The 57,671-nt window shown below is 40.1% G+C and carries 52 protein-coding genes and 1 pseudogene (1 of these 53 running past the window's edge); 37 read left to right on the top strand and 16 right to left on the bottom strand.

The genetic code is table 11. The annotated features are described in order from the left end of the window. Positions 1–59, bottom strand: partial view of a hypothetical protein gene (locus ACYSNQ_RS14430; protein ID WP_426084281.1) — the start only. The gene continues 223 nt to the left of window position 1, outside the view; 59 of the gene's 282 nt are visible here — the first part of the coding sequence; its start codon is at positions 57–59; its stop codon lies off the left edge, out of view. A gap of 155 nt (positions 60–214) precedes the next feature. Here ACYSNQ_RS14430 and lacD (ACYSNQ_RS14425) point away from each other — a divergent pair, with 155 nt between their 5' ends. The 12 genes from lacD (ACYSNQ_RS14425) to ald all read left to right on the top strand — a co-directional run bounded on the left by lacD (ACYSNQ_RS14425) (position 215) and on the right by ald (position 11,672). After that, on the top strand, positions 215–1,201 hold the full coding sequence (gene lacD / locus ACYSNQ_RS14425; protein WP_426084280.1) for a tagatose-bisphosphate aldolase: 987 nt from the start codon (positions 215–217) through the stop codon (positions 1,199–1,201). Between the two features lie 391 nt (positions 1,202–1,592). Continuing rightward, positions 1,593–2,033: a PTS sugar transporter subunit IIA gene (locus ACYSNQ_RS14420; protein WP_426084279.1), complete on the top strand. Its 441-nt coding sequence runs from the start codon at positions 1,593–1,595 to the stop codon at positions 2,031–2,033. 2 nt (positions 2,034–2,035) lie between these two features. Then, positions 2,036–2,332, top strand: a complete 297-nt coding sequence (gene yajC / locus ACYSNQ_RS14415; protein ID WP_426084314.1) for a preprotein translocase subunit YajC — start codon at positions 2,036–2,038, stop codon at positions 2,330–2,332. Positions 2,333–2,457: 125 nt separating this feature from the next. Further along, entirely contained in the window at positions 2,458–2,934 is a 477-nt protein-coding gene (gene agaV / locus ACYSNQ_RS14410) for a PTS N-acetylgalactosamine transporter subunit IIB (RefSeq protein ID WP_426084278.1), read from the top strand. Positions 2,935–2,955: 21 nt separating this feature from the next. Next, entirely contained in the window at positions 2,956–3,759 is an 804-nt protein-coding gene (locus tag ACYSNQ_RS14405) for a PTS mannose/fructose/sorbose/N-acetylgalactosamine transporter subunit IIC (protein WP_426084277.1), read from the top strand. Beyond that, on the top strand, positions 3,749–4,792 hold the full coding sequence (locus ACYSNQ_RS14400; protein ID WP_426084276.1) for a PTS system mannose/fructose/sorbose family transporter subunit IID: 1,044 nt from the start codon (positions 3,749–3,751) through the stop codon (positions 4,790–4,792). The genes ACYSNQ_RS14405 and ACYSNQ_RS14400 overlap by 11 nt, the downstream gene beginning before the upstream one ends. 317 nt (positions 4,793–5,109) lie before the next feature. Continuing rightward, positions 5,110–5,832 (top strand): GntR family transcriptional regulator, encoded by a 723-nt coding sequence (locus tag ACYSNQ_RS14395; RefSeq protein WP_426084275.1) that lies wholly within the window; start codon positions 5,110–5,112, stop codon positions 5,830–5,832. Between the two features lie 33 nt (positions 5,833–5,865). Continuing rightward, complete coding sequence (agaS, locus tag ACYSNQ_RS14390; RefSeq protein ID WP_426084274.1) at positions 5,866–7,029, top strand: AgaS family sugar isomerase; 1,164 nt, start codon at positions 5,866–5,868, stop codon at positions 7,027–7,029. 179 nt (positions 7,030–7,208) lie between these two features. After that, on the top strand, positions 7,209–8,360 hold the full coding sequence (nagA, locus tag ACYSNQ_RS14385) for an N-acetylglucosamine-6-phosphate deacetylase (protein ID WP_426084273.1): 1,152 nt from the start codon (positions 7,209–7,211) through the stop codon (positions 8,358–8,360). Between the two features lie 26 nt (positions 8,361–8,386). Then, positions 8,387–9,385 (top strand): tagatose-bisphosphate aldolase, encoded by a 999-nt coding sequence (lacD, locus tag ACYSNQ_RS14380; protein ID WP_426084272.1) that lies wholly within the window; start codon positions 8,387–8,389, stop codon positions 9,383–9,385. A gap of 104 nt (positions 9,386–9,489) precedes the next feature. Further along, positions 9,490–10,428, top strand: a complete 939-nt coding sequence (locus ACYSNQ_RS14375) for a hexose kinase (RefSeq protein WP_426084271.1) — start codon at positions 9,490–9,492, stop codon at positions 10,426–10,428. A 128-nt stretch (positions 10,429–10,556) separates the two neighbouring features. Next, the gene (ald, locus tag ACYSNQ_RS14370; protein ID WP_426084270.1) at positions 10,557–11,672 is read left to right on the top strand and encodes an alanine dehydrogenase; all 1,116 of its coding nucleotides are present in this window, start codon (positions 10,557–10,559) and stop codon (positions 11,670–11,672) included. 129 nt (positions 11,673–11,801) lie between these two features. Here the strand turns inward: ald and ACYSNQ_RS14365 are convergent, their stop codons facing one another. Both ACYSNQ_RS14365 and ACYSNQ_RS14360 read right to left on the bottom strand, forming a co-directional pair. Continuing rightward, a complete protein-coding gene (locus ACYSNQ_RS14365; protein ID WP_426084269.1) occupies positions 11,802–12,374 on the bottom strand; it encodes a GNAT family N-acetyltransferase in 573 nt (190 codons plus the stop codon). A gap of 34 nt (positions 12,375–12,408) precedes the next feature. Next, positions 12,409–12,825: a hypothetical protein gene (locus tag ACYSNQ_RS14360; protein WP_426084268.1), complete on the bottom strand. Its 417-nt coding sequence runs from the start codon at positions 12,823–12,825 to the stop codon at positions 12,409–12,411. A 146-nt stretch (positions 12,826–12,971) separates the two neighbouring features. On the opposite strand from ACYSNQ_RS14360, the gene ACYSNQ_RS14355 reads away from it, so the two are divergent. Continuing rightward, positions 12,972–13,547, top strand: a complete 576-nt coding sequence (locus tag ACYSNQ_RS14355; RefSeq protein ID WP_426084267.1) for a DUF6434 domain-containing protein — start codon at positions 12,972–12,974, stop codon at positions 13,545–13,547. 163 nt (positions 13,548–13,710) lie between these two features. Here ACYSNQ_RS14355 and ACYSNQ_RS14350 read toward each other — a convergent pair whose 3' ends face one another. The 4 genes from ACYSNQ_RS14350 to ACYSNQ_RS14335 form a co-directional block, all read right to left on the bottom strand. Further along, entirely contained in the window at positions 13,711–15,231 is a 1,521-nt protein-coding gene (locus tag ACYSNQ_RS14350; protein ID WP_426084266.1) for a UDP-N-acetylmuramoyl-L-alanyl-D-glutamate--L-lysine ligase, read from the bottom strand. Positions 15,232–15,731: 500 nt separating this feature from the next. Continuing rightward, positions 15,732–16,415 carry a DUF3862 domain-containing protein gene (locus ACYSNQ_RS14345; protein ID WP_426084265.1) on the bottom strand — a complete coding sequence of 228 codons (684 nt, stop codon included), beginning with the start codon at positions 16,413–16,415 and terminating at the stop codon, positions 15,732–15,734. Between the two features lie 375 nt (positions 16,416–16,790). Further along, the gene (locus ACYSNQ_RS14340) at positions 16,791–16,973 is read right to left on the bottom strand and encodes a hypothetical protein (RefSeq protein ID WP_426084264.1); all 183 of its coding nucleotides are present in this window, start codon (positions 16,971–16,973) and stop codon (positions 16,791–16,793) included. A gap of 487 nt (positions 16,974–17,460) precedes the next feature. Next, the gene (locus ACYSNQ_RS14335) at positions 17,461–17,643 is read right to left on the bottom strand and encodes a hypothetical protein (protein ID WP_426084263.1); all 183 of its coding nucleotides are present in this window, start codon (positions 17,641–17,643) and stop codon (positions 17,461–17,463) included. Between the two features lie 502 nt (positions 17,644–18,145). Here ACYSNQ_RS14335 and ACYSNQ_RS14330 point away from each other — a divergent pair. Together ACYSNQ_RS14330 and ACYSNQ_RS14325 are read left to right on the top strand one after the other, a co-directional pair. Then, positions 18,146–19,795, top strand: a complete 1,650-nt coding sequence (locus tag ACYSNQ_RS14330; protein ID WP_426084262.1) for a putative polysaccharide biosynthesis protein — start codon at positions 18,146–18,148, stop codon at positions 19,793–19,795. A gap of 94 nt (positions 19,796–19,889) precedes the next feature. Continuing rightward, entirely contained in the window at positions 19,890–20,621 is a 732-nt protein-coding gene (locus ACYSNQ_RS14325) for a pseudouridine synthase (RefSeq protein WP_426084313.1), read from the top strand. 185 nt (positions 20,622–20,806) lie between these two features. Here the strand turns inward: ACYSNQ_RS14325 and ACYSNQ_RS14320 are convergent, their stop codons facing one another. After that, positions 20,807–21,646, bottom strand: a complete 840-nt coding sequence (locus ACYSNQ_RS14320; protein WP_426084261.1) for an NAD(P)H-hydrate dehydratase — start codon at positions 21,644–21,646, stop codon at positions 20,807–20,809. Positions 21,647–21,789: 143 nt separating this feature from the next. Here ACYSNQ_RS14320 and pepV point away from each other — a divergent pair, with 143 nt between their 5' ends. Further along, positions 21,790–23,202, top strand: coding sequence for a dipeptidase PepV (gene pepV / locus ACYSNQ_RS14315; RefSeq protein ID WP_426084260.1), 1,413 nt, complete (start codon positions 21,790–21,792; stop codon positions 23,200–23,202). Between the two features lie 192 nt (positions 23,203–23,394). Here the strand turns inward: pepV and ACYSNQ_RS14310 are convergent, their stop codons facing one another. Continuing rightward, positions 23,395–25,224: a glucose PTS transporter subunit IIA gene (locus ACYSNQ_RS14310; RefSeq protein WP_426084259.1), complete on the bottom strand. Its 1,830-nt coding sequence runs from the start codon at positions 25,222–25,224 to the stop codon at positions 23,395–23,397. A gap of 270 nt (positions 25,225–25,494) precedes the next feature. On the opposite strand from ACYSNQ_RS14310, the gene ACYSNQ_RS14305 reads away from it, so the two are divergent. Next, entirely contained in the window at positions 25,495–26,694 is a 1,200-nt protein-coding gene (locus ACYSNQ_RS14305) for an enolase C-terminal domain-like protein (protein ID WP_426084258.1), read from the top strand. Positions 26,695–26,728: 34 nt separating this feature from the next. On the opposite strand, the gene ACYSNQ_RS14300 is transcribed toward ACYSNQ_RS14305, so the two are convergent. Beyond that, positions 26,729–27,436: a GntR family transcriptional regulator gene (locus tag ACYSNQ_RS14300; protein WP_426084257.1), complete on the bottom strand. Its 708-nt coding sequence runs from the start codon at positions 27,434–27,436 to the stop codon at positions 26,729–26,731. Between the two features lie 260 nt (positions 27,437–27,696). Between ACYSNQ_RS14300 and ACYSNQ_RS14295 the strand changes: the two genes are divergently transcribed. Further along, on the top strand, positions 27,697–28,590 hold the full coding sequence (locus ACYSNQ_RS14295) for a diacylglycerol/lipid kinase family protein (RefSeq protein ID WP_426084256.1): 894 nt from the start codon (positions 27,697–27,699) through the stop codon (positions 28,588–28,590). Positions 28,591–28,862: 272 nt separating this feature from the next. Here the strand turns inward: ACYSNQ_RS14295 and ACYSNQ_RS14290 are convergent, their stop codons facing one another. Further along, positions 28,863–29,231 (bottom strand): iron chaperone, encoded by a 369-nt coding sequence (locus tag ACYSNQ_RS14290; RefSeq protein WP_426084255.1) that lies wholly within the window; start codon positions 29,229–29,231, stop codon positions 28,863–28,865. Positions 29,232–29,540: 309 nt separating this feature from the next. On the opposite strand from ACYSNQ_RS14290, the gene ACYSNQ_RS14285 reads away from it, so the two are divergent. Beyond that, positions 29,541–30,236 (top strand): DUF1963 domain-containing protein, encoded by a 696-nt coding sequence (locus tag ACYSNQ_RS14285; RefSeq protein WP_426084254.1) that lies wholly within the window; start codon positions 29,541–29,543, stop codon positions 30,234–30,236. A gap of 293 nt (positions 30,237–30,529) precedes the next feature. After that, positions 30,530–30,931, top strand: coding sequence for a hypothetical protein (locus ACYSNQ_RS14280; protein ID WP_426084253.1), 402 nt, complete (start codon positions 30,530–30,532; stop codon positions 30,929–30,931). A 247-nt stretch (positions 30,932–31,178) separates the two neighbouring features. On the opposite strand, the gene ACYSNQ_RS14275 is transcribed toward ACYSNQ_RS14280, so the two are convergent. From ACYSNQ_RS14275 to ACYSNQ_RS14265, 3 genes are read right to left on the bottom strand one after another with little or no spacing between them, the layout of a single operon-like run. Beyond that, positions 31,179–31,559, bottom strand: coding sequence for a P-II family nitrogen regulator (locus ACYSNQ_RS14275; RefSeq protein ID WP_426084252.1), 381 nt, complete (start codon positions 31,557–31,559; stop codon positions 31,179–31,181). A 4-nt stretch (positions 31,560–31,563) separates the two neighbouring features. Next, on the bottom strand, positions 31,564–32,340 hold the full coding sequence (locus ACYSNQ_RS14270; RefSeq protein WP_426084251.1) for a DUF1538 domain-containing protein: 777 nt from the start codon (positions 32,338–32,340) through the stop codon (positions 31,564–31,566). Further along, positions 32,337–33,020 carry a DUF1538 domain-containing protein gene (locus ACYSNQ_RS14265; RefSeq protein ID WP_426084250.1) on the bottom strand — a complete coding sequence of 228 codons (684 nt, stop codon included), beginning with the start codon at positions 33,018–33,020 and terminating at the stop codon, positions 32,337–32,339. The genes ACYSNQ_RS14270 and ACYSNQ_RS14265 overlap by 4 nt, the downstream gene beginning before the upstream one ends. Positions 33,021–33,238: 218 nt before the next feature. On the opposite strand from ACYSNQ_RS14265, the gene ACYSNQ_RS14260 reads away from it, so the two are divergent. The 15 genes from ACYSNQ_RS14260 to ACYSNQ_RS14190 all read left to right on the top strand — a co-directional run bounded on the left by ACYSNQ_RS14260 (position 33,239) and on the right by ACYSNQ_RS14190 (position 52,262). Further along, positions 33,239–34,201: an ABC transporter ATP-binding protein gene (locus ACYSNQ_RS14260; RefSeq protein ID WP_426084249.1), complete on the top strand. Its 963-nt coding sequence runs from the start codon at positions 33,239–33,241 to the stop codon at positions 34,199–34,201. After that, positions 34,194–35,711: an ABC transporter permease/substrate-binding protein gene (locus tag ACYSNQ_RS14255; RefSeq protein WP_426084248.1), complete on the top strand. Its 1,518-nt coding sequence runs from the start codon at positions 34,194–34,196 to the stop codon at positions 35,709–35,711. The genes ACYSNQ_RS14260 and ACYSNQ_RS14255 overlap by 8 nt, the downstream gene beginning before the upstream one ends. Positions 35,712–35,944: 233 nt before the next feature. Further along, entirely contained in the window at positions 35,945–36,406 is a 462-nt protein-coding gene (gene argR / locus ACYSNQ_RS14250; RefSeq protein WP_426084247.1) for an arginine repressor, read from the top strand. 43 nt (positions 36,407–36,449) lie between these two features. Next, positions 36,450–37,964, top strand: a complete 1,515-nt coding sequence (locus ACYSNQ_RS14245; RefSeq protein WP_426084246.1) for a phosphohexomutase domain-containing protein — start codon at positions 36,450–36,452, stop codon at positions 37,962–37,964. An 810-nt stretch (positions 37,965–38,774) separates the two neighbouring features. Then, positions 38,775–39,494 (top strand): winged helix-turn-helix domain-containing protein, encoded by a 720-nt coding sequence (locus tag ACYSNQ_RS14240; protein WP_426084245.1) that lies wholly within the window; start codon positions 38,775–38,777, stop codon positions 39,492–39,494. A gap of 227 nt (positions 39,495–39,721) precedes the next feature. After that, entirely contained in the window at positions 39,722–43,450 is a 3,729-nt protein-coding gene (locus tag ACYSNQ_RS14235; RefSeq protein ID WP_426084244.1) for a pectate lyase-like adhesive domain-containing protein, read from the top strand. A gap of 14 nt (positions 43,451–43,464) precedes the next feature. Then, complete coding sequence (locus tag ACYSNQ_RS14230) at positions 43,465–43,821, top strand: LPXTG cell wall anchor domain-containing protein (protein WP_426084243.1); 357 nt, start codon at positions 43,465–43,467, stop codon at positions 43,819–43,821. Then, positions 43,818–44,612, top strand: a complete 795-nt coding sequence (locus ACYSNQ_RS14225) for a WxL domain-containing protein (protein WP_426084242.1) — start codon at positions 43,818–43,820, stop codon at positions 44,610–44,612. The genes ACYSNQ_RS14230 and ACYSNQ_RS14225 overlap by 4 nt, the downstream gene beginning before the upstream one ends. Before the next feature lie 35 nt (positions 44,613–44,647). Continuing rightward, the gene (locus tag ACYSNQ_RS14220) at positions 44,648–45,385 is read left to right on the top strand and encodes a WxL domain-containing protein (RefSeq protein ID WP_426084241.1); all 738 of its coding nucleotides are present in this window, start codon (positions 44,648–44,650) and stop codon (positions 45,383–45,385) included. An 82-nt stretch (positions 45,386–45,467) separates the two neighbouring features. Then, positions 45,468–46,568 carry a DUF916 and DUF3324 domain-containing protein gene (locus ACYSNQ_RS14215; protein ID WP_426084240.1) on the top strand — a complete coding sequence of 367 codons (1,101 nt, stop codon included), beginning with the start codon at positions 45,468–45,470 and terminating at the stop codon, positions 46,566–46,568. A gap of 23 nt (positions 46,569–46,591) precedes the next feature. Beyond that, positions 46,592–47,257 (top strand): hypothetical protein, encoded by a 666-nt coding sequence (locus ACYSNQ_RS14210; protein ID WP_426084239.1) that lies wholly within the window; start codon positions 46,592–46,594, stop codon positions 47,255–47,257. Positions 47,258–47,269: 12 nt separating this feature from the next. Continuing rightward, a complete protein-coding gene (gene lepB / locus ACYSNQ_RS14205; RefSeq protein ID WP_426084238.1) occupies positions 47,270–48,094 on the top strand; it encodes a signal peptidase I in 825 nt (274 codons plus the stop codon). Positions 48,095–48,111: 17 nt separating this feature from the next. Continuing rightward, positions 48,112–48,765, top strand: coding sequence for a signal peptidase I (lepB, locus tag ACYSNQ_RS14200; protein ID WP_426084237.1), 654 nt, complete (start codon positions 48,112–48,114; stop codon positions 48,763–48,765). Positions 48,766–48,853: 88 nt separating this feature from the next. Next, complete coding sequence (locus ACYSNQ_RS14195) at positions 48,854–51,544, top strand: YfhO family protein (protein ID WP_426084236.1); 2,691 nt, start codon at positions 48,854–48,856, stop codon at positions 51,542–51,544. Beyond that, entirely contained in the window at positions 51,531–52,262 is a 732-nt protein-coding gene (locus ACYSNQ_RS14190) for a hypothetical protein (RefSeq protein ID WP_426084235.1), read from the top strand. The genes ACYSNQ_RS14195 and ACYSNQ_RS14190 overlap by 14 nt, the downstream gene beginning before the upstream one ends. 328 nt (positions 52,263–52,590) lie before the next feature. Here ACYSNQ_RS14190 and ACYSNQ_RS14185 read toward each other — a convergent pair whose 3' ends face one another. Continuing rightward, positions 52,591–53,454: an RluA family pseudouridine synthase gene (locus ACYSNQ_RS14185; protein WP_426084234.1), complete on the bottom strand. Its 864-nt coding sequence runs from the start codon at positions 53,452–53,454 to the stop codon at positions 52,591–52,593. 2,670 nt (positions 53,455–56,124) lie between these two features. Between ACYSNQ_RS14185 and ACYSNQ_RS14180 the strand changes: the two genes are divergently transcribed. Together ACYSNQ_RS14180 and ACYSNQ_RS14175 are read left to right on the top strand one after the other, a co-directional pair. Further along, positions 56,125–56,625, top strand: coding sequence for a hypothetical protein (locus tag ACYSNQ_RS14180; RefSeq protein WP_426084233.1), 501 nt, complete (start codon positions 56,125–56,127; stop codon positions 56,623–56,625). Between the two features lie 137 nt (positions 56,626–56,762). After that, positions 56,763–57,305, top strand: a pseudogene (locus ACYSNQ_RS14175) (peptidoglycan amidohydrolase family protein); the annotation flags it as partial. 25 nt (positions 57,306–57,330) lie between these two features. Here ACYSNQ_RS14175 and ACYSNQ_RS14170 read toward each other — a convergent pair. Further along, a partial coding sequence (locus tag ACYSNQ_RS14170; protein ID WP_426084232.1) for a transposase occupies positions 57,331–57,671 on the bottom strand: 341 nt, incomplete at its 5' end.

The raw sequence follows: 57,671 nt of genomic DNA, 5'->3' as shown, positions 1-57,671 counted from the left end.
GAAACAAAATAGTACTCAGTTCCTAAGGTGTCGTGCAGTTCTAAAATGGTTTGAATCATAAAAGTTCCCCTCCTTGTTTTTTCTACTATACGTTATGAAACGCGTAACAGGTCAAGGGTAAAAATCAGGAAAGGTCTTCTTTTTGTAAAATTCTTTTTTCCGGCATATACTCAAGTTGAGTACTGCAAAAATTACTAAAGGGGGAACAATCTCTATGTTGAAATTGAGTGAAGGAAAAAAAGCGGCTCTGGAACGATTGTCTACGGAAGCCGGGGTGATTGAAGCGCTGGCGATTGATCAAAGAGGTTCGTTAAAAAAAATGATGGCTGGTTTTGGCGAGTTGAACCCTGAGGAAAAAATTGTTGATTTTAAAGAAGCGGCTTCAGAGGAACTGACAAAGTATGCATCAGCTATTCTGCTGGATCCTGAATATGGATTGTCAGCTGCTAAAAAGCGGGCTGACAATTCTGGATTGCTCTTAGCGTATGAAAAAACTGGTTATGATGCAAATACGCCGGGTAGACTGCCTGATATTCTGGAGGACTGGTCCGTGCATCGGTTGAAAGAAGAAGGAGCAGATGCTATTAAGTTTTTACTTTACTACAATCCTGATGATGATAAAAAAATTAATCATTTGAAGCATGTATTTATTGAACGCTTGGGAAGTGAATGTCTAGGGGAAGATATCCCGTTCTTCTTAGAGATAGTGACCTATGATACAGAGGTTGCTGATGATCATTCTCCGGAGTTTGCTCAAATCAAGCCGAGAAAAGTGATTGAATCAACCAAGGAATTCTCAAAACCTCAATATCATGTAGATGTTCTAAAACTAGAAGTTCCTGTAAATATGAATTACGTTGAAGGATTTTCCGATAAAGAACCTTTGTATAGCCGGGAGGAAGCATTAGGCTACTTTAAGGCGCAGAGCGATGCAACAGAGCTGCCGTTTATTTTCTTAAGTGCTGGAGTAACTATGGAGCTGTTTCAAAAAACTATCCAGTTTGCAAAAGAAGCTGGATCAACATTTAATGGTGTTCTTTGCGGCCGGGCAACCTGGCGGGATGGAGTAGAGCCTTATGTAATAAAAGGTGATGAAGCTGGACGAGAGTGGTTTAATACACAGGGAAGACAAAATATCGAAACATTAAATTCAGTAGTAGAGCAAAGCGCCCGTTCTTGGCGGGATAAAGTAATGAAATAAAAAATTAGATAACAGAGAAAGGCGACTACATCAAAAGTGTTTTATCTCAAATCATAGAAGTGATACAAGGAAACAACCACTCCTTTTTTTAGTATAAAACGATTTGCTTTTGAATAGGCAGCCTCTGAAACAATGCTTATTAAGGCCTGAAGGACGTACTACAGTCAGTTTGACTAGTGGTATAGTCCTTTTTTTGTTATAAGTAGTGGGATTTACTGATGATTAACTGGTATTAATAATATAACCTCTTTTTGTTTGTTTACTGATCCTTTTTCCTATTTTTTAACAGTTTTCTTTAGAAAAAAATTGACTTTGTAAGCGTTTTGGTATTATACTGATATTGTGGTTACTACCAGTTGAGTTTTTAATACCAGTGAAAGGAAGTGAAAACATGATTGGATGCATTGTGACAGGACATGGCAGCTTTGCTCCGGGAATGATGGGAGCAGTAGAAATGATTGCTGGTCCACAGGAAATGTTTGAAGTGGTACCTTTTCATGAAGAACAGCCGTTGGAAGTGTTTGAAGAAGAGATGAAACGAACGCTGACAAAGCTTTTGGAAGAAACAGATGGTGTAGCGGTTTTCTCTGATTTGATGGGTGGTACGCCATTTCGGACAGCGATGCTTTTAGCAGCAGACAAGGAGCAGGTAGAGGTTGTAGCAGGGACAAATCTTCCTTTGCTGATTGAAGGAAGCGGTCTACGCTATACATTTAGTTCAGCAGATGAATTTTTGGAGGCAATCATCGAAATCGGGAAATCTGGTTTGGTCCATGCGAAGCTGGATTTGTCTGAGAATGAAGAAACTGAATCTGAGGAAGAGGGGATTTAGTGATGTGGCAAAGTATACTGGCATCATCTGTTGTTATGATTGTTTTTTTACTGGTTATGGCAGTCGGCTATTATCTTCTCAATTATAAAAATGTAAAAAGACAAAAGGATCACTATCGGAAGCTTCATCAGGATTTGGCAGTGGGACAGCAGATTATTTTTTTAAACGGCGTTTATGGAACCTTGATGAGAGTCGGTGACGAGACTGTTGACGTTAAGGTGAAGTCGAATGCTGTGATGGAAATATCAAGATTTGCCGTTACAGAGATTGTTAAATCAGCTAGTTCTGATAATAAATAATCGTTGTAAATTCTGTAAAAGATTCTCTGTACGGGAAGTCACGCTTAGTCTGTAGTGTAAAGAAAAGGCGATTGAACTGCATTTGAAATCTTTTGCGGAAATTATATAGGAAGGAGATAGGAACAATGCCCAATATTTTATTAACACGTATTGATAATCGTTTAATCCACGGACAAGTAGCAACACAGTGGAATGGTTCTATCGGTTCTAATCTGATTCTAGTAGCAAATGATAAGGTAGCAGGTGATAAAGTTCGGCAGGGATTGATGGACATGGCAGCTCCAAACGGAGTAGCAACACGTTATTTCAGCCTGCAAAAGACAATTGACATTATTGGCAAGGCATCAGCAAATCAGAAAATCTTTATCATTGTTGAAAGTCCTGAGGATGCATTGACTTTAGTAGAAGGAGGAGTGCCAATTAAAAAAGTGAACATTGGAAACATGCATATGGCGGAAGGGAAGCGTCAAGTAGCAACAACAGTTGCAGTGGATGAGGCAGATGTTGCCGCATTCAGAAAGTTGCAGGAATTAGGTGTTGAGCTGGAAATTCGCCGGGTACCGACAACACCAGTAGAAGACACGGGCAAACTTTTTAGTTAAAACTAGGAAGGAGATAAAAAAATGGATTACAATATTTTACAGATCTTATTAGTATTTTTAGTGACATTTATTGCAGCGATTGATCAATTCAGCTTCCTTGAATCCTTATACCAGCCAATTGTAACTGGTATGGTGATTGGGCTGATTTTAGGTGACTTACAAACAGGGCTGATAGTAGGGGGAACCTACCAGCTGATGACTATCGGGAATATGCCGGTCGGCGGAGCACAGCCGCCAAATGCGGTAATTGGGGGAATTATGGCTGCTGTTCTGGCAATTACTTTGAAGCTGGAGCCAACAGTAGCAGTAGCAACTGCGATTCCATTTTCTCTGTTAGGACAATACGGTGTTACTTTAATTTTCTCTTTAATGTCTCCAGTAATGACAGTGGCAGACAACTATGCTCATGAAGGAAATACTAAGGGAATTGACCGGATTAACTATTTAGCGATGTTGGCTTTGGGTTCAATTTTTGGCATTATCGTCGTATTATTCTTTATCGGCGGACAAGCATTCGGTCAAACCGTGGTTGATGCTATTCCTGAATGGCTGATGGGCGGCTTAAGTGCAGCTGGTGGAATGATGCGCTATGTTGGGTTTGCTATCCTGCTGAAAGTAATGGTTTCCAGAGATATGTGGGGTTTCTACTTCTTCGGGTTTGCCTTAGCAGTCATCGTAATGGCAGCACCAAGCTTAAGCGGACCAGCGTTGATTATCCTGGCGTTTATCGGTTTTGCTCTGGCGTTCTGGGATTATCAAATTCAAACGAAATTCAAGCAAACGGCTTCTGCGAATAACTTCGGAGGTGACGAAGATGGCATATAATATTCCAGATAACTATCAAAATACAACACCAGCAGCTCAGCTGGATAAAAAGACCTTAAACAAAATGGTTTGGCGTTCGTTATTCCTGCAGGCCTCTTTTAACTATGAACGGATGCAGGCTGGCGGCTGGCTTTACTCTATCCTTCCCGGGTTGAAAAAAATTCACGGGGATAACAAAGATGATTTATCTGCTTCAATGAGCCACAACCTGGAATTTTTTAATACACACCCGTTTTTAGTAACGTTTGTTATGGGGATTGTTCTATCTCTTGAACAAAATAAGACAGACATTCCAACGATTCGTGCAGTTCGGGTTGCAGCAATGGGACCTTTAGGCGGTATCGGCGATGCATTATTCTGGTTTACGCTGGTGCCGATTACTGCGGGAATTACGTCTAATATGGCAATTGACGGTAATATTGCTGCGCCATTCATCTTCCTGTTGGTATTTAACGTTGCTCAGTTCGCTCTTCGTTTCTTCCTGATGAACTGGTCTTATAAGCTGGGAACAGATGCAATCGGTGTTCTGACGGAAAATGCTAAAGAATTTACTAGAGCAGCAAGTATTTTAGGGATTTTTGTAGTAGGGGCTCTGACCTGTGTATATGGGGCAACAAAAGTAGATGTTAAGATTCCAAACGGAACAACCAATGCTCTTTACTCTGTAACTGAAGTTGTTCCGGCAGCTGAAGTAAGCAAATTTGATGAGTATATCTACAAAAAAGATGACGACGGCAATCTGACAGATGAAATTCAGGATGCAGGTACAGATCAAAAAGCGTTAGGTGTAAAAGAATTGGCGACTGGCGAATTTGAAGTTACTTACAACCAGAATGAAACAAAAGATGTAACAATCAATATTCAAGAAATTCTGGACGGGATTCTGCCTCAGATGATTCCACTGGCCGTTACCATGATGCTTTACTTCTTCCTGGCTAAGCGCGGCTGGACGCCTCTCAGATGTATTGGGCTGATTCTTATCCTTGGCTTAGTTGGTTCTGGATTTGGACTATGGCCGTCTATCTGGCCATAAATGAGCCGCTGACTATAGTAATTAAAGTGTGACTGCAGGCGGAAGGGGTGTGACATTGATATAACCCTATTCTCTAAACTTGAATAAACGGTGTTTCGTTCCAATCCACTATACTTCGAGAATGGAGCGAAGCGGGAACCGTAGAGGTAGGTAGAATCATTCTGTCGCAACCTCAGTGTCTGCAGTCTTTTCTTTCGATCTCTAGAGTAAGTAAATCACCTTAGTTTGTCTGCTGCTTTCTAAAATCGTTGAAATTCGATGAAAGAATGATAAACTTATCATGTGGTTACGACCACTTGATTCGGGAGGGGAAGACTTTGGAAAGAAAGAGAAGACAACCACTGTATGATCAGCTGGTTGATTTATTGAAAGAACAGATTGAAACAGATTTGGAGCCCCATGCTATGCTGCCGTCTGAACGGGAGCTGTCAGATAAATATGGATTAAGCCGTACAACAGTGCGTTTGGCACTGCAGGAGCTGGAGAAAATGGGCTATATTTATCGCCAGCATGGAAAAGGCACCTTTGTTTCATCCATAAGTCAGGAAGTAACAAACTTAACTGGCGGCTACAGCTTTACTGAGCAGATGAGACAGCTGGGCAAAGAGCCGAATACCGCTATTCTAGAATACCGAATAGTAGAAGCTAATAAATTCTTTGCTGAGCATTTAAATCTTTCGCTCGGTGAAAAAATTATCAAAATTAAACGCTTGAGAAGTGCCGATGGCATGCCTATGATGGTTGAACGCTCGTATTTACCCTATAAAAAATTTATGAGAATGAAAAAAGAAGATTTAGAGAAAAAACCGCTGTATGACATTTTTGCTGAAGATTATAGTGAAACAATCAAGCTGGCGGAAGAAGAGTTTTATGCAAGTATTGTAAGTGATAATGATGCGAAATTATTGGAAGTGCCTTATAGTGCCCCCAGCTTAAATTTAGTTCGAACGACCTATAATATCAAAAATGAGGTCATTGAATTTACGCTGAGTGTCGCACGTGCAGATAAATTCCGTTATAAGGTACGCCATGTTCGCTGACTAGTTTACTAAGACCAAGGAGGCGCATGCTGAATGTTCGAACAAGAGGCAGAGACTTTAGAGAAAATGGGCGCTGAGATTACAACTCGTGAAATCAGACAACAGCCGGAATTATGGCAGGAAACAGTCGCTATCTATCGTAAAAATGAAGCTGCTGTTTCAGATTTTCTTGCACAAATTAAACAGGAAACCAATGATAAAATACGCGTGATTTTTACGGGTGCCGGGACCTCTCAATATGTGGGAGATACTTTAGTCCCCTACTTAACCCGGAACGGAGATAGCAAGAAATTCTCCTTTGAAAGCATCGGAACAACCAATATTGTAGCAGCTCCGTATGATTATCTGCTGCCGGACGAGGTAACCATTTTAGTTTCATTTGCCCGCAGCGGAAATTCACCGGAGAGCTTAGCGGCAGTGACGGCCGCGAATAAAATCGTAAAGAATATTTTTCATATTACGATTACCTGTGCGCCTGATGGTCAGCTGGCTGCGGCAGCTGCAGGAAATGAACGGATTCAGCTGTTGCTGATGCCTGAGCGATCAAATGATAAGGGCTTTGCGATGACAGGCAGCTTTACTTGTATGACATTGATGGGCCTATTGATATTTGATTTGACTTCTCTGGAGCAGAAGGTGAAATATGTAGAGGCAATGAGTGAAATGGGTCAGGAAGTGATTCAGCGTGAAGCGGAGATTCAGGCGCTGTTAAAATCTGATTTTCAACGGCTTGTTTACTTAGGCTCTGGGGCTCTTGCAGGACTAACGAGAGAATCTCAGCTAAAGGTTTTAGAGCTGACAGCTGGAAAAATTGCCACTGTTTTTGATTCATCATTAGGCTTCCGTCATGGGCCAAAATCTTTTGTTAATGAGCATACACTAGTCTTTGTTTTTGTAAATAACGATCCTTATACACGGCAATATGATTTGGATATTTTAGAAGAGGTTCAAGGGGATAAAATTGCTGCCGAAGTTATCGGGATAGGTCAGGCCGGAGAAACAGCTTTCTCTGGAACACAGTTTACTTTTACGAATAAAGAGCTGTTGCCAGATGCCTATCTGGCACTTCCAGATGTGATGTTTGCTCAAACTGTGGCATTGAACAGTTCAATTAAAGTCGGTAATACACCAGATACACCGTCTCCAACCGGAACGGTTAACCGTGTCGTTCAAGGTGTAACAATTTATGAGCTTTAGTTTGAAAATAGAAAGCACTGAATCCGGTTGTTGAGTGAAAACAGTCTAACAAAAGGAGTTCAGTGCTTTTTTTGCAGAATAGTATGCATCGTGAATGTGAGAACTGAATAGTGGAAGAACTGGAGAGGCTATCCGTTGGATGCTCTTTGGCTTTTTAGTGACGAAAGGAAGTAAGAGAAATGGCAGAGTATTTTATTAAGGCAGACCGTTTTTTTCTGAAGAGCGGTACAGCTGCAGCGGGCTATTTAGAAGTAACTGATGGAAAATTTGGACGCTATACGAAGGAGCAGCCTTTGGGAACAATTCTTGATTATAGCGGCAGCTGGATAGCTCCCGGACTGGTTGACACACATATTCACGGTTTTTTAGGTCATGACGTAATGGACAACAATTTTGACGGTATTAGAGAAATGTCTAAGGGGCTGCTAAGCTGCGGTGTGACGTCGTTTTTGCCGACAACATTGACAGCTGCAGTAGAAACCTTGAATGAAGTAACGGCTTCTATCGGCGAACACTATCAAGAGGTCGAGGGAGCAAAAATTCAGGGAATCTTTTTTGAAGGTCCCTTCTTTACGGCTGAGCATAAAGGTGCGCAAAACCCCAGTTATTTTTCCAATCCTAATATTGAGGTATTTAATCATTGGCAGGAACTGAGTCATGGGCTTATTCGGAAAATTGCCCTTGCTCCAGAACGTGAGGGAGCAGTTGAATTTATTCAAACCGTGACGAAGCAGGGAGTGACTGTCGCTCTCGGTCATAGTGCAGCGAGTTATGAACAAGCACAGGCTGCAGTTCTTGCCGGAGCATCGGTATTTGTGCATACGTATAACGGAATGAGCGGACTAAGTCATCGAGAACCTGGCATGGTAGGCGGAGCAATGAATACCAAAGAGACCACTGCGGAGCTAATCTGTGATGGGCATCATGTGCATCCGGCAGCGGCTGAAGTACTGATTACGGTAAAGACACCTGAAAAGGTCGCTTTGATTACAGACTGTATGCGTGCAGGCGGTATGCCTGACGGAGAGTATACATTAGGTGAATTCCCAGTTGATGTGAAGGATGGGGCTGCCCGGCTGCAGTCAAACGGCAGCTTGGCCGGCAGTGTTCTGCAGCTCTTTGATGGGGTGAAAAACGTTGTTGATTGGGATATAGCAACGGTTGAAGAAGCCTTGAAGATGGCTTCGCTAGTTCCAGCACAGAGTGTCCATATTGAGGATCGCTGTGGAAGTATTGAAGGGGGACTGCCTGCTGATTTTCTAGTTATTAGTCCACAGATAGAGCTGCTGGAAACCTATGTAGACGGTCGGTCACTATATAAAAAAGATTAATTTTGCAGAATAAAGGAGAAGAAAGTATGCTGAAAATAAGTAAAGCAAAAAAAGAAGCGATGGATAGATTATCTACAGAAAACGGTCTGATTGAAGCGCTGGCAATTGATCAGCGCGGTGCATTGAAGAAAATGATTGGAGCATTTGGTGAAGAGGCTACAGATGAACAGATTAGTGATTTTAAGAAGCTGGTTTCTGCGGAATTAACACCGTTTGCTTCATCAATTTTGCTGGATCCTGAATATGGTTTAACGGGTGCCAAAGCAAGGGCCACTGATGCCGGATTGCTGTTGGCTTATGAAAAAACCGGATACGATGCCTCTACACCGGGACGATTGCCGGACTTGCTGGAAGACTGGTCTGTACGTCGTTTAAAAGACCAGGGAGCCGATGCAATTAAGTTCCTATTATATTATGATGTGGATGAGTCAGCGGAAATTAACCATCTAAAGCATGTATTTACGGAACGCTTGGGCAGTGAGTGCTTTGGCGAAGACATTCCTTTCTATCTTGAACTGGTTTCCTATGATGCTGGAATTACTGATGCATCCTCTGAAGAATATGCGAAGGTAAAAGCACACAAGGTTATTGAAATGATGAAGGAATTTTCTAAGCCTCAATACAAGGTTGATGTGTTAAAGGTGGAAGTGCCGGTGAATATGAATTATGTGGAAGGATTTGCGGAGGACGGTACGAATATCGTTTATTCTCGTGAAGAAGCCTTAGGTTACTTCAAAGAACAAAGCGATGCAACGCACTTGCCGTTTATCTTTTTGAGCGCTGGCGTTTCTGCGGAATTATTCCAGGAAACCCTTGAATTTGCGAAAGAAGCCGGTTCTACGTTTAATGGTGTTCTATGTGGTAGAGCAACATGGAAAAATGGGGTACAGCCGTTTGTGGAAGCAGGAGAAGAAGCTGCCAGCAGCTGGCTGCTTTCTGAAGGTAGAGCAAACATTGAATCTTTAAATGAGGTAGTTAACCGTACCGCCTCCTCTTGGCACGATAAGGTAGAGGTAGGAGAATAATCCGCTATCGGATATGTAAAATAAAAAAATGAGCTGAGATGACTGGTGACGCCAATCACCTCAGCTTTTTTGTAAAGCAGCTTTTATGAAAGGAAGATCAAATAATGATTTTAACAATTACGATGAATCCATCTGTCGATATGTCCTACCCGTTGGCAAGCTTCAAACTGGATACAGTAAACCGGGTGGAAAAGGTATCAAAAACAGCTGGCGGCAAGGGATTAAATGTCTCACGGGTTCTTTCTCAGCTTGGGAAAGAGCTGTTGGCTACAGGCGTGTTAGGGGGATATTTAGGTGCTTATATAAAAGAAAAGCTGACTGAGGAGGGAATCAACCACAGCTTTACGATGATTCAAGAGGAATCACGGAACTCGATTGCTATCCTTCATGACCATGGGCAGCAAACAGAAATTTTAGAGAAAGGCCCAACAGTCTCCCGCGTAGAAGAGGAGCAGTTTTTAGCCCACTACACGGAGCTGCTTGAACATACTTCTTTAGTAACCATATCTGGTAGTCTGGCTGGCGGCTTATGTTCAGATTTTTATGAAGTGTTGATAGGTCTTGCTGCTGAAAAAGGAATTCCGGTTTTGCTGGATACGTCAGGGGCAACACTAAAACAAGCCGTATTTTCTGAGAATAAGCCGTTTTTGATTAAACCGAATGAAACAGAAATAGCTGAGCTACTTGAGGTTGACAGGGCAGGAAAAGAGACGCTTGCAGAGCAGCTGAGAAATCCTGTTTTTAAAGAAATTGATTGGGTGGTCGTATCACTGGGGGCTGAAGGAGCTGTAGCGAAGCATGGGGATATTCTTTATCAAGTGACGATTCCTAAAATAAATGTAGTGAATCCTGTAGGCTCCGGAGATGCTACACTGGCAGGATTAGCAGCGGCAATAGACGGGGGTTATTCTGATGAAGACATTCTAAAATGGGGCATGACAACGGGAATCTTGAATACACTTGAAGAAAAGACAGGCTGTATTAATCCGGAAAATGTAGAGATACATTTTAACAAGATAACCGTAACGAAAATCGAAGAATAAGAAAACAATCGTTCGTTAAAATTATCACAAATACGTAAAACGACCTTGCACATCATTTTTTCTTACCTTATAATTTTTACATAGATATGTGAGAAAATAAAAATCGAATGGAAAAGAAGGTAGAAAGTATGAGAATAGGGATTCCTAAAGAAATCAAAATTGGCGAAAACAGGGTTGCACTGCCAGCCTCTGGCGTACTTGATTTAATCAATGCGGGTCATGAAGTATTTGTGGAAACAAATGCTGGTGCAGGTGCTTCAATCAAGGATGAGGAGTATACAGCGGTAGGTGCAGTAATCGTAAAAACAGCCGAAGAAGCCTGGGAACAGGAAATGGTGCTTAAAGTAAAAGAACCGCTGGCTGAGGAATATCAATTTTTGAGAGAGGATTTAATCCTGTTTACGTACCTTCATTTAGCTGCGAATAAACCATTAGCAGAAGAATTGATGAAAAGAAAAATAAAAACAATTGCTTATGAAAGTGTTCAGTTGGCAGACGGCTCACTACCGTTATTGACGCCTATGAGTGAAGTTGCCGGCAGATTAGCAACTCAGATTGGTGCCCGCTGTTTAGAAAAAGTACCTGACGGGAAGGGTATTTTATTAGGTGGTGTTTCTGGCGTCCGCAAAGGTAAAGTAACGATTATCGGCGGCGGTATATCGGGAATGAATGCAGCGAAGGTCGCATTAGGCATGGGAGCAGATGTTACGATTTTAGATGTAAGTACAAAACGCCTGCAGGAGCTGGATAATCAGTTCAACGGTGGAATCAAAACACTGATGTCCAATCAGTTCAATATTCAGGAAGAGGTTAAAACTTCCGATTTAGTAATCGGAGCGGTTTTACTGCCGGGACATAAAGCCCCTGTACTGGTAACTGAAGATATGGTGAAATCAATGCCGGAGCATTCGGTTATTGTAGATATTGCAATTGATCAAGGCGGGATTTTTGAGACGATTGATCAGGTAACCACTCATGAAAATCCTACGTATGTGAAGCATGGTGTGATTCATTATGCGGTGGCAAATATGCCGGGAGCTGTGCCGCAGACCTCTGCATTTGCACTGGCGAACGCGACATTGCCGTATGTATTAGAGCTGGCGAATAAAGGCTTTGAAGGCAGCTTGAAGGAAAACGAAGCGTTGAAGATGGGGGTCAATACGATTGGCGGAGCGATGACTAATCCTGCAGTTGCAGCTGATTTGAACTTGCCGTATACAGCGGTTTCTACTTTTATTAATTAAAAATTTTTGTTTCTTTGTTTAGCTGCAAAAAAATTTCTGTAAGCTTGAACCGATATCTCTAAAGTTAGACCCAAAACCTAACTTTGGATCATCGGTTCATTTTTTTGGTTCACAGAAATTCGTTGGATTTTAGTCCAACGAGATGGTCGCCCATTCGTTTTTCAGCATTGAATAATAAAGCCGGTCTACATATTCACCATCTATGTAGAAATATTCTCGTAAAGCACCTTCATAAGTAAAGCCGCTTTTTTCAATTCCCCGTTTTGACGGCATGTTTGTGGATTTATGGCAAATTTGTACTTTGTTTAGCTGAACCGTTTCAAAGCCAAAGGCTAAAACTGCGTGTACAGCTTCTGTCATATAGCCCTTATTTTGAAAAGCTGATCCAATACAGTATTCCAGTTCGCCAAAATGATTGGCATCATCAATTAGGAAATAGGCTATTTGACCAATGCATTCATTTGTTTCTTTTAAGCAGACCGCCCACCGATAGTAGGTATTGCTTTGATAACTATCGATCCATTTTTTTAACAAGTCTGCAACCTCTGTAGTTGTATGATAGGTAGGTTCAGAATACATTTTTTGAATAGCTGGGTCGCTAATCCAATTCTTACGCATCGCATGGTTGTCAGCGCTTGTAAATGGCCGCAGTTTTAGACGGGGAGTCTCAATCGTTGTGGTTCCTACATGGATTAAATCCATAGCATGGTACTCCTTTCTGGTTGTTAATCATGCTCTAATTTTGATGAGCGATAAACGGAAAAGGGCTATGTCTTTTTCGAATCAAAACAACACCCAGCAGCAACTGTATAAAACCTATAATAAAGAAGATAAGATGTAAGGCTACAATTTCCCATAGCATGATGCATTGAATGACTATCCATAAGCAGAGAATGCAACCGATAGCTGCCTGATAATATGGAAATTCAGGTAATTTTTTTATTGAAAGAATACCAACTAGAATATTTCCGCCGCTAAGTACCAGCAGCAAAAACAGACCTGGGATCAAGAACGAGGTAAATGGGGAATTAACCAGCATGCTATTGTCGATGCCAACTGCTTCTCTGGCACCTGCATTTAGAGCGAGAAAGCTTCCGCTTGCTGCCCCAAGCCCCATAAGACAATTCAATCCAATAAGCACCCAATAAAACATAATTTTTCCTCCTCTGTTTGTTTAGAAAAAGTATAGCATGAGGAAGGAAGAAAAAAATGAGACTACAGCATGATTTATCAGAAAAAAGCGTGTTTCTAATGATAAAATGGAGAAATAAAACAAGTATAAAGACAGGAGCTGTGACTATGGAAAGACCGATACTTAGCAAGACAATGGATTCAGCAGTATTTTTAGATTTTTATTATTTGAAAGAAGAGCTGGCGGCATTCTGTAGAGAGGAAGGTTTGCAGACTACAGGGAACAAAGAAGCGCTGACAAAGCGAATCGCACACTATTTAGCAACTGGTGAAAAAATCAGAGTCAGTAGTTCTCCAAAACAGAAACCTGTTATACATGAAATTACGTTGGATAAAAAAATCGAGGAGAATTTTGTTTGTTCAGAAATTCATCGGGCTTTTTATAAGGAACAGATTGGAAAGGGCTTCACCTTCAATGTTCAATTTCAAAACTGGTTAAAGCAGCATGCAGGTAAAACATATGAGGAATCTATTCAAGCGTATAAGCAAATTATGGAAGATAAAAAGCAAAATACGACAAAAATAGAGAATCAATTTGAATACAATACTTATATTCGGGATTTTTTTGCAGATAATCAGGAGCGGACGCTGCAGGAGGCTATAAAATGCTGGAAAAATAAGAAGGCGAAAAGTGGTCATAATAAGTATGAAAAAAAGGATACGATGATTCTTAATAAAAATTAGTCTGACTAGAAAAGCAGCTTTAGGGACACCGGTGATCAGGTTTTATGAAATCAAGACAGACTAACGAGGCACTCCCCAAAAGCTGCACTTGAAAACAGCTTTTGAGGAGTACCTCGTAATACCACAGCTTCTTTTAGAATACGGTACGTAGTCAATCCATTGTTTAGTATTTTTCAATAAACTGCTTTGCCAGAAGGTAGTCTCCCTCATAAGGAACATCTTCCTTACCGACTTTTTGATATAGATCAGCACCTTTTCCAGCTAGTACAACAGCATCCTCTGGTGCACTGGCATTCAAAGCAGCTTTGATGGCGCTTGCCCGGTCGATAATGATTTGGACATCAACAGCAGGAAGAATATGCGCCGCAATCTGCTCAGCAATTACCTGAGGATCTTCAGAGGCTGGATCATCTGTTGTTAGAATAGCGATATCTGCCAGCTGAGACAAAACATCTCCAAAATCTTTTCTTCGTGAAATTGCCTTGTCTCCAGTGCTGCCAATCACGACAATGATTTTTCCATTTGAATGCTCTTCTTTTACAAAGCTGAGCAGGTTTTTCAAACTATCATAATTATGGGCGTAATCCACATAAACCTGGGCACCATTCACGTGTGTTAGCTGCTCCATACGGCCTGGTACAGTAGCGGCAGCAATTCCTTGCCGGCAATCTTCTTTGGAAGCACCTGCCAGACGACTGGCGATTGCTGCACTAAGCGCATTTCCTATATTGAAATCTCCACCTAAACGCAGCTGATAGTTTCCAGAGAGGTTAAGGGAATCATTGGCAGCTTGTACAGAGAACGCTAATGAATGCTGAGCATCTTTTGTATAAACATAGTCTGTATCAGCGGCTTTTCCACTGCCATACGTAATCATGGGTGTTTCTGCCATTTCCGCTGTTTCCTTCAATAGTTGGAAATAGTCTGCATCCCGATTGATAATAATTCTTTTAGAATGATGGATCAGCTGTCTCTTACAGTAGAAATAGTCATCAAACGTCGGATGCTCAATTGGACTGATATGATCAGGTGAAATATTCAGGAAAAGTCCGATATCAAAGTTTAGACCATAGACCCGATGTGTTTTATAGGCCTGAGAAGAAACCTCCATGACGAAATGAGACATCCCATTTGCAGCAGCTTCCGCCATCATTCGGTAAAGGTCTAATGATTCAGGTGTCGTTAAATGAGACTTAAAAAAAGTAACACCGTCTAAAGTAGAGTTCATTGTCGATAGCATGGCGGTTTTATGGCTTGTTGACAAATCTAAAATGAATTTTGTAAAATAGGCCGCTGTAGTTTTGCCCTTTGTACCAGTAAATCCAATTAAGGTCATTTTCTTTTGTGGATAGTCATAAAACAGCATACTCAGTACAGCCATAGCTTTTTTTATATCAGTAACAATAAAGCCCAGCTTTGCGGGTACATCGTAAGGTGTTTCGGATACATAAAACTGCAGACCTTCAGTGACGGCAGCTTTTAAATATTCTTCTTTGAAGTTTAATCCTTTACAGAAAAAAAGCGTTTCAGCAGAAACCTTTCTGGAATCATAGGAAAGTGTATCAACTACTGTGTCAGAAAAGGATTCTGATATGGTAAGCGACCAGGTAGTCATTGTCGTCAGCTCTTTTAAAAGCCCTTCGTCCAATAAGCATTGGCGTATGTTGGTTAACGAGATACTCATATTTATAAGCCTCCAAGTTAGTGGGCGTCGCAAAGCTTCACCCCCTTTTTATCATTTCATTCATTATCATACAGTTTCAAGTCAAAAACATCAAGACAACGGCAATCCAGCACTACTAAGGCTGGACTGTTCTAGTTATCAGGAATAGAAAAAATTAAAGAGGGGCTGTGACATTAGTATGCCTCAGTCCCTTAAACCTAGATAAACGGTGTTTTAGAAGTAACTTCTTCGACAATAAGAAGAAAATTCGCAAAAATTTGTGGAACACCAGGTAGGTGCTTGAAGCTGAACCCTTCTGGCACAACCGCCCTCTTTAAATCAAAAAATGTTTCGATAGTCTTCTATATTTTGAGCATCACGGCGGAGTCATACTAAAGGATAAATCCCCAGTAGCTGCCCCTTGGAAACTAAATTGAGCAACGTGAACGGATAGTCATCAATACCGGCTAACTATCTGAGCTGCAGCTTGTCTTACCTGCTCTTCTTCGTAAACGAATGAACTAGTTTACTTGTTCAACAGAAACCGCTGCACCATCGTCAAAATGAATCGTCCAGCTCTGCCCGTTGTCTGTTGTCCAAAATGCAGTAACAGCTGTTACACCGTTGACAAGAGCATCTGTCAACGAGTCCGGCGTGCCAAGATCTTTGACAGCCTGTTCATAAGTGTAGCTTCCGTCAGTAGCAATCCCTTCAAATTTGCTCCCGGCAGGTTTTTCCTTCGTTTCCGATACTAGATTTGAAACATTTTTACCAGTAGCAAAATTATCTTTAAAGTTCACACTGATAGTTGTTTTCCCATTGAATTTATTCCAGATAGCCATTTTTGTTTGCGCCCCGCTCAGTTCAGAGTCTACATTTGAGCTAGGATCGCCCAACAAGCCGACAACGTCATCAAAGCTTGAGCCTTTCACATCTTCTACTAAAGGATCTCCTAGCTGGATTTTGGCATATTTCGCTAGGATATCTGTGGTTGGTTCAGCTGGAGTGCTTGTTTTTGTTGTTTCTTCTGTTGTTTCTGCCGAAGAATCTTTACTGGCTGTATTTCCAAAAGGCAATTCTATCGGGATGAATTTCACAGCTGCGAAGCCGCCGCCTCCAAGTAATAAAAGCAGAAGAAACCAGAACCACCATTTTTTTGTTACTGGTTTTTTCTGCATTGCTCTTCTATCTTCTTTTCTTCCCATCATCATGCCTCTTTTCTAGTCTTTATTATTTAATTCAGCATTTCAATCATACAAATCTTTATTTAGAAATACAAGCTGTTTTTCTAAATATTTGAGAGAAAGAGAACAAAATTTTTATTTGGATTGGGTGGTTGTCTAAGCTAGATAAATCAAGCTGGATTTTTTGCTGAAAAAGAGAAGATAAAAGGAGACTAAACAGGAATTTTGAAAAATAAAAAACTGCTGTCAGGATATTTCCAACAGCAGCACAGAATTATTTTTTTAAACGGATAACATTGATACGCTGTGAGCTATGAAAGACTCTGAATAAGGGAATGCCATTTTCCTGCTCGGAACAAGAGAGGGAAAGATAAGCAAGACAAAAGGATACCTTGTTTAAAGGTCGATATCAATTATATCACTTTCACCGAAAGTTAGAATATTGTCTTTTGTAAGTGGATAAAGAAAGAGGGCGCCCCTAAATCTATTGTTTGGCAAGACATCGATTATTGTAACCCAGGTTTTCTCTGTAGCATTTACCTGAATTAAAATAACTGCTCCTATTCTTAATGGGTCCATAGCTGAACGCCTCCATAGCTAAAGATTGCTCTTTTCAAATATTATACTGCTATAACAAACAGAAATAAATATTTATTTAATAAAAAACAAAAACTATATTTTTGATAATAGTCTTATGAACGCTAGTTGTATTAGAAAATTTCATTAATATAGAGGGGATTCAGTTTAAATGAAAGGATGTGTTTAAGCTTAAATATAAATAATCAACTAGCTATGAGTAGTTTTATTAAAAAAAACAAGAAACTATCAAAAAAAGCGGATAGTCTTCTTGATTGAATTTGAGATGGAAAAGTTGTTCTTGCAGCTGCTCGTCCTATGTAGAGGGGACTATACCAGTACAGTATAGTCATTTGTTTCAGTTGCGGATTTAGATATACTAAAAGTTTAAGGATAGATGATTGTCTCGTATTTGGATGGTATTTCCAAGCTAGGGATTAAGCAGAAATGTTCTCACCTTATTATCTCCATCAAGTCGATAAAGCGTTGCTTATTTTTTTGTTGCTGTTTTAAATGGCTTCAATGCAGAAATGATAACGTAAAAAAGCAGCAGATTAAAAAGGATTACCAGCAAATCACTTAGCTGAATAAGAGAAAATAGTCTAGGCAACAGGTGGATACCTCCCTGAGCCAATAAGATTCCGGCGACTATTGCTAAAGACGAGGGCTTCATAATGTACACACCAGCCTTTCTAAAATTTTTGAATGTATATCGATTATACAGAGAAAAAAGCAGGGAAAACGTCTTTGGAATATATCTTTTCGCCAATGTAGGGGCAGCCTGTCTGTTGTGCTTTTTACTATTTTTGAGGAAACTATAGTTTCTTTAGGAAAGGTATTTAAAATGAAATTGAATCAACTTAATTTGCGGCAGCTGCTGTACCTCTAAAATTCTCGTTGAGAAACGTTAAAATAGTTGTAATAATGAAGGACACAGCTTGACGTTTTTAGTGAAAACAGGTTGACTAGTATTGGGTAGTAAATATGGATTCAACAGATAAAAGATTTGTATTTTTTGTTTGTTTAAATAACTGGAAGCTGCGCAAAATGACGCAGTTGTCACTTTCTCGGGGGAGAATTCTAAGACATCCAAGAATTATTCTATAAATTCATTGCATATCCTTGATTTTACAATTAAAATAAAGGGAGTATGTCTAAGAAAGTTGGAGGAGTAAATGATTAATCAACCAGGGTCTGTAGAACAGCCGGTTTTAACCAATCAGGAGAAGATGGTTAAGGGATCGGCCTGGATGACAGCAAGCAATATCATTTCCCGCTTATTAGGAGCGGTTTATATCATACCATGGTACGCCTGGATGGGAGAGCATGGGGATGAGGCCAACAGCCTGTTTTCCATGGGCTATACGGTCTATTCTCTGTTCCTGCTGATTTCCACTGCTGGAATTCCGGCGGCAATAGCGAAGCAGACAGCCCATTACAATTCCATGAATGAATACAAAATCAGCCGGCAGCTTTTTTACAAAGCACTGCAGATGATGGCTGTTTTAGGCGCTGTTTTTGCACTAGTGATGTATCTTGCCTCTCCATTTTTAGCAAAATGGTCTGGCGGCGGGGAAGAACTGATACCGACAATGCGTTCGCTTAGTCTGGCAGTACTTGTATTTCCTTCCATGAGTGTCATCAGAGGCTATTTCCAAGGAAATCAGGACATGATGCCTTTTGCATTGTCACAAATTGTAGAGCAAATTGCCCGGGTCTTCTACATGCTGCTAACAGCCTTTATCATTATGAAGGTGTTGGACGGCAATTATGTGGATGCAGTAACACAATCTACTTTTGCCGCATTTATCGGAATGATTGTCAGCTTCTTAGTTCTGTATTTTTATATGCATAAGCAAAAGCCGATGTTCGACTATCTGGAAGAGCATAGTGCCAATAAGCACAAAGTATCACCACAGGATCTTTTAATTGAGACGTTTAAAGAGGCAATTCCGTTTATTATTGTTGGATCAGGAGTCACGGTTTTCAAGTTGGTTGACCAGTTCACCTTCTCAAACTTTATGCGCTCCTTTACAACCTATTCTGATACGCAGCTGAGAGAGCTTTTCGGTATTTTTAATGCCAATCCTGACAAGCTTACGATGGTCGTGATTGCGCTGGCCACATCTATCGCGTCAACTGGTTTACCTTTAATTACCGAAGCAGTAACTTTGAAAAACTATCGGGGGTTATCTAAGCTAATCAGCAATAATCTCCAGCTGTTTACATTTGTTATGCTGCCGTCTACTTTTGGTATGATTGTCTTGGCACGCCCTCTTTATACGTTGTTTTACCGAACAGATAATCTGGGAACAAATGTGTTGGTACAAGCCTGTTACGCCGGGCTGTTTTTAGGCTTATATATGCTGGTTTCAAATATGCTGATGGGAATGTATGGAAATCGGGCAGCAATTAAATTCTTTGGTATTGGCTTTGTCGTGAAGCTGTTGGTTCAATATCCTTGTATTCGTCTATTTGAGGTTTATGGCCCACTAATTGCGACAATGATTGGTTTCAGCGTATCAATTTTCCTGATTGTTCGAAAAATCAAAGAGATGTCCCGATTTAATTTAGGCTTAGTTATGCGTCGCAGCTTGCTGATCTTTATTATTAGCTTGATTATGGTGGCGGCAGCCTTTCTTACAAGACAGGTTCTCTACTTATTTTTAAGTCCGGATCGTAAGGTTCAGGCCTTTGTTATTGTCTTGCTGGTAGCAGCGGTAGGGGTTGCTGTATATGGCTACCTAACCTTGAAAATACGGCTGGCAGATCGCCTGCTTGGAAAAAATGTGAATGGTTTGCGCAGCAAAGTTAAAATAAAATAAAAAGTCATGTTGGTTCGAGAGTAATTTCCCGGACCAACATTTTTTTAAGAAAATGCAGGGCGGTTTGTATGAAGCAGGAGGTAAAGAAGATATGATGCGTTTGGATAAATTTTTATCAGATACAGGCTGCGGCAGCCGAAAAGATGTAAAAAAACTGTTAAAACAAGGAGCGATTACAGTTGATGGGAAAATGGTGAAGGACGGTAAGCTAAAGGTCGATGAGCTTATGGATAAGGTAGCATACAACGGTGAAGAGCTGCACTATCAGAAATACTATTACTACATGCTGAACAAGCCGCAAGGGGTTATTTCAGCCACAGAAGATAAATATGATGAAACGGTCGTTGACCTGTTGTCCGATGCAGATTTCAGGGAAGATATTTTTCCCGTTGGACGTCTGGACAAGGATACAGAAGGACTATTGGTTTTGACCAACGATGGCCAGCTGGCACATCGTTTGCTATCGCCAAAAAAACATGTGGATAAAGAGTATTTTGCCCGTATTTCCGGAATCGTCACTGAAGCGGATGTAAAACAGTTTGCAGAAGGTTTTCAGTTGAAAAACGGCGAGGCAGTGAAGCCTAGTCAGCTGTTTATCGATCAGCTGGATGAAAAATTAGGGGAAACAGAGATTCGCCTAGTCATTCAGGAAGGGAAATTTCATCAGGTGAAGCGCATGTTTGAAGCAGTGGATAAAAAAGTGGTGTATTTAAAACGTCTCAGAATGGGACGGCTGATATTAGATGATAGCCTTGATTTAGGGAATTACCGACCGCTGACAAATAAAGAATATCAGCTTTTAGACCCGGATTTCGAGGGAAAATAGCAGTATTTTAGCTAATAGCTGGGCTGTGATAAAATACCGAATTTCAAAAGCATCAACTCTTAGTACAATCTTTTTTAACAGCTGATATTTTCGAGATGGGATCAGTGCTACAGCATTTGGCTGCCGTTTATTAGATTTTGAAATGTGACAGTGTGCCTTGTATCTTGGCTGCACTGTCACATTTTTTATTTCTCTGAAGTTTGTTCATATCGCTTCATATAGGAAGACAGGTGTGTGGAGATGCTTGTTGGCAGGACGACATAGCTGTCTTTTCCCAACTCTTCTCCAATCAGGCTATGGAGATAAACGGCCGCGCAAAGAGCGTGCTCTTTGGCATCAAACTGAGCAATAAAGCTGGCAATAATTCCAGCTAAAGTATCTCCCATACCGCCTGTAGCCATTGCTGGTGTTCCGATTGTATTTAAGTATGAATTATGAGACGTGTAAATTCGAGTGCGATGACTTTTAACTACGATTGAGGCTTGCAGCTTCTGCTGGGTGAGCTGATTATTTTCATCAGTTTGTTTAGCAAGGGGAAGACCGCTGATTCTTTCCCACTCCTTTTGATGAGGTGTAAGGATAATCTGCTCCGGATGATTCAAAGAAACTGCCATATCGGCAAGCAGCGTAATAGCAGAACCATCGATAATTACCCACTGATTTTCCAGCTGATTTCGCAAGACAAACCGCAACAGCTTTCGACTATGATTCTCTAAGCCTAGACCAGGACCGATTAATACAACATCGGCTGTATCTAAAGCTGTCTTAACTAATTCAAGATCGTACCAGTTGATAACCATGGCTTCCGGCAAACGGGCGTGCAGGGGTGCATGGTTTTTTTCCTCAGTAATGACCGTAGTCAGACCTGCACCAGAGGCAACTGCGGCCTGTGCGCTCATGATGATGGCTCCGCCGTATTGGCTGTTTCCTCCGATTAAAACAACCCGTCCGTAGGTTCCTTTATGGCTGTCTTCTGGTCTTTGCCGGATGACTTGGGGCAAAATTTCTCTGGATAGCTGTTTCACAAGCTCCCTCCTTTTCTTTTACAAGTTTATTATAGCGAAAGAAACAGTATTAGAAAAAAATAAAATGCGGCGGCACCTTTTTATTTTTATGAAGGATAATGGTATGATGGGAAGGTAGAATATTATATTAGGAGTGACTGAGGATGACAATCAATTGGCAAAAAGAAGTGGAAGAACGCAAAGAAGCGCTTCTTGAAGACTTACAGAACTTATTGCGTATTAACAGTGAGAGAGACGACAATCAAGTGACGAAGGATGCTCCTTTTGGTCCCGGACCTAAAGCGGCTCTGGAACACATGCTGGACTATGGTGTACGGGACGGCTTCACTGTTAAAAACGTCGATAATTATGCTGGACATATTGAGTATGGTGAAGGAGACGAAACTTTAGGTATCTTTGGACACATGGACGTTGTGCCTGCTGGAGATGGCTGGGATACAGATCCTTACGAACCAGTGATTAAGGATGGTAAAATCTTTGCCCGTGGATCAAGTGATGACAAAGGACCAAGTATGGCAGCATACTATGGTTTGAAAATTATTAAAGAGCTTGGGCTGCCGTTGTCTAAGAAAATTCGTTTTGTTGTAGGAAGCGATGAGGAAAGCGGCTGGGGAGATATGGATTACTATTTCCAGCATGAAGAAGCACCTGATTTTGGTTTTTCTCCAGATGCTGAATTTCCAATTATCAATGGCGAAAAAGGTAATGCAACCTTGTATGCGCATTTCAATGGTTCCAATACTGGAAAAACGAAACTGGTCAGCTTCCATTCTGGTTTACGGATAAACATGGTTCCAGGAACAGCTGAAGCGGCAATTTTAACTGAAACAGCTGAAGAGTTGATTGCTATGAAAGAAGCATTTGAAGCGTTTGTTGACAAACAGCCGATTAGCGGTTCATTTACAGCAGCTGGAAATACAGCTGGGCTTACAATTGTTGGTAAAGGTGCTCATGGGGCAAGTCCTCAGTCTGGAATTAATGCGGCAACCTTTTTAGCTGTATTTTTAAATGACTATGATTTTGCAGGTGATGGAAAAACATTCCTTAATACAGCAGCACACATCCATGAAGATTTTTATGGAGAAAAATTAGGAGTAGCCTATGAGGATGAGAAGATGGGCCGTCTGACAATGAACGCTGGCTTGTTTGTTTTTGAAGAAGAAAGCACGGAAGGCAACAAGATTAGCTTGAACTTCCGCTATCCTAAAGGGACAACTGTGGAAGAGTTGAAATCCGGTGTGCAGCAATCAATTGGAGTTGACGGTGTTGAAATCGTTCAGGATGACCGTAATCAAGAGCCTCATTATGTTCCTGTGGACGATCCGTTGGTAGAAACGCTGTTGAAGGTTTATGAAGATCATACAGGAGAAAAAGGCTCAGAAAAGATTATTGGCGGCGGAACATATGGCCGTTTACTGAAGCGCGGGGTAGCCTATGGCGCGATGTTCCCTGGCTACACTGATACTATGCATCAGGCAAATGAATTTATGGAACTGGACGATTTGTTCCGGGCAGCAGCAATTTATGCCGATGCAATGTATCGTCTGGCAAAATAGCGTACGGAAAAGGGCATGTTATTTAAGCAAAGCAGTCCAATTATGAACACAATTTTTGAGAAGTGTAACTAGAATAAAAAATATACGAAAGAGCCGACAGAGCTAATCCATTATTATCTAAAAAGGTCCCAGCGAATTGCAACATGTTCGCTGAGACCTTTTTGATTGAGTATAAATTTTCAATACCTATTTTTAGATAAGAACAACCTTTTCCATCGGAGCACCAGGCTGATGGTGGCCTTCAAGCTGATAATCTCCAGCAAAACGGGCGACTTTGTCCATGTTGGTTACGACAACAATAATTGAGGTATCCTTCGCTTTCTTATTCAGGATATCTAAATCCATATAGGCAATTTTTGTGTTGGCAGCTACATGCTGTCCTTCTGTGACGAAAAGCTGAAAGCCATTGCCGTTTAGGCTGACTGTGTCAATTCCCATATGAATCAGAACGTCAAGACCATTATCTGTGGTAATACCTATGGCGTGTTTAGTTGGGAAGATGGACGTTACTTTTCCAGTAACTGGTGAGAAAACTTCCCCTGAAAGAGACTTCATGGCATAGCCGTCGCCGACCATTTTACTTGAAAAAACAGAATCATTAACATCTTCTAAAGGAATGTACTGACCATCTGTAACAGCAGTCAACTCAATTTCATTAGTGAAGCTGCCGTTGTCAGCAGCTTCTTTCGGTACTAGGAAGTAAGCGATGGCAAAAGAAGTGCCCAAAGCAATCACAATCCCTAATACAGCAAAAATGAAATATTCTCCAATATATGCCGGCAGGCTGAAAATACTGGATAAAATGTAGCCGTAAATTCGAACGCCAAAGAAGCTGATAAATGCTGAAGCAACGGAACTGCCGATAGTTGCTGCAAAAAACGCTTTTTTATACTTGGTTAAAACACCAAACAAGGCCGGCTCTGTAATTCCTAATAAACCAGATACTGCAGAAGAAATAATAATTGATTTTTCTTCTTTGGATTTTACTTTAGTATACATTGCCGCAGCAGCTCCTGTGATTGCCATATTTGCCATAAACATCATGGGCATCAGCATATCGTAGCCTTGATTCGCAAAATTCTGTAAGGCGATAGGCGTCATTGCATGGTGAAGACCTGTTAAAATGGCAATTGGGCGAATTGCACCTACAATGATTCCGGCAAGAACTGGCGAAATGGAGAATAACCAGCTGACGCCGTCAGCTAAAAGATTGCCTAAATGAATGCCGGCTGGTCCAATAACAACGAGTGCCAGCAATCCGGAAACAAAAAGAGAGAGTGTAGGAGTAAAAACTGTCCGAAGGACTTCCGGCAATATTTTATCCACCCAACGATAGATATAACTTAGACATAAGATCGAAAAAATAATGGGGATTACAGTTCCAGCGTAATTGAAAACAGGTACAGGCAAAAAACCAAAAACAAGGAATTGGGAGACATCTCCCTGCGTCAATGCTTCAGTCATCGTTGGAAATTGAAGCGTCGCAGCAATGGCAATAGCCAAGTATTGATTTGTTCTAAAAATCTTAGCAGCTGAAGCAGCTACAAAAAAAGGTAGAAAGGTGAAAACACCACTGGCTAACATGTTGATGACGATGTAAGTAGGTGATTCTGCTGAAATTAGATTAAGTGCAGCTAAACCAGCAATCAGCCCTTTAATCATACCTGCACCAGCGATAGCTGGAACAATTGGTCCGAAAACACCGGAGACTGTATCCATAAACAGAGATACTAGTCCCTTTTTTTCACCATTAGCTGTTTCTTGCCGCTCGCTATCTAAGCCCAGTATTTTGGCTAGAGTCTGATAGTAGTCAGCAACAGCTGTGCCAATCACAATTTGAAGCTGATCGCTTTGATATTTTGTACCAACCACACCAGAAATTTTTTCCAGAGCGGCATAATCAATTTTTTCTTTGTCTTTCAGATTGAAGCGGAGGCGAGTCATACAGTGCCAAGCATTGTTGATGTTTTCTTTTCCGCCGACCCCTTGAATTATTTGAGTAATGGCTTGTTCATATTTCATCTAATCATCCTTTTTACTAGATTTCTTTCGGCCGATTGATTCCGTTTACAAATTTGATGATAGCATGGAATTTAATTTTTGAAAACCAGTCCTAAAAAACAGTTCATTGTATAAAAATGCTTATTTAAAGGCGTTTATGGTTGGTTTTATTGTGAATTGGACTGTTTTTATGTTGTTTTCAGGACATTATTCAGTCCAAATTGACAAAGGCTGTTTCTGCGTGGTTCAATAGCTTCTGTAAGACAAACACGATGACAAGGATGATGATAAATGACACCAACAATTATTACGGATGTAAAAAGCTTTGCAATTAAACCAGACCGGCATAATCTTGTTGTTGTAAAACTTGAGACCAATAAAGATATCCACGGATTAGGCTGTGCAACCTTCCAGTTTCGTCCGCTGGCTGTGAAAACAATGATTGATGAGTATTTGAAGCCCCTGTTGATTGGACGAGATGCCAATGAGATTGAAGACCTGTGGCAGGTGATGCATGTTAACGCATATTGGCGCAATGGACCGGTTATCAATAATGCAATTTCCGGAGTTGACATGGCTTTGTGGGATATTAAAGGAAAGCTGGCAGAAATGCCTCTATACCAGCTGCTGGGTGGAAAGGCACGGACAGCAATTCCAGCATATACACATGCTGTTGCAGAGGATTTGCCGGCGCTTTTTGAAGAGATTAATCGTATACGTCAGGAGGGGTATCAATATATCCGCTGCCAGCTGGGCTTTTATGGTGGCAGCCCGACTAGGTTGAACACGCCGGACAGTCCGCTGTCAGGCTCCTACTTTGATCAGCAGCAGTATATGGATACTACTTTGAAAATGTTCCAGGCAGTCAGAGAGACTTATGGAAACAGCTTTCAGATGCTTCATGATGTTCATGAACGTCTTCACCCAAATCAGGCATTGCAGTTTGCTAAGGCAGCTGAAGAATATCAATTATTCTTTCTGGAGGACATTCTTCCGCCTACTCAAAATGAATGGCTGTCCCAGCTGCGCAGTCAGTCGACCACTCCGATTGCATCAGGCGAGCTCTTTAATAATCCGATGGAGTGGAAGCAGCTGATTATCAACCGCCAAATTGATTTTATGCGAGTCCATGTATCCCAGATAGGCGGTATCACCCCGGCAATAAAACTAGCTCATTTTTGTGAAGCGATGGGTGTTCGGATGGCTTGGCATACACCGTCAGATATTACTCCGGTAGGGTTGGCGGTTAATACGCACTTGAACATCCATCTTCATAATGCTGCAATACAGGAAAATATTCCGGTTCCTGAAAACACGCTGCGTTTGTTTGATAAGACACCTGCAGCTAAGAAAGGCTATTTCTACCCAATCGAAGAAGCAGGTATTGGTGTTTCTTTTGATGAGGCAGCAGCGCTGGATTATCCTGCGGAGTATCGTCCCCATGAATGGACACAGAGCCGCACGCCGGATGGAACGATTGTGACGCCGTAAATAAAATGAAGAGACAGCTGAGTCATTACCGGGCTCAGCTGTTTCTTGCTTCATGAATTTCTCTGTCAAAGGGTCGGATATAAGTACAGGTGTAATCAATGGCAGTAATCTCGCTATATTCGAAGACACGCCCGTCCTCCAACAGACAGCGGTTTTGAATCAGCATAGCCGGCGTTCCTTTTTTACATAGTAAAAGCTCAGACTGATTTCGTGAAATAGTTGTCGGTGTATAGCTGGTGATGTAGTGAGAGATGCGAAAACCTTTCTTTTCCACATATTCCTGAATGGAATGCTCTACATGTTTTCTTGAAAGGTCAGGAAATAAAGCTGCCGGCATTTTTGACAGCTCAATTTGTTCAAAAGAATAGTCGACAATACGAGCCCTTTCGAACACCCAGATTTCTTGTGTTTCCTCTAATTGAAATATTTGTTCTTCTTCTGATGTAGATAATCGCTTTTCAAGAGAAAGCAGCTTGGAGCTAATGCGGTCATAAGGTGTTCTAGTTAATGAATTAAAAATTAACGGATTTTTCTTCAAGCGTTCCTGAATATAAATTCCTGAACCTTGCACAGTATAAACTACGCCAATTTCCTGCAGATTTTTAATAGCCTCCTGAATAGTAAAACGGGAAACCTGATAAGTAGCTGCAAGCGTCCGCTGATTCGGTAGTTTACCACTCTCGAAATGATCTTGATAAATTTTGCTCAATAAATCCTGTACGATAAATTCCTTCTTTTTCATCAGTTCATCCTTTGTTGTTTTTTAATATCTCAAATACAGCTCTGTATTTGAGATAGCTTAGGTTTCTCTAGTCTCAGTTCATTTTCTTCTAATGCTTCTGATGGTATCATCATTTATTCGATGTAGCAATTAGAAATATGGTATTCAATCTAGAAGAAAATGGATGTTTAGCTCACAAAAATTCAAGCATATTCATTCATGAAACATTCTGCTTCCTGCTATACTGAAAATAGCTAGAGACAGAAATGGAGAGTGTGAAAATGAAAAAAGCTGTATTAATTGTAAATCCCAGTTCTGGTAATGAAGAGGCGAAGAAATATGAACAATTGGCTTATGAGAAGCTGACGAGTTTGTTTGATCATGTTGAGGTACAGCATACAGAAGGAAGCGGCGACGCAACGGAATTTGCCAGACAGGCAGTTCTGGAAAAAGCGGATAGTGTGTTTGCCATGGGTGGTGATGGAACCGTGAATGAGGTAATCAATGGTTTAGCTGAACAAGATTATCGGCCAAAGTTCGGTTTCTTTCCTTTAGGGACAGTAAATGACTTAGCCCGTTCTTTAAATATTTCGATGGAACCGGAGGAAGCAATTAAAGAGCTAAATCTGAAAAATAGAATCCAATTAGATGTTGGCAAGGTCAATGATGTCTATTTTACCAATATTGTTGCTGCCGGCAGTATTCCAGAAGCAATCAGTGATGTAGATGTTGAAGAAAAGACGAAGCTTGGAAAATTGGCTTATTTCATTTCAGGCTTTAAGCAGGTTCTAAATAATGACAGCTATCATTTTTCATTGGAAATAGACGGTGAAAAGAAATTAATTGAAAGCAGTACGGTTGTCGTTGTTTTAACCCAGACAGTTGGGGGTTATGAACGTGTTGTGCCAGAAGCGAAGCCGAATGACGGTAAGCTTTATCTGCTTTATTTGAAAGATCAGACAATTACAGACACAATCAAAAGTGTACCGGATATTTTAAAGGGGATTGACCATACTAGTGAAACAATTGGCTATCAGCCTTTTACAGAAGGTAGTCTATTTGTAAAAGAAGAAGTTGAACTGCATCCCAGTGTAGATGGAGATGAAGGACCTGAGCTACCCCTGCATTTTAAGGTACTTCCGCAGCATTTGGAGGTTTATTGCGGTTCCAAGTAAATCATTTGAAAGGCTGGGCTATGTGTTTCTGCGGTTACTTGCCGCTGTGGGATACTGACGAGTGTTTCCATAGTATTATTTATTCGAAAATTAGCGAAAACAGAGAGTCGGACATGTATTTATGTCCGTGCTCTCTGTTTTATTTAAATGATTCCAGTGATTGTTCATTTGACGCTTAATCTGTTATTTATACATAAAGAATCTAAAAAAACAGATTTGGAGTAAATGCAGGACACTTTAGCTTTGAAAGCAACTTTCTTCTGTCGCGAACGCTATCTCCAAAACTTGGTAAAGTCTGCTTTGTCAGCTATATTAAAATCAATCAATTTTTTTAATAAGTCATAATTGATATCCTGAGCCCAGTTGACTCTAATGATATTTTCAGTATGGTCATAACCAGCTTGTTCAATTTCTTCTTTAAATTGCTTCAAGGTTTTCACTTCTGGAGAAATAGAAAAATGTTTTTTAGAGATACTGAATCCAATAATAAAGGTTCCGTGGTCTGTAAACATTGGCTGATTCCATTTTATGACAGGAACCAGGCTTGGGTACTGCTTTGTAATCCAAGCCAAAAGAACAGTCATTGTAGCTCGTTCTTTTGGCTGATCAATTTTGCTAAGGTACTCTTCTAAAATAGCCATAGATATTCTCCTTTCTTGTTATAATGATAGTATAGTGGCTGCGTGGATAAAGCTCAAATAATCCGGAAAATAGGGGAGCAATGGCTGTAGAGGAAGGGAGATCCTTCGGGAGACAACAGCTTGCTTTTGATAGAGAAAGTAACGTAGTTTGTACAAGCGAAGCTTTGAAATTGTCAGAGGTCATATTTATAAGTGCGATACCTGGTTTTTTCTCGCTGATAAACACAGAAAATAGAAATATCATTTTAATCTTTTTTGGAGAGGGACATATTAGCTGGGTTCTCATTAAGAATTAGGAGGTTAAAACAGATGAATGTAGAAGAGATAAGAATAAAATTAAATAAAAAAGCTGTGGTGTTCAAGACGGGAGGCTTCAGACCTACACACTTGCTGGAAGAGCATTGGATAGGTGCGGTACCTTATTCTTTACAGCAGGAGCAGCTGCCGGTGGATGAAAATGGTATAAAAATGATTCCGTTACTGCAAATTAATCTCGAGGCACTGCCCTATGTACCAGACTCGCTGAAAGCAGTTAAACTGATTTCAGTATTTATTTCTTTAAATTTTAAACCAGTTGGAGAGAATTTAATAAGTTATTTTTGTATTCGCGAATATGCATACTTAAATAAGTTGATTTTTACTGATTATAAAAATGAAGATTCATTTATCAAGCCCTGTCCAATGTCTGTTCATTTAGTAGAAGAGGATCGTCCTATGTGGGATTCTGCTGATATACCAACTGATATTTCTGATGAAATTTTATTATTGGAAGAGCAAGAAGAAGTTGATTACGAAGAAGATATAGCAGTGCATCATTATGAAACAAAAGTTGGCGGCTACGGTTCTTATATACAAGGACATTTAGGTTTTCCCGAGGGCTTTGATTTTGCTTTTCAGATATCTTCCGACGAAAAAGCTAATTTAAATATTGTCAGTAATGGGCGTCTCTATTTTGCAAGAAATTCAAATTCAGGAGCTTGGTATGTAGACTGTGATTTTTTCTAAAGCCAGTAAAAAGTTAAGTATGAGAAAGGATAGTAGCGTTTTGCTGAATTATATAACGTTTATTTAAAATATTCTGGTTATCTTCTAATCATTTTGTCAGTTAATGACTGTGTTTTATTTATCTATTTTATTAATTAAAAAACATTCATTATGATTGAAAACGTAGAATAGATGTAATAGATTTAAAGTATCTGTCAAAGATAGACTAGTATTTTTGTCAAGATATGGAATGGCTCTAAAAACTAATAGCTAATGTTCAGATCTGGATAATAAGAAAGGTTATTAAACGAATCATGATTAAGAATAAGGTAGTAACTATAAAAAATGATATTCAGGAAAGAGAGAAAAAAGCATTACAGCAGGCGTTAAGGATTCTAGATATGCAGTTTGACAACTATCTTTCAAAAGAATTAGATGACCCTGAAGTTATCGGAGACGGCTACATTTGTTTGGCATCCAATAACTTATTTTCAATACTGCGGATTGATGCTAAGTATTTGAATGAGCAGGGCTTTAACAAAGTATTTAAGTACATAAAAAATTATTGTCGAATCCAAGGGTTGAATTTAAAGGTAATAGAGCGGGATAAAAACTTTTTTTTTGTAAAAATTGTCTTTATTGAATATCGTTCCCTAAGGGTTCGAATAAGAGAGTATTTCAGCTTTCTGATCAGCCGTTATCTGTTATCTAACTGAAACCGCCAAATGGATAGTTTTAATGAGCTCCAATCAAAAAACAGCTGCTCCGCTTAACGGAGCAGCTGTTTTTTTAGACTATCCATAGAATGAAAGAAATCAAGATAAACCTGGGATAACTAAGTATCGAACAGTTCTTTTGTTTAATTAGAGAGAAACAGCAGAGCTTGTCCCAATCTCATCTTGACTTCCTGAATTCAGCCGTCACAAGAAGTGGCTGAAACTGTATACTGCATTTGTTAAGCTGCTATTTTTTGTCCTCATCCAGCAGATTGTCCAGTTCAACAACTTTACTGTATTCAGCAATTTTTGAAATTCCGATAACTTTATCAAGATCAACAACAAAAGCAATCCCATTTCCAGGCTGACAAATTTTCATCTCTACACTCAGTGCATCTAATACCTTGTTGGTCATCGCTTCGGGAACCAGGGTTAGAACAATATCCTTTTCCGGTTCAATATCAATACCTAAAAAGCGTCCGGCGTCATGAACACCTGCACCGCGTCCATGGAGAATCGTTCCTCCTGTAGCGCCAGCTTCTTTAGTGATGTCGATGACATCAGAACCATTACCTCCGTCAACAATCGTGACAATCAGTTCAAGATTCAAAGCAACTAATTTTTTCATTATACTACCCCTCTTCTTCTGCTAATCTTTGCCGTTCCAGTCTCAGTTGATGGTCACGGTCATCTTTTTTCTTGTAAATATACCCTAAAACCAGTGTTGACAAGATAGGTGCCAGAGCAATCATTGCCACCACGCCAAAACCGTCAACCAGTGGATCTCGACCTTCTATCTGAGAGGCGATTGCGACACACATTGACAAAATAAACGTAGAACACATAGGTCCAGTTGCCACGCCCCCATTATCAAAGGCCATCGCTAAGAACATTTTATCCACTTTGCGTCCCAAAAGAAAGACTAAAATATAACCTGGAATTAAAAAGTAATAGAGAGAAAATCCAGCCAATAGACGCCACATAGACAAACCAACGGCTGCACCGACGCCGAAGGAAACAAACAGCAGCATGATTTTGCTACGAATTCGCCCCTCGCTGATATTCTCAATCTCTTTTACCATCACATGAATAGCCGGTTCCGCAAAACCAACTAAGAACCCCATGAAAAAGCCCAGAGGAATCAAAATATAGTTGTAGTCTAAAGCAGCTAAGGATGCTCCTAAATGTCGTCCAACAGGTACGTATGCGATGTTGACGCCATGAAGGAACAAAATAAGTCCGACAATCGTAATTAGAAAACCAATCATAATTTTAGCGAAACGCTTTTTACGCAGTTTGAAACTAGTGAAGTTCAATACTACAAAAATGATGATGATAGGCGATACAGCCATCAGTACTTCCCAAATAACTGTATCCAGCCCTGTAAATAGGCGTTCGATAATCGTCATCGGAAGATCACCCCCAAAGCCATAACAGCTAGAATGGGACCTAATGAAGCGACACCCACCATACCAAAGCTGTCATTCTCATGTGGTTTCTGTTTAATCATAGAGGTAACGCCAATAGCTAGGGAAAGAATGAACGGGACAGTGATGGGCCCGGTTGTAACACCGCCTGAATCAAAGGCAATCGGCATAAATTCCGGACTGGTGAAGAATGAAGCGATTAGAACAAATAGATAGCCAATCAGCATCATTTTATAATAAGAAAATTTGAAAACAACCCGTAGTAGAGCCAGTGCAAGGAAAATTCCTGTTCCTACACTAACAACCGCTAATATCAGGGAGCGTGAGATTGCTCCGTCTGAAATTTCGTTAACCTGTTGTCCTAATACCTGAACGGATGGTTCTGCGATTGTGATAACAATTCCAATGACAAAGCCGAGTCCGACAATAATCCACAACTTTCGCTTCTTAACCATAAACTTTCCGACCAATTCGCCAACGGCCATCATAGAATGATCGGCTCCAAATAAAAATAGTGCCATTCCAATAATCATAATACCTGCACCAATCAGAAAAACGACCAGATCTTCCCACGGTAAAGGGGCAAAAGCAAAGGTCAGGATAATAATCAGCAGTGTCATAGGCGCAATGGCCATTAATACATCTTGAAAAGATTTTCGCATGTATCCTCCTCCTTTATTTTTCAGTGTACTTATATAGTATAACCTAAAAAAAAATTAAAATTCAGGGTTGACATCCTACTGTGTACAAATGTTAGAATGAAATGACCATTAAAAGAACGTACGTTCTTTTTTTAAAAACAAGATATTCGTAAGATGAAAAAGGATGCCGTATACTTAAATAATGTATAGTAGCTGATTTTGAAAAAAGAGGTGGAAGAATGATTGAATTTCAACAGGTATCAAAGGAATACAGTAGTCAGCAGGTTTTGACAGAATACAATCTGTCTATTGAAGACGGTGAATTTTTTGTCCTGGTAGGACCAAGCGGCAGCGGGAAAACAACAACATTAAAAATGCTTAATCGACTGATTGAACCCACAGATGGGAATATTTATTTTGAAGGAAAACGGCTGATTGATTATGATTTAAGAGAGCTGCGTCTGCGTATTGGCTACGTGCTGCAGCAAATTGCTCTATTTCCTAATATGACAGTTGCTGAAAATATTGAACTGATTCCTGAACTAAAAGCATGGAAAAAAGAAGAGCGCCGGCAGCGGACGAAGGAGCTCCTTGAAAAGGTAGGACTGCCTCCTGAAGAATATATGAATAGGAAACCGGCAGAACTTTCAGGTGGAGAACAGCAGCGTATCGGTATTTTACGTGCTATTGCAGCGAAGCCGGATATTATATTGATGGATGAACCTTTTAGTGCACTGGACCCCATTTCCAAAAGCCAGCTGCAGCTGTTGATTAAGGAGCTGCATAAAGAACTGGCTAGCACCATTATTTTTGTCACCCATGACATGAATGAAGCGATGCTGCTGGGCGATCGAATCTGTATCATGAAGGATGGAAAGATTGTTCAAGTAGATACGCCTGAACAAATTAGAAAAGCGCCTGAAAATGAGTTTGTAGCACAATTTTTCCAAAACGGAACATTGGGACTAGCTGATTACAATGCGACAGATTTACATGAGATGGGCTTGCTGGAAGCAGCCGGAAATTCTGGTGTCCGCCAAATTGATGGAGCCACCAGCTTAACTGATGTAATTGAGCTGCTTGCTGTTGAAGGCAGGCTGATTGTGAAAAATGATCAAACAGTGCTTGGCGCAGTTACCTCCGACACAATTGTTGCATTTCTTGAAAAACGGCTGAAGGCAGGTGAGCAGGTAGATGAATAATTTGATTGAAACATTCGTATCCCGTAAAGATCAGTATCTCCAGTCATTGTTGGAGCATATTCAGCTATCGCTGTTATCCTTGTTAATTGCTATCTTGATTGCCATACCTTTGGCAATTTTACTGACTAAATACAAAAAAATTGCAGAAGTTATTTTGCAGATTACTGGAATCTTTCAAACAATTCCTTCATTAGCTCTTTTAGGTCTGCTAATTCCTTTGATTGGTATCGGCACTCCTCCGGCAATCATTGCACTGGTAATCTATGCGTTGTTTCCGGTACTCCAGAATACGTATACAGGATTAACGGAAATTGACCCTTCTCTAGAAGAAGCGGCAGAAGCCTTTGGAATGACCAAAAAAGAGAAGCTGATAAAATTTGAATTGCAGTTGGCGCTGCCGTATATTGTTTCAGGGATTCGGACAGCCGCGGTAATGATTATTGGGACGGCCACCTTGGCGGCATTGATTGGTGCCGGCGGTTTGGGAACCTTCATCCTTCTGGGGATTGACCGAAACAATGTTTCGCTGATTCTGATTGGGGCAATATCTTCTGCGGTTCTGGCAGTGCTGTTCAATTACGGAATTCATCTGTTGGAAAAGTCCAGCGTGAAAAGAATTGTCGGTTCCTTTGTGCTATTATTTGCACTGCTAGGAGGTTCATTTATTTATTCTAATGCCGGCGGTCAGCAGCAAACAATAACTATTGCAGGAAAATTAGGTGCTGAACCTGATATTATCATCAACATGTATAAAGAATTAATTGAAGAAAATAGTGATGTCCATGTAGAGCTAAAACCGAATTTCGGAAAAACGACGTTCCTATATAATGCGTTAAAATCTGGTGAAATTGATATTTATCCTGAATTTACTGGTACAGTACTGGAAACATTTTTACCGGAAAATACAAATACATCTAATGATCCGAAGAAGGTCTATACGTATGCAAAAGAAGAAATCGCAAAACAGGACAAACTGGCTTATTTGGCACCGATGAAGTATCAAAATACTTATGCAGTAGCTGTTAAGAGAAGCTTTGCTGAAGAAAACGGCTTGAAGACGATAGAAGATTTGAAAAAGGTCAGCGGACAGCTAAAGGCAGGCTTTACTCTTGAGTTTATTGACCGTGAAGACGGATATAAGGGACTTCAAAGCGTCTATGGATTGACAATGGAGGTTCAGTCGATGGAGCCTTCTCTGCGCTATCAGGCAATCAATAATGGTGATGTGAATATTGTGGATGCTTATTCCACTGACAGTGAGCTGAAACAATATGATTTGGTTACTTTGGAAGATAACAAGCAGCTGTTTCCTCCCTATCAGGGAGCTCCGTTGCTGAGGGAAGAGACGCTAAAGGAATATCCTGAACTGGAAGAATGGCTGTCTCCGCTGACTGATAAAATCACAGAAGAAGAAATGAGTGAGATGAACTACCAAGTAAACGTAGAAGGACATGACCCGCAAAAGGTAGCCCATGATTATTTAGTGAAGCACCAAATGATTAAAGAATAGCTTTTTGCTTCATCAGCAGAGTACTCTAGCTACCATGTTGATTAGACGATACCCGCTCTCCATTATTTGAAATATGGAGCAGCGGCAGAGCACAAGTAAAGAACTGGAACCTCTTGTTCCAGTTCTTTACTTTTATCCATTTCTGTAAAAAGAGTAAAATTTACCAAAAAGAACTGATTTTTTTTAAGACTTTCGTTATAATGTAAGAAAATACTAAACAGGGGCGTTGCAACATGAAAAAAGTAGATCGTCAGCGTTTGATTCGTCAGATTATTACTGAGAATGAAATAGAGACACAAGAAGAGCTAATTGAACGTTTGAAGGCTGCCGGCGTTAAGGCGACTCAGGCGACCGTCTCTAGAGATGTTAGAGAAATGAGCATTGTTAAAACCCATGATTCAGATGGAAAAGTAAAATATGCCATCTTTTCACAGGTGAAAACGGAAAGCTTAGAAAGCAAGCTAAAGGAATCAGTCAAGGATTCTGTTATCCGTATTGAAAGAGTTCAGTTTACAGTTATCGTTAGCACAGATATGGGCAGAGCGGATGTGGTAACCAATCTTCTTGATGAGGTGAACTATAGTGAAGTGGCCGGAACTGTTGCAGGAGTAGATACGATTATTATCATTACTAGGTCAGAGCAGGAAGCACAGATACTTGTTCAGCGGCTGGAAGCAATGATGAGAAACGAATAAAAGAGTTTAACAATAACCAAACAAATGAAGGGAGTTTTGCTACATGGATTTGAAAGCGCTGCAAAATGGGTCTGATTTTCGAGGGATTGCAGTAAGTACAGAAGAATATCAGGCGAATTTAACCCCTGAACAAGTGAAAAAAATCGGAGTAGGTATGATTCATTGGTTAAGGGATAAGAAGGAGCTTCGAGAAAAACAGGAAGCAGGTCAATTAAAAATCGGGATTGGTCATGACAGCCGGATTACTGCAGATATCTTGAAACAGGCATTGAGTGACTCGTTTGTCTGTCATGGTATACAAGTGCTGGACCTGGGACTAGCTACTACGCCAGCAATGTTTATGGCAACACAATTTCCTCAGTATGACTGCGATGCAGCAATTATGATTACGGCTAGCCACTTACCTTACTATTTTAACGGCTTAAAGCTATTTACAAGAAGTGGCGGGGCAGAAAAAGAAGATATCGCTTATATTGTTGAACACAGTGAGCAGCCTTTAATAGAAGAAACAGGTAAAATAGAAAAAACTGAGATTATCCAAACCTATGCGAAGGATATGGTGCTGAAAATTCGCAAAGGGATGAAAACAGAGGAAGCTAAGCCGCTAGCAGGCTTTCGGATTGTTGTAGATGCCGGCAATGGTGCTGGCGGATTTTTTGCAGAACAAGTATTAGCTGAACTGGGAGCTGATATTTCGGGTTCGCAGTTTTTAGAACCAGATGGAACATTTCCAAATCATATCCCCAATCCTGATAATAAGGAAGCCATGGCAAGCATTCGTCAGGCAGTACTGGATAATCAAGCAGACTTAGGCGTAATCTTTGACACAGATGTCGATCGTTCAGCAGTTGTTGACGGAAGTGGAGAAGTCATTAATCGAAATAATTTAATTGCACTGCTGGCAACCATTGTGTTGGAAGAATACCCAGGCAGCAATATTGTCACTAACTCACCGACCTCCAGCCATTTGAAGACATTTATTGAAGAAAAAAGCGGAAAACAGGTACGCTATATTTCCGGCTACCGCAATGTTATTAACAAGATGCTTGAACTGAACAGCGAAGGGATAGAAACGCCACTAGCAATAGAGACTAGTGGTCATGCAGCGTTTAAAGAGAACTACAATCTGGATGACGGGGCCTATGTCATCGCTAAGCTGCTGATGCTGTTGCCGAGATTAAAGCAGGAAGGAAAGACACTGAGCGACTTGATAGGGACCTTAAAGCAACCTGTGGAGACTCAAGAGCTGCGCTTTAAGATTCAGACAGAAGATGTTCAGACTTATGGAAACCAAGTGATTTACGACATGCAGGTTTTTGCCAAGAACACAGCAGGATTTGCTATTGATCAGGAGAATTATGAAGGAATTAGAGTGGATGTTTTAGAAAAGTATGGCTCAGGGTGGTTTCTACTTCGCATGAGTCTCCATGAACCTTTACTCGTTCTACAGATAGAAAACGATTTAAAAGGTAAGAATCAGACTGTGTTGATTAAATTAGCTGAGTTTTTTAAGAATTATAGCTTTCTAGATTGTAAAAGCTTAAATCAGTTACTATAAATAAGAATATATACGATAGAAAAACATCGGAAAACGACAAAAGTCGTTATTTCCGATGTTTTTTTAGTTAGAAGTTTAAAAAACTGAATATAAAATTATTTTTTAATAAAAAAGTGAAAACAAAAATAAAAATCTCACTGTTTTTTAAAAAAAATAAGACGATGAAAAAAAGATAACGTGTGAAGAAGTATTTATTTTTGTTTAATGATGGTTAATTTGTCTTCATGAACAAAATAAAATCAAAACTCTTTCAGCGAAAATATATATGAACGTAAGAATTCATGCTGTTGTAGTAAAAAAAGATTTCTCAAAAGTATTAAGTTTGAGAAACTTTTTTTATTTTAAATACAAAAAAATAAATCAAATTCATTTCTTGGTTAATTCTAAATTAAAAACAAAGAATAGTCTAGCTAGTTTTTTATCAATTTTTTAATTTTTTTCGCAAAAAAATGATAAAAAAACAATGAATAGTAATTTTTTTCATACAATCAACAGGTATAACTAGCCTTTTAAAAAAAAAACAGAAATTTATAAACAGTTTAAGCCGTCGCAAATGCCGTCACAAATATTCAATGATTTTCCTCCCTATTTATCAACAATTTAAGGCAGCTATATCCATATTTAGTTGAAAATATTAAGCCGTCATTTAAGCCGTCGCTTCAAAAAAAGCGTCTTTAACCTGTATAAATTCAATGTTTTTAATTAGTTTCTCAAACTTAATACTTTTAATACATAAATCTATTGGATTTCAAGAAAACAGAAATCTGTAGAAAAACGAGCGATGTAAATTGAATGAAGGGGGAAAATCCTATGAATTTAGGAGTAATAACGTTATCAGCGGATATATCAGATAAGTATGTAGAAAATCTTAAGAAGAATCAAATAAACGTTGTTTCTTTGACAGATGAAAACTTTAATACATATATCAATAGTCTGGATGCAGTCGTAATTAGAGAGAACCCGGCAGAAGACGTAAGTAATACTTGCAGTTTACTGTTAAAGCTTAAAGAATATTCAGGGATTTTCGTTTGGGTTTTTTCATCTGATTCTGCTAAAATTATGCGCTCTGTCTACCTGCAGTTGGGAGCGGTAGGAATTATACCTGAGGACTCTGATAGTGAAGAATTTCGCTTGACCATTACAAATAGCTTATATAGGAAACAAGAACATCCTGATAATAATGAGGGAAAACGCACTGAAAAATCAGTATCTGTTACTCCGACTAGTGATAAAACACTAGAGCTGATTCCTCGAAACTTCAGCATTAATGTAAAAGGTAAGGGAGAAATTCCTTTAACACGCTTAGAATACCATGCGATGGAAACCTTATATAAATACATCAACTCTGCTGTTACTTATAAAGAGCTGTATGAAGAGGTCTGGGATGGAGAATTCGATGAAAAAAACAGCAATTACAAAGTTGCTAACTTAATTTTCCATTTAAGAGAAAAGCTTGAAGGAAAGTCTACTCCTTTCGTCTATATTAAAACAGTTCGTTCGAAAGGCTACATGCTGGTTATCAAAGAATGATTATTTTAGGAAAGTCGAAGATATGAATGGGGATTGTCATGGCGGCTTTGTCTGATTATCAGGAGTGACGGTGACACACATACGGTATTTCATTTTCCAACAAAATAGAAGCGGGCGATAACACAATATGAAATCTTTGCTCACTAATGATTTGAAGGAGATTGAAATAAATATGTACTTCTTTTAAGACAAGTACATAAAAATATTACGGGAGAGGAGATGAATAAATGAAAATCGGAAAAAAGTCTTATTTTTGGTTAGTGCTGCTTTCCGCGATTTTGATTGTAGGTTCAGTCTTTAGAGCTTCTTATATAAAAGCTTCAGAAGAAGAATATGGTTTTGAAGTATCAGATGTTTCTGAAACGACGAAGTCAGTCACGCTGAAGGTTCAAAATCCTGTAGATGAGGAATTAGTTCTGAATTATAGCGGGTTGAAAGATGTCAGCGAGGAAGTGATTCAAGAAGGTTTATCCAAATCTTTTGATGGTGAGCTTATCGTATCAACAATCAATGAAGGCAGTAAAAAACTAGAAATTAAAAAAGGAACTGAAGCTTTTGAAACAACATTCTTAGTTGAAAAATCTGAGGAAGCGGCTTCTGCAGATTTAAAACTAGTAAGTAGTAAGCAAACAACGCTTGCTGAAGCAAAGCTGGCATTTGCAGATTCATCAGTTGATTTAACAGAAAATCTGATGACACCACCCACACAGGAAGATTTTGAAAGACAAGAATATTCTAAAAGTTTGGAAGTTGCGCCAATGGCGTATGTTCCTTCAACAGATTCAGAATTAGATTTGGCTGATGCAGCCTACTATGCTGCAAAAGGCAACTTTAATCCTGATGCCAATATAGCTTATGTATCTAACTGGACAGAATTTGTTCGTGCGTATAAGAACAATGCTGTAACTAAAATTAAGCTGACTGCAAGCATTGCCAGTGAGAATATTTCAGTAGATGGTGTATCAACAACAATTTTCGGAGATAACGCAGATGAATACCGTAAAGCATCTGTCGTGATTGATGGAGGTTATGTAGATGGGACTGGAGCTAAAAAGGAGTACGGCTTAACACTTTCAGGTTCTAAAATGCTGCGTACAAGTGATGCGCCAACTGGCTTTACCGAAACCGCAGCTGACGGCAGCCAACAAACTCGGTCAATGATTCATTTGAAGGATTTGAGTATTGCACAACCTGGTGCAGAAAATGGATATTCCTATGGTTTTGTTGGTGCTCCTGGTGTAGATACAACAGTTGCTGGAGAAAATGCCAATGCACCATATTCTCGAAATTGGTATTTCCGTTTTACTAATGTCAATACGGATATCGATGATAACAATGCAACTTATACAGGTGTAGCTCGTGCAGTTGTAGGCTATCAAGCAGAAGTAACCCTGGCAGGAAAAGTAACCTTAAGTGTGACAGGTGAGCCGTTCTATTTAGGAAGTCTGATTGTTGAGCCAGGTACCTCATTTAGAGGGATTACTGAATACTCTAATTATTCAGTTGTCTGGTTTGTAGACCGAATTGATAAGAAGACAACCGGAGCAACTGGCGAGTTGACAATAGGTAAAGATTCATTTGTCTACCTGAAAAACGTAACAACAGGTGCTTCATATCCTGGGTTTTATGGGGATTACGGCGACGCAGTAATTGATGAAGGAGCAACATTAAACATCGATATGCAGGGAAATGCCTGGCGTTTTGACACCTATGATTCTACTGTTCGAGTGAAAAAAGATGCAACGCTTAACTTGATTAGTAGAGGGACTGGTGCAGTTTTAACTTATGGAGGCGGACCTGGTCCGTTTGCAGATGGCTATAATGCTATTACGCACCGTAATACTTTTATTGTAGAACCAGAAGCAAGTTTCTTTGCTTATGGGAAAACAGGTACTAACACGGGAACAATTGAAACACAAGCAAGCTCTACTAATAATTCTTTTGTATTGGACAGTCCAAAATCGTTTGACATTCGAAACTCGACCAATAATACAGCTAGTAATAATGGTAGTTATCGAGCAGTCAATATGTACAATGGATTATCTGTTGCAAATGGAAGAAACAGTAACAGCTTTGAGATCATCAATTCAGATATCAGTTTATGGCGGAATGGTGCTGCAGGCGGGTCAAGCAATGTTGATATTGACGGCTTAGCTTCAGAGGAATATGTGAAGGTTGGCGGGTTTAAAATGAACAGCCAAAACTCAGATACGTATGCAGCAGCTAATACCAATCCATATCCTGTAGCAACTGATGCTAACTTTGCAACAACCTTAGGGAAATTTAATCCGCCAGTTGTCAAAAGAATTGCTGGACGAAATACACCGCCGGAGGTTATCTGGAATCCAACAACGGATGCCGATAAAACGTTGAAGGTTCGTGTTTATTTAGGTGAAAGACCGACAGGCTATGATCAGGACGGGAATACGATTTTGGTGCCGGTATATGCGGGTCAAGGAGAAGCCTCAGTGTACTTTACAGACACTTACGGCAACAATTATGGACCAATCTTAACGGACGCCAATGGATATGCGAGTGTTCCTGTGGACTTCCAGAAAGCTGGACAGCAGGTTACTGCACATGCTGAACGAGGTCCAGCTGAACCGAATAAGTGGACTGGTGATGATAAGTCAACAACAGTCATCGATGTAACTCCGCCGGAACCGGCAAAAGTTGTCGATGACAAAATAACAAATGCGACGAAGCAGCTGATTGCTGAAAATCTGGAGGCAGGCGCGAAAGTCTTCCTGACAATTACTGGAACAACTGCTAATGCGGGAACAATGATTCCGGCTGGAACAGTTGGTGCAGATGGCAAATGGACACATAATCTGTCTGCTTACCTAAATACAGGTGACACTGTAACCATTTATCTGCAGGATAATGCAGGTGTTGCAGCGGGTCAGGCTGGAGAACTGCCATTTGATCCAGCCGCACCATCAACGAATAGCGCAAACGGAAACATTAATCCTTCGCCAAATGATTTGTCCTATCGGGATGCAACATTCACAAAAGCAACAGTATATACTGTGAGCGATTCTATTCCAGAGTCAAGTTTGACAAAGGAACAAAAATTCTACCGAAAAGGGACAGAAATTACTTCTGGTATTCAGGTAAATGATGTAGTCCGTTATACGCTGACTGTTAGAAATACCAAAGCAGCAACTTTAGACACCACATGGAAAGACGTTGCAATTACAGATGTCTTACCAACAGGTATTAATTTTGAACTGGCAACAGCTAATCTAAAAATTAATAATACTGACCCAGCTGCTGGTGCTGTAACGTATGACGAAGGTACGCGGACACTGACAGTGAACGCTGGCAGTTTAGCATCTTCTACTGAAGCAGTTATTACGTTTGATGCAGTCATCAATCGAAATGCAGTTGGCTTTAAGCTGAAAAATGAAGCAACAGCATTAGGTTATTCGCCGCGGGAAAGCAATAATCCATTTGTACCAGGTGTAAATCCTACTCCGACCTACGAAGAAATTACTGCTACAGCACAAGTGGAAACACCGGGAACAATCGCTGGTGTACTGGAAATTACTTCCGGCCCATCAGTTTTGAACTTCGGGGTAAGAAGTAATAATACAGATACTCGTGTAAATAAAGCAGAGTATACAGAACCGTTGGTTGTTACAGATACACGGGCACAACGCGATAGCTGGAAGCTGATGGTTGAAGTAACACAAGATTTAACACATCAAACTGATACAAGTAAGACCTTGCCGGGAGCACTTCGCTACAAATACGGCAGTAGGCCGGAATTGACGTTAAACGGCTCTCCTCAAGAAATCTATCGAGATAGTTCAGGGACCGCCGGCGACTTCGTTATTAGTGATAACTGGTCAGAGGCTGGAGATGGGTTCAAATTACAAATCCCGGCTGGCCGTGTTCAAGCAATGGGTGAGTATCAAGCAGAGATTCTTTGGACACTGCAGGATGCCAATTGATGAGGAGGAACACAATGAAAAAGAATACTTGGTTTCATTTGCTTATTGTCTCTTTCCTTGCTCTGGCATTCACGCTGTTTACACAGCCGGTTCTAGCGGCTGAAGGCGGCGCGGTTCAAACGAACGGAAATGTTGGATTTTATGAGGACAGTACAGAGCCGTCTAGTACGACAGAACCGTCATCATCAAGTACAACACCGTCATCTAGTACCACCCCGTCCAGTTCAGTTACTAAGCCGCCGGGAAAATATCCGTCGACAGGTGAGCTGATTCAGAAAAGCCTAGGCATTAGCGGAGCAGCACTCGTGCTGCTGGTACTGATTTTCTTCTTGTGGAAGCGCAGGAAAGAGAAAGAGGAGGGCAGCCGATGAAAAAACATTGTTTATACGCTGTCCCTTTCGTTTTATTCAGTAGTTTGCTGTTTGGTACAACCGCTGTTTCGGCAGAAAGCAACTGGCAGGGTGATGGAACGATTTCGTTTGACGGGGAGTATGGAAAAGATGTATTGGACCCAGAAAATCCAGGGAATATCGTTGATCCGGGACCTAGTCCCAGCACCGATGGACTGTTGAGAATTGAATTTGTTCCTCAACTGAATTTCTGGAACAATAAGATTTCTTCAGAAGATCAAACGTATGCAGCGAATGCTCAGCTTTTCCACAGTGATACTGGTCCGAGAGGAAACTTTGTTCAAGTGTCCGATTATCGGGGAACAGGTGCTGGCTGGACACTACAGCTGCGGCAGGAAACACAATTTAAAAATGAAACGACAACCAATAAGGAATTGACAGGAGCAGTGATTTCCATGGATAAATCTTGGGTAAACTCTACCTTTGATTTGGCCAATGGACCAGCAGTTTCCAAGGATGTCATCCGTATTGATAATATCGGTCAGACTTATACGCTGGCTGAAGCGAAAAAAGGAACAGGGGAAGGTACTTGGTCACTCGAGTTTGGGGCTTCAATTGAGAACCAGAGCGGTCAGGCAGATACCTTGAGTCCAAGGCTGGATAAAGACGGCAATCCCATTTCAGATGCGGATTTCGGCGGCCAGCCAATTTATGAGAACAGCGCAGTAACACTCTTCGTACCGGGGAAAACGAAAAAAGATCCGGTCCAATACCAAACGGTGTTAACTTGGATATTATCTGAGTTGCCATAAATAAAACACACACATATTATTAGGAGGAAACACAAATGAAAACTTCACACAAATTAATCGGAGCTGCACTAATCGCAGCAGCAGGCGTTGCAGTTGTAGTGCCAAGCGCAACAAAAGCAGCACCAGGAGACTACACAGGTAAAGGTAAAATCGTCTTCACGAAGAACAACACAGGTACTACTAATACACCTCCGGGAACAACAGGACCAGTTATCCCTGGACCAGTAAACTCAGCCGATGAAGATTTGAAAATCATCTTTGTTAGCCATTTAGATTTCAAACAAAATGAGTTGCTAACTCACGGAAATCTGAAAACTTATGATGCAGATGTATACAAAACAAACGAAGGCGCAGATGGCAGCGGTGCAGCAATTTCTATGCCTAACTACGTGAAATTCCAAGACCACCGTACAGATGGTTTGGAAAACCACTACACAATCAAAGCAGAAATTTCTAAACAGTTCACACACACATCTGGTCATGTAATGGCAAATGCAAAATTGAACTACTCAAATGCTAAATTAGTATCTGCTACAAACGGTGCAACAATGCCTACAGGTGCAATTGCGAACTTTGCTTTAACTTATGGTGCTGAATCTACAGTGTTGACAAACAAAGAAGCTGGAAAAGGTTTCGGTACACATGACATCCAATTTGGTGATTTAGGAACAAATGCAGATAAATCTGTTCAATTGGAAATTCCAGGTGCTGTTATTTTACGTGACGGCGAATACCAAGCAGAAGTTACTTGGAAAATCGAAGACGCTAGATAATTAAGTAAAAGAGTAAGCTGGAATGAGGCTGTCGGTTAAACTGCCGGCAGACCTCGTTTCCTCTTTAAGAAAGGATACATACATGAAGAACACAAAGAGAATCACACAATTAATAGCATTTTTATACATAATCAGTTTTGGGGTATTTGGCGGATTACGGGTGTGGGCAGAGGAAAGCAGTACCTCAACAACCCAGCGTGCGTCTGGATTTTCCTATGAAAGTCTTCTCCCAGAGAACCAACATAGCGATGCCAGCTACTTTGACTTACGGATGACGCCGGGGCAGGAACAAACCGTTCAGATTGAATTACGCAATCCTTGGAAAAATCCGATTGATGTAGCTGTAAATCTCAGCGGTGCTAAAACAAATAGTAATGGTGTTATTGAATATGGTCCCAATGAACTCGAAAACGATGCGTCCTTGAAGTATGATTTCGAGAAAATCGTGACTGGTCCTGAAAAAGTAACCATTCCTGCTGAGAGTAGTATCATGGTAGATTTAGCAATCAAAATGCCGGAGGCAGGTTTTGATGGAGTGATTGCTGGTGGAATCCAACTGCAGGAAATTGAAGGTGAAGATGCACCAAGGGAAGATGGAATGGTGGTCAATAAGTATGCCTATGTCATTGGTATGCTGTTGAGTGAAACTGATACAGTGATTGATCCGGATATGAAGCTGAATAAGGTCTATCCTGAACTGAACAATGGTCGAAATGCTATTTTTGTTAATTATTCCAATATTCAGCCTGTATATACAGATGATATGACTACGGAAGTTCAAATCATGAAAGCTGGGTCAGAGGAAGTTGTTTATGATACGAAGAAGGCAGATATGCGGATGGCACCTAATTCGATGTTTGACTTTCCGGTTTCATTAAATGGGGAAGCGATGATTGCGGGCGACTATAACGCACATATTTTGGTAACGACAAAAGCGGGAGGCCGTTGGGAGTGGGACCAGAAATTTACAATTACTGATGAAGAAGCTGAAAAATTTAATAGTCAAGATGTAGGGCAGATCCAAGAAAGAGGTATTAACTGGCTGCTGATTGTTTTAATCGCTGGCGGTGTTTTTCTATTACTACTGATTATTTTCCTCATCGTACGTATAGTGAACAAGAAGAAAGAGCAGAAGAAGCAACTACAAAAAAGAAAGAAAAAAAATGGGCGGAAGAAGGCCTAATCACTAGAGGAGGATAGGAAAACATGGGAGTATTGGATTGGTTATTTGTCGGCGTCTTGTCTGCCGCTATCCTCTGTTTATTAGTTACTTTGTTTTTGATAGTTTTGTCTATGGGAACTGGAAAAAAAGTCAAACTGTTAAAACAACGAAAACCAAAGAACAAGCGGAAACGGAAACGCCTGAAACGGGAAATACGTCATTTAGAGAAGAAAAAGAAAAAGCAGCTTCGCAACGGGATTCTATTACTTTTGACTGCCGGTGTCTTGGCCGGAGGTGCCTTTTATGCCCAGTATTATCAGGCAACAAATCTAAGTGACTATGACTCGGAAAATGTGGTGCAGGCATACTATCTTATGAGTGAAACAGAAGGCGCTATGACTCAGGTAAAGGATGGGGAAAATCAGGTCAAAGCTGAGAAAACCTTACGGGAACTGGCAGCCCGCTTAGCAAGCTATGGCGGGATTCGTTCCAGTACACGGATTACGACGGAAGGTCAGCTTTTGTTAAATCGCTACTATACCTCTGTCAAGGAGCTAGGGTTGAACTTAAACAGTCAGACGAAGGATACGTTACAGCATCAGGAAACATATGACGGATTTTTAAAGGACATTACAAAAATAACGGAGCAGCAAAAGAAGGTCATTGATTACTTTGGTATTAACGAGTCTGCATTACAGCAGAAAAAATAAGGTGGAATCATCATGGTAGAAGCAGAGACCCAGGCTAAGAAAAAACGCAGGAGAACTGATAAAAACCAGTCGCTATCTACCGCTAAACCCCAAAAGAAGACTCCGCACAAGAAAGTGCAGAAACATACAGGTGCAAAGCCGCCGGCACGTGGTGGACAGAGCAGAAAACGCGTAAAGAAGAATCAAAGAAGGTCTGAAGCCGCTTCTAAGAAGGCACACGACAGTTCTGTACCAGCGAAGAAAAGGCTTTCCTCAAAAAAAATCGGCCTCTCAAAGAAGAAGAGGCGTGCTAAGCGGAAGAATCTTAGGAAAGAGCTGACAATTACAGGAGCGGTATTTTTGATATTGCTGTTTATCGGCAGTCTGACAGTGTTTTCTGTATATAAGCAAGAAGGCTACTCTATGACACAAACACTTAGAGATAAAGACCAGCTGTTTGTCAATCGATTGGGGGTTCCGCGTCGCTATAGCCTGGTGTTGTTTCGAGAACCTCAAAAAAAGGAGCTGTCGATTCGCCGGATAATCGGTCTTCCAGGGGAAACGGTTACTTACAAAGAGGATGAATTGTACATAAATACAGAGTTAAAATCTGAATTCTTTCTTGCCGATGCCCGACAGCTTGCGAATGAAAAAGGTTATTTTTTAACAGATGACTTTTCAACCACTGAGCTGCCTGAGTTATCCGAAGGGATTATTCCCGAAAAATCATACTTTGTGATGGGGGATAACCGTCAGTTTTCTACAGACAGTCGGCATTATGGGGTAATTCAGGCAAAAGACATTGTGGGTGTTGTAACCATGCGTCTGTTACCACTCCATAAGCTTCGACAATTTTAAAGAAAGTAGTGCAGCAGATGGAATCAAAAGGAAAACAAAGAAGAAAGAACGGACCACCAAACAAACAGCTGCAGCTGCAACAAAAAAAGAAAAATAGAAAACGGCCCAAACGCCCGGAGCAGCAACACCAGTCGGTAAATTGGGTATCTAATGCCCTATTTCTAGTGTTTGTTTTGTGCTGCATCTTCTTTTTTTTACGAATAAAAACCCATCAAGTAGATGGCCAGTCAATGTCTCCCACATTGGAAAATCAGGATCGGATTTTTGTTTTTAAGAAACAACTGCCGAATCGCTATGACTTAGTGACCTTTCAGCCAGGTGCAGATAAGAAGGAATCCTATGTGAAGCGAGTGATTGGCATGCCTGGAGATACGATTTGGGTGGAAGGAACATCGCTGTTTATCAACCAACAGATTACTGAAGGAACCGTATTGACAGATGGCTCGGCAACGGAAATGCCGGATGGTACCTTGAAGGTCAATCTGTCGGAGTCTTTAGTTAGTGCTATCCAACCTCTGTCAGTTATACCAGCGGGACACTATTTTGTCTTGGGGGATAACCGCAATCATTCCAAAGACAGCCGAGCATTGGGTTTTATTAAGGAAGAACAGCTTGAAGGGGTTGTCCTTTATCGTTATTATCCTTTTACGAAGCTGGGCCGCGTAAACTAAAGAAAAAGAACTAGAACTAAACAAAGAAGAACAGGCTGGAATCGATTGATTTTCAGCCGTTTTTTATCAAAAGAAATTGAGGTGTACTATGGGAAAAATCAAGCAGCAATTAAAAGTAAATGGAGTGTTCGGCGTAGCGAGCTTCGTCTTGCCGGTGCTCATTTTAGCCTTTGTCTATTGGCAGGCGGATATTTATCTTGGAAGTGAACGAAGTGTGTTAACTAGTGACAGCTTCACACAGTATTCCCATTTTTTAGCTGGGTTTCACAATGTTTTAAAAGGGGAAGGCAGCCTATTGTATACATGGTATGGCTCGCTAGGATTAAACTATTGGGCATTTGCGGCCTATTATCTGGGCGGGATTTTTACCCCGCTAGTGTACTTTTTTGACAATGCGTCAATGACTGATACATATTATTTATTAACCCTGTTGAAGTTTGGCTGTATCGGTCTTTCAGCCTGGATTTTTGCAGGCCAAACCTTCAAGGTTCCTCGGTGGGTACAACTGATTCTAAGTCAGTGTTATGTGCTGATGTCCTTTACATTGGTCTATTCAGAAGTCTTGATGTGGCTGGATGCGGTCATGTATCTGCCTTTAGTTATTTTAGGAATTCATCGTTTAATGGATCAAAAGAAACCGACGCTTCTTTTTGTTTCTTATTTTCTGTTGTTTGTATCGAATTTCTACATGGCCTTTATTGTGGGAGTATTCTCATTTCTCTATTATTGGGCGCGCTTTTCTATCAAACCCAGAGAATACAAAGGAAGTATCCTTTCCTATTTTGTAACCTCCTTTTTAGCAGGAGGTGCTTCAATGGTTGTCATTTTACCAACCATTATGGACTTGCAAAACAACGGAGAAGCCCTAAGCCAAGCTGGGACATTAAAAACAGATGCGACTAGCTGGTGGGATTTACTTGTAAAAAATATGGTGGGTGTATATGATACTACGCAATATCAAGGGATTCCCTTTATCTATGCGGGTCTATTGCCGTTACTTTTTGCTCTTTTCTATTTTGTTTCCAAGAAGTTTTCTTCACGGGAAAAGCTAGCTTATGGCGGGCTGCTGGGGGTCTTGGTTGCCAGCTTCTACATTGAACCGTTGAACTTATTCTGGCATGGAATGCATTCGCCGAATATGCTGCTTTTTAGATTTAGTTTCCTATTTTCGTTTCTTGTTATTCTTTTAGCTGGCTATGCTTGGGAAAAGGTGGAAAAAGCAGATATAGACAAACTGTCCATGCTGCTCTTTATCTGGATTGGCTTATTAGCAGCCTTTAACTTTTGGCGTCTGATGTTTGGCGGCAGTAGCTATACCTATATCTATAAAGATTCCTTTATCTATACCTTTGGTTTTCTGATTGCCTATTTGGTGCTGCTGACTCTGTTTTATAAGCAGAACCGCTGGCAGAAAGTAGTTGCGGTTGGCTTGGTCGGTCTAACGATGGGTGAGCTATTTCTCAATACCCGGAATATGATTATCGGGTTAGGAGAGGAGTGGGGCTATCCCATGACATCACTATATGAAGAGCCCTATGCACCACTAAAGGAGCTAGTCGACCAGACGAAGGAAGCAAACGACAGCTTTTATCGTATGGAAAATCTGGACAAGCTGTCAGAAAATGAAAGCTTTAATTTTGGATACAGTGGAGTTTCCATGTTTTCCTCCATTCGGAACCGTCATTCCTCCATTTATATGGCCGATTTAGGCTTTCGTTCTTGGGGAACGCAGCTGAGTGTCCGCTATGATAACAATACGATTTTAATGGATGCGCTGACCGGCATTAAGTACAATATTTCAAAAGAGGACCCACTAAAATACGGTTATACTTTACAAGCAACCAGCGGTGAATATGGTCTTTATGAGAATGCGTATGCTATGCCGTTAGGGATTTTAACAAATGATACGATATATGAAGAAGATGCGGTGGCAAATCAGACCTTACTCTTCAATCAATTATCTGGTCAGTCCACCGAATACTTTGATTTTACCAAGCCTGAAATAACGAGTATAAAAAATTCTGAACAAACAACAGGTGAGATTAAAGGCAATGAAACCTTCATTTTTAAACCGAAAAAGAAAAATCAGAGTCAGGTAATTACTTGGCAGGTGAAGGTTCCCGCAAAAACACAAGCTTACTTTAGTCTGTATCCTACTTACCATGATGAGCTAGGCTCGACAGAGGTGAAGTTGGAGGTTGCCGGACAGGACTATACGTCAACGATTAATGTCACTGGACAATTTTACCGCCTAGGTTACTATGAGGAAGAAACCACAGTGACCTTTAAAACAGAATTCTTCAATCAATTGTATGAAGAGGAAGAAAACTGGTATGTAGAGATGTTAAATCCGAACATTGTCTTTTTAGATACAGAAGTCTTTGGTCAAGCGATGGAGAAGATGCAGGATAAGGGAGTGAACTTGAAAACCGAAGGACGAAAGGTTAGCGGGGAAGTAAATCTTTCAGAAGATCAGGTGCTATTCACTACGATTCCCTATGATAAAGGCTGGAAGGCGTATGTAGATGGGGAGGAAGTCGAAATTCCTTTATTTAAGGAGGCCTTGCTAACGTTGCCGTTGACAGCTGGCAAGCACACGATTGAGTTTGTCTTTATGCCTCAGGGCTTTGTGCTGGGTGTGGTCCTATTTGTAGGCTGTATGCTTCTGTTTCTTGGGTACAGTTTCTGGCTGTATCGGAGGCGCACACGCATAGAGGCTGGTCAAGAGCCGAATGTATTAGAAGGACAAGGAGAGGGTATAAAAGATGAAGAAAATTAGTAGCTGGCTTATCCTAGCGGCACTATTCATAGTAAGCGGCTGTACTCAGGAAAAAGCAAAAGAGGACTTGAATGATGTACCTAAGGATGAAGCAGGTTTTATCTGGCAAGCCAAACGTGAAAAAAACTGGGGGGAGTATACATATAGTATCCCTTCCAGTGAACTGGATCAGGACTTAGCGGAGCGGTTCAGTGTAGAGTTAACGCCTGTCTTCCATGACTTGCAGGCAGTTATCCAACAGGAGTTTCCTAAGGAAAATTTAGCGATGGAGCTAAATGAAGAACAGATTACAGCAAAAGAAAATCAGCTGACGTTAGTAAGCGGAACAGGTTTTCGCGAAAAGGGTACCGAAGAGTTAGCAGCTTCAGGTATCCTGCAGGCAGTTTATAGTTATGACTCTGAAAAGAAATTGGTTCGCCTAATGAGTCAGCAGCTGGAGCTGGTGAACTGGACAGGGGAGGGTCAGTATTATGGCAAATCATTGGAAGGAACTGTTCGTAAAATTGGAGAAATTCTTGAGATTAAGGGACTGGACCAAGTGATGTCGGACTTTGAAAAAAAGCTGGCGGACAAAGAGAAATTAAAAGGACAGTTAATAGAACTGTACAATGATGAGGAAGAAACGAGCATCATTAGTCGTAGTATCCGAGTAACTTTCAGTAAAGAAGAAGGGCTGCCGGAAAAGATTTATGCCGATGTCATTGATCATCGAACATAGATAAAGTTTGGATGTAGAAATTAGACAGATTGAGATGCGCCCCTAAGTTGGACTAAAAGTCTAACTTAGGGTTTTTTAATGGATTATTATGAGGATGGAATAAGAAGATATGTCGTCAAAGCTTAATTACAAGGGAAAAGAAGCTGTGAAGAGCGTAATCTCGACCACCGCTTATTCGAATTTAGGCATACTAAGAGTCTGGAATTTATTGTTATTCCAGACCCTCAAGCTTTACGAGCATATTCCAAATTTTGTACTGTCAACCAAGTGTGACGAGCTGCTGCTGTTTTATGAGATTAGTTTTTTATATAAATATTCTATGAAAATACTACCATAAGCCCGGCTCGGTCTGAACAACGATTTCTTCTTTTGAAAAAGGGTGAATCAAATGAAGTTCAAAAGCATGAAGCATAAGCCGCTGATTCGCTGCTCCTCCATAAAGCGAATCGCCAATAATAGGATAACCATTGCCGCTCAGGTGAACACGAATCTGATGGGTGCGTCCTGTTTCCAGTGTACAAAAAACTGAGGTTTCATTCGTTCTCGTATTATAAAAAGCTTTCTCGACATGAGTGACAGCAAAATCGCCTTTACGATTGTCAATCACTCGTTTGCGTCGGTCATGACGATGTCGGCCAATCTTATCTCGGATTATCCAGTGCTTTTCAGGAATTTCACCTGCAACGACTGCTTGATAACGCCGATAGATTAGTTTGTTTTCCAGCATGCGGCTAAGAATCGGAAGAATAAACTGATTTTTAGCGAAAACAATACAGCCGCTAGTCTCTCTATCCAAGCGATGGACAACGAAGGGAAAATCTCCCTTAGGCGCAAGATAGGCCGCCAAGTGATTCAATAGGGTATCCGTTTCATCTGGCTCATTAGGATGCGTTTTAAGCCCGGCAGGCTTATTCAAAATAATTAAGTGTTCATCTTCAAACAAGATATCTAAAGAAACTGCTTCACCAATCTGACTCTTTGGTGCAGGATAATCCTCTGCTTCAAAATGTAGGATCAAGGTATCGCCAGCTTGGGGTGAATGCTGAAATGACACAGGCTGCCCACTAATAGACACCCCTTTTCGAGTACGCAGAAAATGACGTACTTTTCTGGGCACTAGCCACTCTTTGTCCAGAAGCTCTGAAATGGTCATAGACTGAAAATTATCTGGTAAAGTAATTGAAATATCCATAGCAGGTTCTCCTTTATGTAGTTAGTAAAATAAATGAATACTCTGTTTTTTTAGTGTAACAAATCCATAGAGAAGGTCAATACAAAATCAAGGGTTCGAGGCAATACGCAGAAATTTTCTGCGTATTGCCTCGAACCCTTTCGGAACATACAAAAAGACCCGTCCATTGGGGGTGGACGGGAAAAGGAGTTAAAAATGAAAAAGTGTTGTGTTAGGGTTAGTAGTTTAAATGTTTTTAACAAATAAACTGTTTTGTTGGTATGTCTATATAGTACAAGTTAAATATGAATTTTTTATGGATGTTTCTTTTCAAAAGTGTAAAAAATTTACTAACGAATGATTAAGAAATCCTTTAAACGGGTTAAGTATTATTAATCAGTCTATCTTTTAGAACAAAAGAAACAGGCTTTTAAGATAAATACAAAAGACATCAAATTGAATTAATAGAAAGCGGAAATATGTCCTATAAGAAAAAATCATGCTGGATTAAAAGCTAAGGTTGTGACAGAAGTGGTTAGCTTCAAACACCAAGTAGGTACTTTTCATCATCTGTTCTGCTCAAAAGAGCAATTACAGTGATTCTAAGCAATAAGGCGGAAATTCCGAAAATGACAGGAAACACGAAGGTAAACCATTCGATGTTGACTGCTTCCTACCTGGTGTTTCCCAAATTTTTGCGAATTTCCGCCTTATTGTCGAAGAGCCTTGAAACACAGTGGTTTACCACTGATGTTGAGCGGACATCGATGCAGCTCGCTGCTAGTAGTTACTTCTGAAGCACCGTTTATCCGAGTTTAAGGGACTGAGCATACTAATGTTGAATAAAGAAAAAAAAAGACCCGCTCTTTGGGGGAGAGCGGGAAAGGAGTTAAAAATGAAAAAGTGTTTGTTAGGGTTTGTTTATTGGTATGAGCTAATAATACAAGGAAAATGTGAATTTTTTGTGTAGGAATCTTTTCAAAAGTGTAAAAGATTTACTAACGAAAACATAAGAAATAGCTGTACAGCCAATCTATTCAATGAAAAGTAAAAGAAATAGCGTATCTTTTATTCTGAAATTATAGCAATAATTAGGCTGCTTTCTGAACTGAATTAGAGAGAAGATTAGCTTTTTGTATTTTTTTCTAGTAGTAATAATGAACACTTTCAGCTCTTTTTACCGAGGATAGCGGTTTATACCAAGTTGTTGAATATAATCTAAGGATTTATTTCGATGCTCCATAAAGATTATTTCATCTTCAAGTAGTAAAGCTACAATTTACGGATTCTCACTAAAAAAAGTTTTAAATTTATAAATATATTTATCCTCCAGCCAAAATCTTTTTTTCGAATTGAAGAGAAGTTTTTAGGAAATGGTTAAACACTAAGTAAGAGTTTGCTCTAACTACTTAATAAGATGAACCTAGTCAGAATCGATAAAAAGGCGGATTTCATTTGAGGATAGCAGCAAAAACTATCTCTCACTCATTTTCCACAAATGCCAAACCTTGGAATAGTTTCTACGGTAAGCTCATAGAAGCTTTAAATCAGGAGTAGTTTATTTTAGAAAAAACAGCCTTTAGTTTAATAAACTACAAAAAAAGACCCGCTCTTTGGGGGAGAGCGGGAAAAGGAGTTAAAAATGAAAAAGTGTTTGTTAGGGTTTGTTTATTGGTATGAGTTAATAATACAAGGGAAATATGAATTTTTTATGTAGGAATCTTTCTTTAAATGTAAAAAAAGGTAAAGAAGACATTAAGGCTTATAAAATAGAAGCTGTTTTCTTTGAATTTCCTCCCATTGAGCATTTGAAATAAAGTTAAAAGTAGTTATATCCGTCTATTTGTATGTGATTTACTTTTGTAGGGAGTGACTTTTAGATGCATCAGAATTTATATCATTACAAGTTAGTTCTACTTAAATAAGCACAGTTAATGAAAGAGTACACAAAATTCCGTAAGGTTTTAAAATTAAGAGAGGGTTAAGATGATTTTTGAAGTGAAAATAAAAAAGGACCCGCCCTTTGGGGGAGGGCGGGAAAAGGAGTTAAAAATGAAAAAGTGTTTGTTAGGGTTGTTTATTGGTATGAGTTAATAATACAAGGAAGTTGTGAAATTTCTATGACGGATTCTTTGATAATTTTAAAATTATTTATGATGGAAGTTTTTTATTTTTAAATGAATGATTAACTAAGAATGGCTGTCGGAATGGTTTGTATTTATTAGATAGGAAGTTTGAGTAAGCAAAATATAGCATAAAAATTGGAAGGAAATAAAATTCTGAAAGGACGGATGCTATGATTTCTTTGTTATAAGAGAGCAGTTGGAGCAAAGAGGTTAAAGTACATATTTAAGCAAAAATTGAAGGAAGCCTACGAAATATGGAAATGGAATTTTATCGTAAGCTGAATTGAGGATTAATACATCACAGCAAAAACTTAATAATTTCTACACAGAAACCAGAAACAGGCTGAATATCCTTACGTTAAAGGCATCCAGCCTGTTTCAAATATATAAAAATAAATTTTGACCCAGTTTTTGACCCAGTACAACTAAAAATTCACATGACTTATGAATTTTTCCAAAGTCTTTTCTCTTTGATTGTCTGACAGATGGGTATATATATCCATTGTAGTTTTTATATTTGAATGTCCTAACCGTTCAGAAATTTCTTTGAACGGAGAGCGAAGCGATGAAATTCAAAGATTTATGTAAAGTATTAGGTGAATATACAGTAGTCCGCGTTCGAAATTCCGATGGCTGCCTGATGGCTGAAGTTGTAGCCGCTGAATTAAGTAATTTTCCTTTTGGTGAGTACGCTCTTTTCTGGCTGATTGAAGGAAGGGAAAGAACGTTTGATGATACAAGCAAAGTAACTGATTTATCTGAGCAGCAGCGGGAAGAGCTATGGGGAGATATCCGAGAAATGGAATCATTTCATAAACTGTCTACAGGGAATATAGAAATTAGAGAACTTGATGAAGAAGAGAAAAGAGTTTTGACCGAAGCCATAGGGTTATTGGATACAGCGGAGAAAGATGTTTTTATGTCTATCTATGGTGAACAGAACACAGAAGAGTTAACAGCAGAATATCTTGATATGACTAAATCAGCAGTGAAGTATTACAAGAAGCGTATCCAAACTAAGATTGATGAATATAATAATGTCGGGTATCAGCTTAGTTTCTGCTAACTATCCAAAACCCACTAACATATAGAAGGTTAATCATCACAGAGAAGGACACACAAAACAGGAAAGCTTCATGCTGATGTTTAACTGATTATCGCTTGTGGATTGAAATAAACTAAGAATAGGATGACTGTTCCAGTGCCGGTTACTATGCTTTACAGGCTGGTGGATTTCTTCCAGTGGGGACAATGGGAAATACAGATAGTTTGTTTAATCATCTTGAAGCAAATGGGTGGAAAGCTCTTCCTGAAGTAAATGGCTATATTGATGCAAAACGAGGGGATATCTTTATTTGGGGTAACCGAGGTGCTTCAAGTGGTGCTGCGGGACATACTGGTGTCTTTGTAGATTCCGAGAAGATTATTCATTGTAATTTCGGATATAACGGGATAACTGTTAATAACCATGATCAAATCTGGTCATATAATGGTGGACCGGCTAACACAATTTACTGGTATCAAGGAAACACAACTGGAGAAATTGCGGAAGGCTTTAAAGTAGGGCAAAAAGTGAAACTACTTAATCACGCAACACAATACCAAACTTTAGAACGTATTCCGTCTTGGGTTAAGAATAAGACCTATACAGTTCAGCAAGTAAAAAATGTAAATAATCCAAATTCTAAAAAGGCGTATCTGTTGAAGGAAATCAGTAGTTGGGTTCTTGAGCAAGACTTGACATAATTGAAAATAGAAGGAAATATCTATTTTAGTACTTTTCAAAATCTCTAAAATTAGAAAATAGAACAGAGACTGGGACATAATCCACTCTCAAAAAGAAAACAAGCTCGATTTTGATGATGAATGTCAAAATCGGGCTTGTTTTTTCTTCTTCCCTTCTCTTTCTCTCCATATATTTTCCTAATTTTCTTAGATTTAGTGCCATGAGAGCCAAACCAACATCAATCTTCGCTCCTTGTTTCCCACGTAAATGGAAACGATGGAACGCCAAATGAGCCTTTAGATGCCCAAACACTGGTTCTACATCGATTTTCCGTTGTCGATAAATCGAACCTGTTTTTTCATCTGAAAGCTTCTTCTTGCATTCTG

The organism is Enterococcus sp. LJL51, from assembly GCF_054871795.1.
This window is presented reverse-complemented; position numbering and strand designations above follow the sequence as displayed.

Coding starts and splice junctions, on each gene's coding strand:
- lacD (WP_426084280.1), top strand. CDS start 215: ATGTTGAAATTGAGTGAAGGAAAAAAAGCGGCTCTGGAACGATTGTCT.
- ACYSNQ_RS14420 (WP_426084279.1), top strand. CDS start 1,593: ATGATTGGATGCATTGTGACAGGACATGGCAGCTTTGCTCCGGGAATG.
- yajC (WP_426084314.1), top strand. CDS start 2,036: ATGTGGCAAAGTATACTGGCATCATCTGTTGTTATGATTGTTTTTTTA.
- agaV (WP_426084278.1), top strand. CDS start 2,458: ATGCCCAATATTTTATTAACACGTATTGATAATCGTTTAATCCACGGA.
- ACYSNQ_RS14405 (WP_426084277.1), top strand. CDS start 2,956: ATGGATTACAATATTTTACAGATCTTATTAGTATTTTTAGTGACATTT.
- ACYSNQ_RS14400 (WP_426084276.1), top strand. CDS start 3,749: ATGGCATATAATATTCCAGATAACTATCAAAATACAACACCAGCAGCT.
- agaS (WP_426084274.1), top strand. CDS start 5,866: ATGTTCGAACAAGAGGCAGAGACTTTAGAGAAAATGGGCGCTGAGATT.
- nagA (WP_426084273.1), top strand. CDS start 7,209: ATGGCAGAGTATTTTATTAAGGCAGACCGTTTTTTTCTGAAGAGCGGT.
- lacD (WP_426084272.1), top strand. CDS start 8,387: ATGCTGAAAATAAGTAAAGCAAAAAAAGAAGCGATGGATAGATTATCT.
- ACYSNQ_RS14375 (WP_426084271.1), top strand. CDS start 9,490: ATGATTTTAACAATTACGATGAATCCATCTGTCGATATGTCCTACCCG.
- ald (WP_426084270.1), top strand. CDS start 10,557: ATGAGAATAGGGATTCCTAAAGAAATCAAAATTGGCGAAAACAGGGTT.
- ACYSNQ_RS14365 (WP_426084269.1), bottom strand. CDS start 12,374: ATGGATTTAATCCATGTAGGAACCACAACGATTGAGACTCCCCGTCTA.
- ACYSNQ_RS14360 (WP_426084268.1), bottom strand. CDS start 12,825: ATGTTTTATTGGGTGCTTATTGGATTGAATTGTCTTATGGGGCTTGGG.
- ACYSNQ_RS14355 (WP_426084267.1), top strand. CDS start 12,972: ATGGAAAGACCGATACTTAGCAAGACAATGGATTCAGCAGTATTTTTA.
- ACYSNQ_RS14350 (WP_426084266.1), bottom strand. CDS start 15,231: ATGAGTATCTCGTTAACCAACATACGCCAATGCTTATTGGACGAAGGG.
- ACYSNQ_RS14345 (WP_426084265.1), bottom strand. CDS start 16,415: ATGGGAAGAAAAGAAGATAGAAGAGCAATGCAGAAAAAACCAGTAACA.
- ACYSNQ_RS14340 (WP_426084264.1), bottom strand. CDS start 16,973: ATGGACCCATTAAGAATAGGAGCAGTTATTTTAATTCAGGTAAATGCT.
- ACYSNQ_RS14335 (WP_426084263.1), bottom strand. CDS start 17,643: ATGAAGCCCTCGTCTTTAGCAATAGTCGCCGGAATCTTATTGGCTCAG.
- ACYSNQ_RS14330 (WP_426084262.1), top strand. CDS start 18,146: ATGATTAATCAACCAGGGTCTGTAGAACAGCCGGTTTTAACCAATCAG.
- ACYSNQ_RS14325 (WP_426084313.1), top strand. CDS start 19,890: ATGCGTTTGGATAAATTTTTATCAGATACAGGCTGCGGCAGCCGAAAA.
- pepV (WP_426084260.1), top strand. CDS start 21,790: ATGACAATCAATTGGCAAAAAGAAGTGGAAGAACGCAAAGAAGCGCTT.
- ACYSNQ_RS14310 (WP_426084259.1), bottom strand. CDS start 25,224: ATGAAATATGAACAAGCCATTACTCAAATAATTCAAGGGGTCGGCGGA.
- ACYSNQ_RS14305 (WP_426084258.1), top strand. CDS start 25,495: ATGACACCAACAATTATTACGGATGTAAAAAGCTTTGCAATTAAACCA.
- ACYSNQ_RS14300 (WP_426084257.1), bottom strand. CDS start 27,436: ATGAAAAAGAAGGAATTTATCGTACAGGATTTATTGAGCAAAATTTAT.
- ACYSNQ_RS14295 (WP_426084256.1), top strand. CDS start 27,697: ATGAAAAAAGCTGTATTAATTGTAAATCCCAGTTCTGGTAATGAAGAG.
- ACYSNQ_RS14290 (WP_426084255.1), bottom strand. CDS start 29,231: ATGGCTATTTTAGAAGAGTACCTTAGCAAAATTGATCAGCCAAAAGAA.
- ACYSNQ_RS14285 (WP_426084254.1), top strand. CDS start 29,541: ATGAATGTAGAAGAGATAAGAATAAAATTAAATAAAAAAGCTGTGGTG.
- ACYSNQ_RS14280 (WP_426084253.1), top strand. CDS start 30,530: ATGATTAAGAATAAGGTAGTAACTATAAAAAATGATATTCAGGAAAGA.
- ACYSNQ_RS14275 (WP_426084252.1), bottom strand. CDS start 31,559: ATGAAAAAATTAGTTGCTTTGAATCTTGAACTGATTGTCACGATTGTT.
- ACYSNQ_RS14270 (WP_426084251.1), bottom strand. CDS start 32,340: ATGACGATTATCGAACGCCTATTTACAGGGCTGGATACAGTTATTTGG.
- ACYSNQ_RS14265 (WP_426084250.1), bottom strand. CDS start 33,020: ATGCGAAAATCTTTTCAAGATGTATTAATGGCCATTGCGCCTATGACA.
- ACYSNQ_RS14260 (WP_426084249.1), top strand. CDS start 33,239: ATGATTGAATTTCAACAGGTATCAAAGGAATACAGTAGTCAGCAGGTT.
- ACYSNQ_RS14255 (WP_426084248.1), top strand. CDS start 34,194: ATGAATAATTTGATTGAAACATTCGTATCCCGTAAAGATCAGTATCTC.
- argR (WP_426084247.1), top strand. CDS start 35,945: ATGAAAAAAGTAGATCGTCAGCGTTTGATTCGTCAGATTATTACTGAG.
- ACYSNQ_RS14245 (WP_426084246.1), top strand. CDS start 36,450: ATGGATTTGAAAGCGCTGCAAAATGGGTCTGATTTTCGAGGGATTGCA.
- ACYSNQ_RS14240 (WP_426084245.1), top strand. CDS start 38,775: ATGAATTTAGGAGTAATAACGTTATCAGCGGATATATCAGATAAGTAT.
- ACYSNQ_RS14235 (WP_426084244.1), top strand. CDS start 39,722: ATGAAAATCGGAAAAAAGTCTTATTTTTGGTTAGTGCTGCTTTCCGCG.
- ACYSNQ_RS14230 (WP_426084243.1), top strand. CDS start 43,465: ATGAAAAAGAATACTTGGTTTCATTTGCTTATTGTCTCTTTCCTTGCT.
- ACYSNQ_RS14225 (WP_426084242.1), top strand. CDS start 43,818: ATGAAAAAACATTGTTTATACGCTGTCCCTTTCGTTTTATTCAGTAGT.
- ACYSNQ_RS14220 (WP_426084241.1), top strand. CDS start 44,648: ATGAAAACTTCACACAAATTAATCGGAGCTGCACTAATCGCAGCAGCA.
- ACYSNQ_RS14215 (WP_426084240.1), top strand. CDS start 45,468: ATGAAGAACACAAAGAGAATCACACAATTAATAGCATTTTTATACATA.
- ACYSNQ_RS14210 (WP_426084239.1), top strand. CDS start 46,592: ATGGGAGTATTGGATTGGTTATTTGTCGGCGTCTTGTCTGCCGCTATC.
- lepB (WP_426084238.1), top strand. CDS start 47,270: ATGGTAGAAGCAGAGACCCAGGCTAAGAAAAAACGCAGGAGAACTGAT.
- lepB (WP_426084237.1), top strand. CDS start 48,112: ATGGAATCAAAAGGAAAACAAAGAAGAAAGAACGGACCACCAAACAAA.
- ACYSNQ_RS14195 (WP_426084236.1), top strand. CDS start 48,854: ATGGGAAAAATCAAGCAGCAATTAAAAGTAAATGGAGTGTTCGGCGTA.
- ACYSNQ_RS14190 (WP_426084235.1), top strand. CDS start 51,531: ATGAAGAAAATTAGTAGCTGGCTTATCCTAGCGGCACTATTCATAGTA.
- ACYSNQ_RS14185 (WP_426084234.1), bottom strand. CDS start 53,454: ATGGATATTTCAATTACTTTACCAGATAATTTTCAGTCTATGACCATT.
- ACYSNQ_RS14180 (WP_426084233.1), top strand. CDS start 56,125: ATGAAATTCAAAGATTTATGTAAAGTATTAGGTGAATATACAGTAGTC.